The 56615-nt window shown below is 71.4% G+C and carries 53 protein-coding genes and 1 pseudogene (1 of these 54 running past the window's edge); 33 read left to right on the forward strand and 21 right to left on the reverse strand.

Features of this window, described 5'->3' with window-relative positions:
• Window positions 1–974: pseudogene (locus ACYVAQ_RS21500) on the forward strand (hypothetical protein); the annotation flags it as partial.
• 64 nt (window positions 975–1038) lie between these two features.
• On the opposite strand, the gene ACYVAQ_RS21505 reads toward ACYVAQ_RS21500, so the two are convergent.
• Window positions 1039–1716, reverse strand: coding sequence for an MBL fold metallo-hydrolase (locus ACYVAQ_RS21505; RefSeq protein ID WP_460792682.1), 678 nt, complete (start codon window positions 1714–1716; stop codon window positions 1039–1041).
• The gene (locus tag ACYVAQ_RS21510; protein WP_460792602.1) at window positions 1713–2390 is read right to left on the reverse strand and encodes a maleylpyruvate isomerase family mycothiol-dependent enzyme; all 678 of its coding nucleotides are present in this window, start codon (window positions 2388–2390) and stop codon (window positions 1713–1715) included. The genes ACYVAQ_RS21505 and ACYVAQ_RS21510 overlap by 4 nt, the downstream gene beginning before the upstream one ends.
• A 70-nt stretch (window positions 2391–2460) precedes the next feature.
• Here ACYVAQ_RS21510 and uvrA point away from each other — a divergent pair, with 70 nt between their 5' ends.
• The gene (gene uvrA, locus ACYVAQ_RS21515; RefSeq protein WP_460792603.1) at window positions 2461–5337 is read left to right on the forward strand and encodes an excinuclease ABC subunit UvrA; all 2877 of its coding nucleotides are present in this window, start codon (window positions 2461–2463) and stop codon (window positions 5335–5337) included.
• Here uvrA and ACYVAQ_RS21520 read toward each other — a convergent pair.
• Complete coding sequence (locus tag ACYVAQ_RS21520; protein ID WP_460792604.1) at window positions 5334–6611, reverse strand: tetratricopeptide repeat protein; 1278 nt, start codon at window positions 6609–6611, stop codon at window positions 5334–5336. The genes uvrA and ACYVAQ_RS21520 overlap by 4 nt on opposite strands.
• Window positions 6612–6697: 86 nt before the next feature.
• Here ACYVAQ_RS21520 and uvrC point away from each other — a divergent pair, with 86 nt between their 5' ends.
• From uvrC to ACYVAQ_RS21565, 9 genes are all read left to right on the forward strand, one after another.
• Window positions 6698–8662: an excinuclease ABC subunit UvrC gene (gene uvrC / locus ACYVAQ_RS21525; RefSeq protein WP_460792605.1), complete on the forward strand. Its 1965-nt coding sequence runs from the start codon at window positions 6698–6700 to the stop codon at window positions 8660–8662.
• Entirely contained in the window at window positions 8655–9536 is an 882-nt protein-coding gene (gene rapZ / locus ACYVAQ_RS21530; protein ID WP_460792607.1) for an RNase adapter RapZ, read from the forward strand. The genes uvrC and rapZ overlap by 8 nt, the downstream gene beginning before the upstream one ends.
• Window position 9537: 1 nt before the next feature.
• Window positions 9538–10539, forward strand: a complete 1002-nt coding sequence (locus ACYVAQ_RS21535) for a gluconeogenesis factor YvcK family protein (RefSeq protein WP_460792608.1) — start codon at window positions 9538–9540, stop codon at window positions 10537–10539.
• A 22-nt stretch (window positions 10540–10561) separates the two neighbouring features.
• The gene (gene whiA / locus ACYVAQ_RS21540) at window positions 10562–11548 is read left to right on the forward strand and encodes a DNA-binding protein WhiA (RefSeq protein ID WP_460792610.1); all 987 of its coding nucleotides are present in this window, start codon (window positions 10562–10564) and stop codon (window positions 11546–11548) included.
• Between the two features lie 89 nt (window positions 11549–11637).
• A complete protein-coding gene (gap, locus tag ACYVAQ_RS21545) occupies window positions 11638–12642 on the forward strand; it encodes a type I glyceraldehyde-3-phosphate dehydrogenase (RefSeq protein WP_460792611.1) in 1005 nt (334 codons plus the stop codon).
• Window positions 12642–13847, forward strand: a complete 1206-nt coding sequence (locus tag ACYVAQ_RS21550) for a phosphoglycerate kinase (protein ID WP_460792612.1) — start codon at window positions 12642–12644, stop codon at window positions 13845–13847. Before gap ends, ACYVAQ_RS21550 begins: the two co-directional genes overlap by 1 nt.
• Window positions 13848–13889: 42 nt before the next feature.
• On the forward strand, window positions 13890–14663 hold the full coding sequence (tpiA, locus tag ACYVAQ_RS21555) for a triose-phosphate isomerase (RefSeq protein WP_460792683.1): 774 nt from the start codon (window positions 13890–13892) through the stop codon (window positions 14661–14663).
• A gap of 48 nt (window positions 14664–14711) precedes the next feature.
• Window positions 14712–14945, forward strand: a complete 234-nt coding sequence (gene secG / locus ACYVAQ_RS21560; protein ID WP_460792684.1) for a preprotein translocase subunit SecG — start codon at window positions 14712–14714, stop codon at window positions 14943–14945.
• A 66-nt stretch (window positions 14946–15011) separates the two neighbouring features.
• Entirely contained in the window at window positions 15012–15371 is a 360-nt protein-coding gene (locus ACYVAQ_RS21565) for an RNA polymerase-binding protein RbpA (protein ID WP_460792614.1), read from the forward strand.
• On the opposite strand, the gene ACYVAQ_RS21570 is transcribed toward ACYVAQ_RS21565, so the two are convergent.
• From ACYVAQ_RS21570 to tkt, 5 genes are all read right to left on the reverse strand, one after another.
• Entirely contained in the window at window positions 15361–17442 is a 2082-nt protein-coding gene (locus tag ACYVAQ_RS21570; protein ID WP_460792616.1) for a sortase domain-containing protein, read from the reverse strand. The genes ACYVAQ_RS21565 and ACYVAQ_RS21570 overlap by 11 nt on opposite strands.
• 119 nt (window positions 17443–17561) lie before the next feature.
• Window positions 17562–18293, reverse strand: a complete 732-nt coding sequence (gene pgl, locus ACYVAQ_RS21575) for a 6-phosphogluconolactonase (RefSeq protein ID WP_460792617.1) — start codon at window positions 18291–18293, stop codon at window positions 17562–17564.
• On the reverse strand, window positions 18293–19963 hold the full coding sequence (pgi, locus tag ACYVAQ_RS21580) for a glucose-6-phosphate isomerase (RefSeq protein ID WP_460792618.1): 1671 nt from the start codon (window positions 19961–19963) through the stop codon (window positions 18293–18295). The genes pgl and pgi overlap by 1 nt, the downstream gene beginning before the upstream one ends.
• Window positions 19960–21066, reverse strand: a complete 1107-nt coding sequence (gene tal / locus ACYVAQ_RS21585) for a transaldolase (RefSeq protein WP_460792619.1) — start codon at window positions 21064–21066, stop codon at window positions 19960–19962. Before tal ends, pgi begins: the two co-directional genes overlap by 4 nt.
• Before the next feature lie 43 nt (window positions 21067–21109).
• On the reverse strand, window positions 21110–23230 hold the full coding sequence (gene tkt / locus ACYVAQ_RS21590; RefSeq protein WP_460792620.1) for a transketolase: 2121 nt from the start codon (window positions 23228–23230) through the stop codon (window positions 21110–21112).
• Between the two features lie 166 nt (window positions 23231–23396).
• On the opposite strand from tkt, the gene ACYVAQ_RS21595 reads away from it, so the two are divergent.
• Window positions 23397–24371, forward strand: coding sequence for a heme o synthase (locus tag ACYVAQ_RS21595; protein ID WP_460792621.1), 975 nt, complete (start codon window positions 23397–23399; stop codon window positions 24369–24371).
• A 64-nt stretch (window positions 24372–24435) separates the two neighbouring features.
• On the opposite strand, the gene ACYVAQ_RS21600 is transcribed toward ACYVAQ_RS21595, so the two are convergent.
• The 8 genes from ACYVAQ_RS21600 to ACYVAQ_RS21635 form a co-directional block, all read right to left on the reverse strand.
• On the reverse strand, window positions 24436–25308 hold the full coding sequence (locus tag ACYVAQ_RS21600) for a DUF559 domain-containing protein (RefSeq protein WP_460792622.1): 873 nt from the start codon (window positions 25306–25308) through the stop codon (window positions 24436–24438).
• Window positions 25309–25611: 303 nt separating this feature from the next.
• Window positions 25612–26451: a COX15/CtaA family protein gene (locus ACYVAQ_RS21605; protein WP_460792685.1), complete on the reverse strand. Its 840-nt coding sequence runs from the start codon at window positions 26449–26451 to the stop codon at window positions 25612–25614.
• Window positions 26448–27218: an ABC transporter permease gene (locus ACYVAQ_RS21610; RefSeq protein WP_460792623.1), complete on the reverse strand. Its 771-nt coding sequence runs from the start codon at window positions 27216–27218 to the stop codon at window positions 26448–26450. Before ACYVAQ_RS21610 ends, ACYVAQ_RS21605 begins: the two co-directional genes overlap by 4 nt.
• Entirely contained in the window at window positions 27211–28077 is an 867-nt protein-coding gene (locus ACYVAQ_RS21615) for an ABC transporter ATP-binding protein (RefSeq protein ID WP_460792625.1), read from the reverse strand. Before ACYVAQ_RS21615 ends, ACYVAQ_RS21610 begins: the two co-directional genes overlap by 8 nt.
• 48 nt (window positions 28078–28125) lie before the next feature.
• Entirely contained in the window at window positions 28126–29808 is a 1683-nt protein-coding gene (locus ACYVAQ_RS21620) for a flavin monoamine oxidase family protein (protein ID WP_460792626.1), read from the reverse strand.
• Window positions 29805–30653, reverse strand: coding sequence for a carbon-nitrogen hydrolase family protein (locus ACYVAQ_RS21625; RefSeq protein WP_460792627.1), 849 nt, complete (start codon window positions 30651–30653; stop codon window positions 29805–29807). The genes ACYVAQ_RS21620 and ACYVAQ_RS21625 overlap by 4 nt, the downstream gene beginning before the upstream one ends.
• 108 nt (window positions 30654–30761) lie before the next feature.
• Window positions 30762–31232 carry an Lrp/AsnC family transcriptional regulator gene (locus ACYVAQ_RS21630; RefSeq protein WP_460792628.1) on the reverse strand — a complete coding sequence of 157 codons (471 nt, stop codon included), beginning with the start codon at window positions 31230–31232 and terminating at the stop codon, window positions 30762–30764.
• A 5-nt stretch (window positions 31233–31237) separates the two neighbouring features.
• On the reverse strand, window positions 31238–32710 hold the full coding sequence (locus ACYVAQ_RS21635) for an amino acid permease (RefSeq protein WP_460792629.1): 1473 nt from the start codon (window positions 32708–32710) through the stop codon (window positions 31238–31240).
• Window positions 32711–32842: 132 nt separating this feature from the next.
• Here ACYVAQ_RS21635 and ACYVAQ_RS21640 point away from each other — a divergent pair, with 132 nt between their 5' ends.
• Genes ACYVAQ_RS21640 through ACYVAQ_RS21685 form a run of 10 tightly spaced genes read left to right on the forward strand, consistent with a single transcriptional unit; the run spans window position 32843 to window position 40035 of the window.
• Window positions 32843–33208, forward strand: coding sequence for a hypothetical protein (locus ACYVAQ_RS21640; protein ID WP_460792630.1), 366 nt, complete (start codon window positions 32843–32845; stop codon window positions 33206–33208).
• Window positions 33201–33620, forward strand: a complete 420-nt coding sequence (locus ACYVAQ_RS21645; RefSeq protein ID WP_460792631.1) for a hypothetical protein — start codon at window positions 33201–33203, stop codon at window positions 33618–33620. Before ACYVAQ_RS21640 ends, ACYVAQ_RS21645 begins: the two co-directional genes overlap by 8 nt.
• Window positions 33621–33652: 32 nt before the next feature.
• A complete protein-coding gene (locus ACYVAQ_RS21650) occupies window positions 33653–34342 on the forward strand; it encodes a helix-turn-helix transcriptional regulator (protein ID WP_460792632.1) in 690 nt (229 codons plus the stop codon).
• Entirely contained in the window at window positions 34339–35757 is a 1419-nt protein-coding gene (sufB, locus tag ACYVAQ_RS21655; RefSeq protein WP_460792633.1) for a Fe-S cluster assembly protein SufB, read from the forward strand. Before ACYVAQ_RS21650 ends, sufB begins: the two co-directional genes overlap by 4 nt.
• Window positions 35757–36923: a Fe-S cluster assembly protein SufD gene (gene sufD, locus ACYVAQ_RS21660; protein ID WP_460792634.1), complete on the forward strand. Its 1167-nt coding sequence runs from the start codon at window positions 35757–35759 to the stop codon at window positions 36921–36923. Before sufB ends, sufD begins: the two co-directional genes overlap by 1 nt.
• Entirely contained in the window at window positions 36920–37255 is a 336-nt protein-coding gene (locus ACYVAQ_RS21665) for a non-heme iron oxygenase ferredoxin subunit (protein ID WP_460792635.1), read from the forward strand. The genes sufD and ACYVAQ_RS21665 overlap by 4 nt, the downstream gene beginning before the upstream one ends.
• A complete protein-coding gene (gene sufC / locus ACYVAQ_RS21670; RefSeq protein ID WP_460792636.1) occupies window positions 37252–38010 on the forward strand; it encodes a Fe-S cluster assembly ATPase SufC in 759 nt (252 codons plus the stop codon). Before ACYVAQ_RS21665 ends, sufC begins: the two co-directional genes overlap by 4 nt.
• 1 nt (window position 38011) lies before the next feature.
• Window positions 38012–39265 carry an aminotransferase class V-fold PLP-dependent enzyme gene (locus tag ACYVAQ_RS21675; RefSeq protein ID WP_460792637.1) on the forward strand — a complete coding sequence of 418 codons (1254 nt, stop codon included), beginning with the start codon at window positions 38012–38014 and terminating at the stop codon, window positions 39263–39265.
• 3 nt (window positions 39266–39268) lie between these two features.
• Window positions 39269–39727, forward strand: a complete 459-nt coding sequence (sufU, locus tag ACYVAQ_RS21680) for a Fe-S cluster assembly sulfur transfer protein SufU (RefSeq protein WP_460792638.1) — start codon at window positions 39269–39271, stop codon at window positions 39725–39727.
• Window positions 39724–40035: a metal-sulfur cluster assembly factor gene (locus ACYVAQ_RS21685; RefSeq protein WP_460792639.1), complete on the forward strand. Its 312-nt coding sequence runs from the start codon at window positions 39724–39726 to the stop codon at window positions 40033–40035. The genes sufU and ACYVAQ_RS21685 overlap by 4 nt, the downstream gene beginning before the upstream one ends.
• A gap of 87 nt (window positions 40036–40122) precedes the next feature.
• Here ACYVAQ_RS21685 and ACYVAQ_RS21690 read toward each other — a convergent pair whose 3' ends face one another.
• From ACYVAQ_RS21690 to ACYVAQ_RS21700, 3 genes are all read right to left on the reverse strand, one after another.
• On the reverse strand, window positions 40123–40623 hold the full coding sequence (locus tag ACYVAQ_RS21690) for a hypothetical protein (RefSeq protein ID WP_460792640.1): 501 nt from the start codon (window positions 40621–40623) through the stop codon (window positions 40123–40125).
• Between the two features lie 81 nt (window positions 40624–40704).
• A complete protein-coding gene (locus tag ACYVAQ_RS21695; RefSeq protein ID WP_460792642.1) occupies window positions 40705–41214 on the reverse strand; it encodes an SRPBCC family protein in 510 nt (169 codons plus the stop codon).
• 21 nt (window positions 41215–41235) lie between these two features.
• Window positions 41236–42267, reverse strand: a complete 1032-nt coding sequence (locus ACYVAQ_RS21700) for a LacI family DNA-binding transcriptional regulator (protein ID WP_460792643.1) — start codon at window positions 42265–42267, stop codon at window positions 41236–41238.
• Window positions 42268–42353: 86 nt separating this feature from the next.
• Between ACYVAQ_RS21700 and ACYVAQ_RS21705 the strand changes: the two genes are divergently transcribed.
• Genes ACYVAQ_RS21705 through ACYVAQ_RS21715 form a run of 3 tightly spaced genes read left to right on the forward strand, consistent with a single transcriptional unit; the run spans window position 42354 to window position 45198 of the window.
• Entirely contained in the window at window positions 42354–43424 is a 1071-nt protein-coding gene (locus tag ACYVAQ_RS21705) for a C45 family autoproteolytic acyltransferase/hydolase (protein ID WP_460792644.1), read from the forward strand.
• Window positions 43425–43435: 11 nt separating this feature from the next.
• Window positions 43436–45064 (forward strand): amidohydrolase, encoded by a 1629-nt coding sequence (locus ACYVAQ_RS21710; RefSeq protein ID WP_460792646.1) that lies wholly within the window; start codon window positions 43436–43438, stop codon window positions 45062–45064.
• Entirely contained in the window at window positions 45061–45198 is a 138-nt protein-coding gene (locus ACYVAQ_RS21715; RefSeq protein ID WP_460792647.1) for a hypothetical protein, read from the forward strand. Before ACYVAQ_RS21710 ends, ACYVAQ_RS21715 begins: the two co-directional genes overlap by 4 nt.
• 4 nt (window positions 45199–45202) lie before the next feature.
• Here ACYVAQ_RS21715 and ACYVAQ_RS21720 read toward each other — a convergent pair whose 3' ends face one another.
• Window positions 45203–45676: a GNAT family N-acetyltransferase gene (locus tag ACYVAQ_RS21720; RefSeq protein ID WP_460792648.1), complete on the reverse strand. Its 474-nt coding sequence runs from the start codon at window positions 45674–45676 to the stop codon at window positions 45203–45205.
• Window positions 45677–45709: 33 nt separating this feature from the next.
• Here ACYVAQ_RS21720 and ACYVAQ_RS21725 point away from each other — a divergent pair, with 33 nt between their 5' ends.
• From ACYVAQ_RS21725 to ACYVAQ_RS21735, 3 genes are read left to right on the forward strand one after another with little or no spacing between them, the layout of a single operon-like run.
• Entirely contained in the window at window positions 45710–46630 is a 921-nt protein-coding gene (locus tag ACYVAQ_RS21725; protein WP_460792649.1) for an ABC transporter ATP-binding protein, read from the forward strand.
• Window positions 46627–48186, forward strand: coding sequence for an ABC transporter permease (locus ACYVAQ_RS21730; RefSeq protein ID WP_460792650.1), 1560 nt, complete (start codon window positions 46627–46629; stop codon window positions 48184–48186). The genes ACYVAQ_RS21725 and ACYVAQ_RS21730 overlap by 4 nt, the downstream gene beginning before the upstream one ends.
• 30 nt (window positions 48187–48216) lie before the next feature.
• Window positions 48217–49122 (forward strand): phosphotransferase, encoded by a 906-nt coding sequence (locus ACYVAQ_RS21735; RefSeq protein ID WP_460792651.1) that lies wholly within the window; start codon window positions 48217–48219, stop codon window positions 49120–49122.
• 100 nt (window positions 49123–49222) lie between these two features.
• Here the strand turns inward: ACYVAQ_RS21735 and ypfJ are convergent, their stop codons facing one another.
• Window positions 49223–50230: a KPN_02809 family neutral zinc metallopeptidase gene (gene ypfJ / locus ACYVAQ_RS21740; protein ID WP_460792652.1), complete on the reverse strand. Its 1008-nt coding sequence runs from the start codon at window positions 50228–50230 to the stop codon at window positions 49223–49225.
• A gap of 60 nt (window positions 50231–50290) precedes the next feature.
• On the opposite strand from ypfJ, the gene abc-f reads away from it, so the two are divergent.
• From abc-f to ACYVAQ_RS21765, 5 genes are all read left to right on the forward strand, one after another.
• Window positions 50291–51889, forward strand: coding sequence for a ribosomal protection-like ABC-F family protein (gene abc-f / locus ACYVAQ_RS21745; RefSeq protein WP_460792653.1), 1599 nt, complete (start codon window positions 50291–50293; stop codon window positions 51887–51889).
• Between the two features lie 31 nt (window positions 51890–51920).
• Entirely contained in the window at window positions 51921–53450 is a 1530-nt protein-coding gene (glpK, locus tag ACYVAQ_RS21750) for a glycerol kinase GlpK (protein WP_460792654.1), read from the forward strand.
• 1 nt (window position 53451) lies between these two features.
• Window positions 53452–55197, forward strand: a complete 1746-nt coding sequence (locus ACYVAQ_RS21755; protein ID WP_460792655.1) for a glycerol-3-phosphate dehydrogenase/oxidase — start codon at window positions 53452–53454, stop codon at window positions 55195–55197.
• 21 nt (window positions 55198–55218) lie between these two features.
• Window positions 55219–55989 carry an SDR family oxidoreductase gene (locus tag ACYVAQ_RS21760; RefSeq protein WP_460792656.1) on the forward strand — a complete coding sequence of 257 codons (771 nt, stop codon included), beginning with the start codon at window positions 55219–55221 and terminating at the stop codon, window positions 55987–55989.
• Window positions 55990–56105: 116 nt separating this feature from the next.
• On the forward strand, window positions 56106–56615 hold the start of the coding sequence (locus ACYVAQ_RS21765) for a metallophosphoesterase family protein (RefSeq protein ID WP_460792658.1). 1149 nt of this gene lie beyond the right edge of the window; 510 of the gene's 1659 nt are visible here — the first part of the coding sequence; it begins with the start codon at window positions 56106–56108; the stop codon falls past the right edge of the window.

Raw genomic sequence — 56615 nt, forward strand, 5'->3', positions numbered from 1 at the left:
CTGCGGAGGGTGCGGCGCTGGTCGACACCGCGGTCGCTGCCGCGTGGCAGCTCCCGGCCGGGAAGCTCTTGCAGGTCGCCGAGGCCAAGACCATCGAGGCCGACCTCGACGCCCACCGCGCCCGGATCGCCGCCGACGAGCAGCGTGTCGGGGTGTGGCGCTCCCGGCCCCGCACCGGTGACCGCCTCGGCGGCGAAGCAGGCGCCTGCGAACCCGCCACCGGCCGCCTCGCCGCCCAGCTCCCGATCGCCGCCCTGGTCGAGATCGACACCTTCCTCGACGACCTCGCCGACAAGCTCGCCCAGGACCTCGACCCCACCACCGAGCAGCCCACCCGCGACCAGCTCCGGGCCCAAGCATTGGCGCTGATGGCCGACCCCGCCGCCGTACTCCGACTCCTCGACGGCCCCGACGCAACGGACGGCCCCGCCCTGCCGGAGAAGCCGCGTCGTGGCGCCGTCCTGTACTTCCACATCACCGCCGCCGCCCTCGCCGACGCCGGCGTCGCCCGGTGCGAAGACCTCGGCCCCCTCCTGCTGCAGCAAGTCACCACCCTGCTCGGGCACCGCAACGTGCGGCTGCAACCGGTGCTGGACCTCAACGCCGTCCAGACCGCCCACGCCTACGAACACCCCAACCGCATGCGGACCCGAGGGATCCTCCGCACCGGCGGCGACGCGTTCCCGCACTCCACCTCGTCGAGCAGGCGTCTGGACCACGACCACGTGGTTCCGTTCGACCCCGGCGGCCCACCCGGCCAGACCACCGACCGCAACCACGCACCCCTGACCCGCCTCCACCACCGGGTCAAGACCCACGACCCCGGCTGGAGTGTGGAGCAGATCGGCCTGGGCGCCTACCGCTGGACCACACCCCACGGCCTCTGCCGCGTCGTCACCCCACGCGGCACCCGCGAAGTCGAACCCATCCACGCCGACGACGGCCGCATCATCGGCGAACTCTACTTCGAGTGATGATCGAGGTCGGTGCTGATCGCGAGGATCATCGGCGCCCACGTCCGGAGCTCCGAGCGCGGCGTCACCAGCCCCGCTCGCGCCACTCCGGCAGGTTCGGCCGCTCGTTCCCCAGCACGCCGTCACCGCCGTGGCCCGGGTAGAACCAGGTGTCGTCGGGGAACTCACCGAAGATCTTGGCCTCGACGTCGTCGATGAGGATCGCGAAGGCGGCTGAGTCGCCGAAGGTCGCGCCGACGCCGCCAGGGAAGAGTGAGTCTCCGGTGAACAGGTGCCAGGTGCCGCCGGAGGCGCGGTCGTCGTACGCAATGACGATGGAGCCGGGGGTGTGGCCGGTGATCCGGACGACCTCGAGCCGGCAGTCGCCGAGCATCACGTGGTCGCCGTCGCCGACCCGCCGGGTGACCTCGACCCCGGTCTGCTCGGTGATCGCGTCGGCGTCGGGCTCGCCGGCGATGACCCGCGCCCCGGTGGCCTCCACGACGGCGGCGAGCGCGCGGTGGTGGTCCCAGTGCTGGTGGGTCGTGACCACGGTGCCGAGGCCACCGTCGCCGACGACCTCGAGGAGACGCGGCGCGTCGTCGGCGGCGTCGATCAACAGCTGCTCACCGGTGGTGGCGCAGCGCAGCAGGTACGCGTTGTTGGCCATCTTGGGGTCGACCGCGACCTTCGTGATGGTCAGGTGCGCGAGCTCGCGCACGTCCTCCGGTCCGCCCGGCGTCACGTCGCCCGAGTAGGTCATCGCCATGCCCCCAGACTAGGCAGCGCCCGCGTCGAGGTGAGCGCGGACCCGTCCCCGCGCCCCAGCAGCCACCACGCGAGGTCGCCGGCGCGGCCCGCGACACCGTGCCCTCCGCCGCCCACCAGGAAGGTGCGCTCGAGGTCGTGGGCGTGCAACGTCAGCGACACCTGGTCGCCACGGTCGGCCGCGGCCGCCTCGAGCGCGAACGCGGCGAACGGGAGGGGCCAGTCGGTGGGTGCGTAGCCGAGCCCCAGGTCGGCCCGGTGCACCTCGACCTCGCGCCAGCGGGCCTCGACGATCGTAGGCGCGTCCATGACCGGCCCGTCCGGTACCCGCTCGATGGTCACGCCGACCTTCATCAGCCGCAGCTCGCCGGCCAGCCGGAGCGCGCTCATCTGGCTGAACGCGCGCAGGTCCTCGGCCGACCCGGCGGAGCGCTCCTCGACGTCGGCGTTGCGCTGGTCCTGCGAGTCGTACATGGCGACCGGTTCCCCGGTCCGTGCGCCCCGCAGCGCCCGGGCGCTGCCGTGCGCGTTGAGGGCGACGTGCGCCACGACGTGGCCGCGCGTCCAGCCCGGCAGCAGGCTGGGCTCGCGCAGCTGCTCGTCCGTGACCTCCTCCAGGGAGCTGAGGTACCGGTCGGTCGCGTCCAGGACTGCCTCGATGGGGTTCACAGGGCCCATCATCCCGCTCCGTCCCGCTCGCGAATCAGGGGATGTCGGTGGCCGTCCGTAGGCTGACAGGGTGCAGGACCAGCTGATCATCCGGGGCGCCCGCGAGCACAACCTCAAGGACGTCTCGATCGACCTACCCCGTGACTCCCTCATCGTCTTCACCGGCCTCTCGGGCTCCGGCAAGTCGAGCCTCGCCTTCGACACGATCTTCGCCGAGGGCCAGCGGAGGTACGTCGAGTCGCTGTCGGCGTACGCCCGTCAGTTCCTGGGCCAGATGGACAAGCCGGACGTCGACTTCATCGAGGGCCTCAGCCCCGCCGTCTCCATCGACCAGAAGTCCACCTCGAAGAACCCGCGGTCGACGGTCGGCACCATCACCGAGGTCTACGACTACCTCCGCCTGCTCTACGCGCGCGCCGGGCGCCCGCACTGCCCGACCTGCGGCGCCCCGATCGAGCGGCAGACGCCGCAGCAGATCGTCGACCGGATTCTCGCCCTCGAGGAGGGTGCCCGGTTCCAGGTCCTCGCGCCGGTGATCCGCGGCCGCAAGGGGGAGTACGTCGACCTCTTCCGCCAGCTCCAGGCGCAGGGCTTCTCGCGGGCCCGGGTCGACGGCGAGCTGCACCCGCTGGACAACCCGCCGGCCCTGGACAAGAAGCTCAAGCACACGATCGAGGTGGTCGTCGACCGGCTCGCGGTCAAGGAGTCCGCCAAGCGGCGGCTCACCGACTCGGTGGAGACCGCTCTCGGCCTGGCTGGCGGCCTGGTCCTGTTCGACTTCGTCGACACCGGCGAGGAGCTGCGGTTCAGCGAGAAGATGGCGTGCCCCAACGAGCACCCCATCGACACCGACGACCTCGAGCCGCGGTCGTTCTCGTTCAACAGCCCCTTCGGCGCCTGCCCGGCCTGCACAGGTCTCGGCACGCGCATGGAGGTCGATCCGGAGCTGGTCGTTCCCGACCCCACCGCGACGCTCGCGGAGGGCGCGCTGCAGCCCTGGAGCCACGCGCACGTCGCCGACTACTTCGGCAAGCTGCTCATCGCGCTCGGCGAGGAGATCGGGTTCGACGTCGACACCCCGTGGGAGAAGCTGCCCGCGAAGGCGCAGAAGTCGATCCTCGACGGCCATCCCACCAAGGTCCACGTCGTGACGCGCAACCGCTACGGTCGCGAGCGCGCCTACTACGCCGACTTCGAGGGCGTCCGGCGGTACGTCGAGCGCCGCCACCGCGAGGCCGAGAGCGACGTCAGCCGCGAGCGCATGGAGGGCTTCATGCGCGAGGTGCCGTGCCCGACCTGTCGTGGGTCCCGGCTCAAGCCGGTCTCGCTGTCGGTGACGCTCGGTTCCGGTGGCAGGAACATCGCCGAGGTCTGCGCGATGCCGATCAGCGACGCTGCCGACTACCTGCGCAACCTGGACCTGACCGCCCGCGAGCGGCAGATCGGCGAGCGGGTGCTCAAGGAGATCCAGGAGCGGCTCAACTTCCTGCTCGACGTCGGCCTCGACTACCTGTCCCTCGACCGGCCGTCCGGCAGCCTCTCCGGCGGCGAGGCGCAGCGGATCCGGCTCGCCACGCAGATCGGCGCCGGCCTGGTCGGCGTCCTCTACGTCCTCGACGAGCCGTCGATCGGCCTGCACCAGCGCGACAACCAGAAGCTGATCGAGACACTGGTCCGGCTCAAGGACCTCGGCAACACGCTGATCGTCGTCGAGCACGACGAGGACACCATCAAGGTGGCCGACTGGATCGTCGACATCGGCCCGGGCGCCGGTGAGCACGGGGGTCAGGTCATCCACTCCGGCACGGTCAAGGACCTGCTCGAGCACCGCGACTCGCTGACCGGGCAGTACCTCTCCGGTCGTCGCGAGATCGCCGTGCCCGCCGTCCGCCGCCCGCGCACGATCGGTCGCGAGCTCAAGGTGATCGGGGCCAAGGAGCACAACCTGCAGAACGTCGATGTGGCGTTCCCGCTGGGGATGTTCGTGGCGGTCACCGGTGTGTCCGGCTCGGGCAAGTCGACGCTGGTCAACGACATCCTCTACACCTCGCTCGCCAAGCAGATCTACGGTGCACGGACCATCCCCGGCCGGCACCAGAAGATCACCGGCCTCGAGCACGTCGACAAGGTGATCCACGTCGACCAGTCGCCGATCGGCCGCACGCCGCGCTCCAACCCGGCGACGTACACGGGTGTCTTCGACCACGTCCGCAAGCTGTTCGCGCAGACGCCCGAGGCGAAGGTCCGCGGCTACCTGCAGGGCCGGTTCTCGTTCAACGTCAAGGGTGGTCGCTGCGAGGCGTGCGCCGGCGACGGCACGATCAAGATCGAGATGAACTTCCTGCCCGACGTCTATGTCCCGTGCGAGGTCTGCCACGGCGCCCGCTACAACCGCGAGACGCTCGAGGTGCACTACAAGGGCAAGACGATCGCGGACGTCCTCGACATGCCGATCGAGGAGGCTGCGGAGTTCTTCGCCGCGGTGCCCGCGATCGCGCGGCACATGAAGACGCTGTGCGAGGTGGGTCTGGGCTACGTCCGGCTCGGCCAGCCCGCGACGACGCTCTCCGGCGGCGAGGCGCAGCGCGTCAAGCTGGCCGCCGAGCTGCAGAAGAGGTCCACCGGCCGCACGGTCTACGTGCTCGACGAGCCCACCACGGGCCTGCACTTCGAGGACATCCGCAAGCTGCTCGGCGTGCTCTCCAGCCTGGTCGACAAGGGCAACACCGTCCTCGTCATCGAGCACAACCTCGACGTGATCAAGACGGCCGACTGGATCGTCGACATGGGGCCCGAGGGCGGCTCCCGCGGCGGCACGGTCGTCGCGCAGGGGAGCCCCGAGGACATCGTCAAGGTGGAGGCCAGCCACACCGGGGCCTTCCTCAGGCCGCTGCTCGAGGGGCGCGAGGCGAAGCAGACGAAGGCGAAGCGGGCCGCCAAGGCCTAACCGGCCGCGGTCGCCCGCCACGCGCTGTCGCGCGGCGACCGGCGGCGGTCGAGGCGGGCGTCGAGCACGGCGCGCGCCTCGTCCCAGCGCTCGGCGCGGATCAGGGCGGCGATGCGCGCCTCCTCGACGATCTCGCGCTGGGCGTCCGAGCCACCCAGCCGCCAGACCTGCGGTCCGAGTGCGCAGAGCCGGTCGGCGGCCTCCGAGTGGTGGCCGCGGACCATGCCGGCGAGCGCGCCGGCGAGCGAGGCGACCACGCCCCGGAAGGTCGGGTGCTCGTGTGCCGACGCCCAGCGCTCGAGGTCGTCGAGAGCGTCCGCGTCACCGCAGGCGAGCTGCGCGGTCGCGACGTGCATCGCGAGGAAGGGCGTGGCCGGCTGCGCGAGCGTGCTCGGCCGGGTGGCGGCCATGATCTCGCCGAAGTCGGGGACGCCGGTGGCGTCCGGGGTCAGCGCCCAGCGGAACAGCAGCGAGCCGCCGTCGACCAGCGCGCGGCAGCCGACCGCGCCGTGCGGGTCCAGCTGGCTGCGGTAGCGACGACGTACGGCGTCCAGGTCGCCGAGCGAGAGCTCGTGCATCGCCGCGTGCCAGGAGAAGTGGGACAGCGACTCGGTCCGGGCGCCGTCGGCGAGCACCCAGTCGCTCATCCAGGCGAGGCCCGCCTCGTGGTCGCCGGTCTCGTAGTGCGCGTGCGCGCGGGCATGGGCGGAGTGACCCGCACTCGGCTCGACGGCGAGGGATGCGCAGGAGAGCGACATGGCCTCGTCGAAGCGACACTGCTCCTGGCGCATGAAGGCCAGCAGGCCGGCGTACCACCAGTCGTCGCCGTACGCCGGAGCCGCACCCTCGACGATGGCCCACGCCTGCTCGGGCACCTCCGTCGCGCCCGCGAACGCGATCGTCGGCACGGCGGTGGAGAGCAGCAGGGCATCCGCGGGGTGCTCGGCCACGTGGCGCAGCAGGGGGCCGGTGTCGCCTTCGAGGTAGCAGGTCAGCGCATAGATGTGGGACCGCTCGCGGTCACCGGCGCGGCCGGCGTGCACCCGTGCCCGCGAGATCCGCGCCGCGACGTCGACCGGCGCGCCCATCTCGTGGCCGAGCAGGGCCAACGCCGCGTGCGCGAGGGCGAACGTCGGGTCGTGCGCGATCGCCTCGGCGAAGTGGTCGACGGCCCCGGTGCGCAGCCGCAGCACGTCCAGCAGACCTTCCGTGTACGCCGCCGCAGCAGCCGGCGTGGTGCTCAGCCGCAAGCCGTAGGGGTCGACGGGGTACATGGAATAACACTAGACCAGTGGACTTTGAAATCCGGTGTTGCGGACGGCATGGCGGGGGAGTCGGTGCCGCTCCGTAGGGTGGGGCCGTGCCACTGCTCAACCGCCCCCGGACCGGGGACATCCCCACCGAGCCGGGCGTCTACCGGTGGCGCGACAAGACCGGCCGCGTCATCTACGTCGGCAAGGCGAAGAACCTGCGGGCGCGGCTGACGTCGTACTTCCAGGACGTGTCGAACCTGCACCCGCGTACCGCCACGATGGTCACGACCGCGGCGACCGTGGAGTGGACGGTCGTGAAGACCGAGGTCGAGGCGCTGCAGCTGGAGTACTCCTGGATCAAGGAGTTCGACCCGCGGTTCAACGTGAAGTACCGCGACGACAAGTCCTACCCGTGGCTGGCGGTCACCGTGGGTGAGGAGTTCCCGCGCGTGATGGTGGGGCGTGGCGCGAAACGCAAGGGCACCCGCTACTTCGGCCCGTACAGCCACGCCTGGGCGATCCGCGAGACCGTCGACATCCTGCTGCGGGTCTTCCCGATGCGGTCGTGCAGCAACGGCGTCTTCAAGCGTTCGGGGCAGATCGGCCGGCCGTGCCTGCTCGGCTACATCGACAAGTGCTCGGCCCCGTGCGTCGGCAACATCAGCGCCGAGGACCACCGCGCCATCGTCGACGACTTCTGCGAGTTCATGGCCGGCCGCACCGCCGCGTTCACCAAGCGCATCGAGAAGGAGATGTACGCCGCGTCCGACGCGCTCGACTTCGAGAAGGCCGCTCGGCTGCGCGACGACCTCGGCGCGATGCACAAGGCGCTCGAGAAGCAGGCGGTGGTGCTCGGCGACGGCGCCGACGCCGACGTCATCGCGCTCGCCGAGGACCCGCTCGAGGTCGCGGTGCAGATCTTCTACGTCCGAGGTGGTCGGATCCGCGGTCAGCGCGGCTGGGTCGCCGACCGCACCGAGGAGGGAGGCACGCCCGAGCTGGTCGAGACCTTCCTGCTCCAGCTGTACGCCGGCGTGGAGCCCGAGGAGGCCCGCGACGCCGTGCCGCGGGAGATCCTGGTGCCCGCGCTGCCGCCGGACCTCGCCACCTTCGAGCAGCTGCTCGGCGACCTGCGGGGCAGCCGGGTCGACATCCGGGTGCCGCAGAGGGGCGACAAGAAGGCGCTCCAGGCCACCGTCGCGCGCAACGCCACCGAGGCGCTGGCGCTGCACAAGACCAAGCGGGCCAGCGACCTGACCACCCGCAACCGGGCGCTCGCCGAGATCGCCGACGCGCTCGAGCTGGACGAGGCGCCGCTGCGGATCGAGTGCTACGACGTCTCCCACCTGCAGGGCACGGAGATCGTGGCCTCGATGGTGGTCTTCGAGGACGGGCTGTCCCGCAAGGGCGAGTACCGGCGGTTCGTCATCAAGGACCAGGACGGCTCGGACGACGTCCGGGCGATGCACGAGGTCATCACCCGGCGGTTCCGGCGGCTGCTCGACGAGCAGGCCAACAGCGAGCTGCGCGCGGGAGACGGTGAGCAAGGGCCGATGCTGGTCGACCCCGACACCGGTCGCCCGCGGAAGTTCGCCTACGCGCCGGGACTGGTCGTCGTCGACGGCGGCGCGCCCCAGGTCGCGGCCGCCCAGCGGGCGCTCGACGAGCTCGGCATCGACGACATCCCGGTCTGCGGCCTTGCGAAGCGGCTCGAGGAGGTGTGGCTGCCCGGCCAGGAGGACCCGGTCATCCTGCCGCGCACGTCCGAGGGGCTCTACCTGCTGCAGCGGGTCCGCGACGAGGCGCACCGGTTCGCGATCACGCACCACCGCAACCGGCGGTCGTCGTCGATGGTCGAGTCGGTCCTGGACGACGTACCGGGGCTGGGGGAGGTACGCCGCAAGACCCTGCTGCGGCACTTCGGCTCGCTGAAGAAGCTCCGCACGGCGACCGTCGAGGAGCTGGCCGTCGTACCAGGGATCGGGCCGCGGACCGCCGCTGCGATCAAGGACGCGGTGGCGCTCGACGACGCGAAGCGGTCGGCGACCCGGAAGAATGGCAGCCATGACTGACGCACCGCCCGCGGAGGGGCACGGCCAGCTCGTGGTCGTCACCGGCATGACCGGTGCCGGCCGCAGCACGGCCGCGAAGGAGCTCGAGGACCTCGGGTACTTCGTCGTCGACAACCTGCCGCCCAGCCTGCTGCCCGAGGTCGTGCGGCTCGTCGACGAGAGCCAGGGCCACCTGCAGCCCGTCGCGGTCGTGGTCGACGTCCGCTCCGGCTCCTTCTTCCAGAGCCTCGCCAACACGCTCGGCCAGGGCGTCGCGGGCCGCGACACGACGCTGCTGTTCCTCGACGCGAGCGACGAGGTCCTCGTACGCCGCCAGGAGGCCGCCCGTCGCCCGCACCCGCTGCAGGAGGGCGGGCGCCTGCTCGACGGCGTCCACCGGGAACGGGTCGCCCTCAGCGACCTCCGCGGCGGCGCTGACCTGGTGATCGACACCAGCAACATCAACATCCACCAGCTCACCTCACGGATCGCCGAGGCGTTCGGCACCGACGACGCGACCCGGCTCCGGGTGTCGGTGGTGAGCTTCGGCTTCAAGTACGGCATCCCGATCGACGCCGACTACGTGGCCGACATGAGGTTCCTGCCGAACCCGTTCTGGGTGCCGGAGCTGCGCAACCACACCGGCCGCGACGAGGACGTGGCGGAGTTCGTGAAGTCGCAGCCCGGCGCGGAGGAGTTCCTGCAGGGCTACGTGCCGGTCCTGACCGGGGTCGCCGAGGGCTACCTGCGCGAGGGCAAGCGCTTCTTCCGCGTGGCCGTCGGCTGCACGGGCGGCAAGCACCGCAGCGTCGCGATGAGCGAGGAGATCGCCCACCGGCTGCGCGACCTCGGCTACCTCGCGCGGGCGATCCACCGCGACCTCGGGCGGGAGTGACGTGGCGGAGCTGGACTTCGGTGATCGCGCCCAGGCGGTCGTCGCGCTCGGTGGCGGGCACGGCCTGCACGCCTCGCTCAGCGCGCTGCGCCACCTGGTCGACGACCTGACCATCGACGAGCTGACGGCTGTCGTCACGGTGGCCGACAACGGCGGCTCGTCGGGGCGGCTGCGCGGTCAGTTCGACGTGCTGCCGCCGGGCGACCTGCGGATGGCCCTGGCCGCGCTGTGTGGCGACGACGAGTGGGGTGCGACCTGGGCGCGGCTGCTCCAGCACCGGTTCGCCGGCGACGGCGACATGCGCGACCACGTCGTCGGCAACCTGCTCATCGTGGGCCTGTGGGAGCTGCTCGGCGACCACGTCGACGCGCTGGACTGGGTCGGCCGGCTGCTCGGCGCCAAGGGCCGGGTCCTGCCCATGGCCCTCACTCCGATGGACATCACCGCCGAGGTGCGGGGCCTGGTGCCGGACGACCCGGACGCGCTCGTCGCGGTCCGCGGCCAGGTCGAGGTGGCGACCACGGACGGGGTGATCGACTCGGTCGCGCTCGTCCCGAAGGACCCCGAGGTCAGCCCCGCGGTCATCACCGCCATCGAGGAAGCCGACTGGGCCGTCCTTGGCCCGGGCTCGTGGTTCAGCTCGGTCATCCCGCACCTGCTCGTGCCCCAGCTGCGGGACGCACTGGTCCGTACGACGGCCCGGCTGGTCGTCGTGCTCAACCTGGCCGAGCAGCCGGGGGAGACCGGCGGCTTCGGGCCGGCCGACCACCTCGGCGTACTCCTCGAGCACGCGCCGGACCTCACCATCGACACCGTGATCGCGGACCGCGCCGGTGTGACCAGCGACCCCGAGCAGCAGGCCGAGCTGGAGCAGATGGTGCAGGCCCTGGGGGCGCGCCTGGTGCTCGACGACGTGGCTGCCGACGACGGCACCCCACGTCACGACGTGACCCGCCTCGCAGCGACGTACGCCCGCGTCTTCGCTCGTGGCGAGGGTCGTTGACGCGCATGCGAGGATCGTCCCCATGGCGATGACGGGTCAGGTCAAGGCGGAGCTCTCGGCGATCCCGGTGACGAAGGTCTGCTGCCGCAAGGCCGAGGTCGCCTCGACGTTGCGCTTCGCCGGCGGGCTGCACATCGTCGGTGGCCGGATCGTGGTCGAGGCCGAGCTGGACACCGGCGCGGCCGCACGCCGGCTGCGCAAGGACATCTCCGAGATCTACGGCCAGACCTCCGACGTGGTGATGGTCCAGGGCAACGGGCTGCGCAAGGGCAGCCGGTACATCGTCCGTGTCGTCCGCGACGGTGAGGCCCTGGCGCGGCAGACCGGTCTGCTCGACCAGCGGGGCCGTCCGGTCCGCGGTCTGCCGCCGGCCGTCGTCTCCGGGGGAGCCTGCGACGCGGTCGCGGCGTGGCGGGGTGCCTTCCTCGCCCACGGGTCCCTGACCGAGCCCGGCCGCTCCTCGTCGCTCGAGGTGACCTGCCCTGGCTCCGAGGCTGCGCTCGCCCTGGTCGGTGTCTCGCGCCGGCTCGGCATCCAGGCCAAGGCCCGTGAGGTCCGTGGCGTCGACCGCGTCGTGATCCGCGACGGCGATGCCATCGGTCAGCTGCTCACCCGGCTCGGAGCGCACGAGACCCTGATGGCCTGGGAGGAGCGGCGGATGCGCCGCGAGGTCCGTGCCACGGCCAACCGGCTCGCGAACTTCGACGACGCCAACCTTCGGCGCTCCGCCCGGGCGGCGGTCACGGCCGGTGCGCGCGTCGAGCGCGCGATGGAGATCCTCGGCGACGAGGTGCCCGACCACTTGAAGCTCGCCGGCACGCTGCGGCTCGAGCACAAGAACGCCTCGCTGGAGGAGCTCGGCCAGCTGCACGAGCCCGCCCTCACCAAGGACGCGATCGCCGGCCGCATCCGGCGGCTGCTGGCCATGGCCGACAAGCGGGCCGAGGAGCTGGGCATCCCGGACACCGAGGCCTCGCTGACTCCGGAGATGCTCGTCGACGAGGGCTGATGCCGGCTCCGGTTGTTGGCTAGGGTCGAGGGAGACGCATGACCTGCGTCACACCGGGCAACACCCCACCTGACAGAGGAGCTCTGACAGTGACTGTGCGTGTAGGCATCAACGGATTCGGCCGGATCGGGCGCAACTTCTTCCGGGCGGTGAGGGACAGCGGTCTCGACATCGAGATCGTGGCGGTCAACGACCTCACCGACACGGCAACGCTCGCCCACCTGCTCAAGTACGACTCGATCCTGGGGCGGCTCGACGCCGAGGTGAAGTCGACCGAGGGGTCGATCACCGTCGGTGACGCCGAGATCGCGGTGACCGCCGAGCGTGACCCGGCGCAGCTGAGGTGGGGCGAGCTCGGGGTCGACGTCGTGGTCGAGTCGACGGGCTTCTTCACCGACGCCACCAAGGCACGGGCGCACGTCGACGGCGGCGGTGCGAGGAAGGTGATCATCTCCGCGCCGGCGACCAACGAGGACGCCACGATCGTGATGGGCGTGAATGAGGACGTCTACGACCCGGCCCGGCACACGGTCATCTCCAACGCGTCGTGCACCACGAACTGCCTGGCCCCGATGGCGAAGGCCCTGCACGAGGCCATCGGCATCGAGCGCGGGCTGATGACCACCGTGCACGCCTACACGGCCGACCAGAACCTGCAGGACAACATCCACAAGGACCTGCGCCGTGCCCGTGCGGCGGCGCTCAACATCGTGCCCACCTCGACCGGCGCCGCGAAGGCGATCGGCCTGGTCATGCCGGACCTCAAGGGCAAGCTGGACGGCTACGCCCTGCGCGTCCCGACGCCGACCGGCTCGCTCACCGACCTGTCGTTCTCGGCGTCCCGGGAGACGAGCGTCGAGGAGGTCAACGAGGCGGTCCGGGCGGCGGCCGACGGCCGGATCCTCAAGTACTCCACCGACCCCATCGTCTCCTCCGACATCGTCACCGACTCGGCCTCCTGCATCTTCGACGCACCGCTCACGAAGGTGATCGGCGACCAGGTCAAGGTGGCCGGCTGGTACGACAACGAGTGGGGCTACTCGAACCGGCTCGCGGACCTCGTGGTGCACGTAGGCGCTACGCTCCCGGCCTGATGGCTACCTTCAACGTTCTCGACGACGCGTTCCTGTCCACGGTCTCCGGCAAGAGGGTCCTGGTCCGATCGGACCTCAACGTCCCCCTCGACGGCGCGACCATCACCGACGACGGCCGGATCCGCGCCAGCGTGCCCACCATCCAGAAGCTGGCCGACGCCGGCGCGCGGGTGGTCGTGACGGCGCACCTCGGCCGGCCGAAGGGCGAGCCGGACCCGGCGTACTCCCTGGCGCCCGTCGCTGCCCGCCTCGGCGAGCTGCTCGGTGCCGACGTCGCATTCGCGACCGACACCGTCGGCGAGTCGGCGCGGACCGTCGTGGCCGGGTTGGCGGACGGCCAGGTCGCCCTGCTCGAGAACGTCCGGTTCAACGCCGGCGAGACGAGCAAGGACGACGTGGAGCGCGGCGCCTTCGCCGACCGCCTCGCCGGCCTCGCCGACGTCTTCGTGTCCGACGGCTTCGGTGTCGTCCACCGCAAGCAGGCGAGCGTGTACGACGTCGCCCAGCGGCTCCCGCACGCGATGGGCACGCTCGTCGCGGCCGAGATCGACGTCCTGCGCCGGCTGACCGAGGACCCGGAGCGTCCCTACGTCGTGGTGCTCGGTGGCTCGAAGGTCTCCGACAAGCTCGGCGTCATCGACAACCTCCTCGCTAAGGCCGACAAGCTGCTCATCGGCGGCGGCATGGTGTTCACGTTTCTCAAGGCCCAGGGCCACGAGGTCGGCAAGAGCCTGCTCGAGGAGGACCAGGTCCCGACCTGCCTCGACTACCTGCGGCGCGCCGCCGACACCGGTGTCGAGATCGTCCTGCCGACCGACGTCGTCGTGGCGGACGCGTTCGGGGACGAGGCCTCGGCGCGGGTGGTCGCGGCCGACGCGATCCCGGCTGACGCGCTCGGCCTCGACATCGGTCCGGAGTCCGGTGCGGCCTTCGCGGCGGCCCTCGCCGACGCCCGCACGGTCTTCTGGAACGGCCCGATGGGCGTCTTCGAGCAGCCGGCGTTCGCCGAGGGCACCCGCGCGGTCGCCGAGGCGCTCACGAAGACCGACGGCCTCTCCGTCGTCGGCGGCGGTGACTCCGCCGCGGCGGTGCGCACGCTCGGGTTCGACGAGGCCTCGTTCGGCCACATCTCGACCGGCGGTGGTGCGAGCCTGGAGTACCTCGAGGGCAAGCAGCTCCCCGGCATCACGGTGCTGGAGGACTGACCCGTGGTCTCGACAAGCTCGACCTCCGGCCGCACCCCGCTGATGGCGGGCAACTGGAAGATGAACCTCAACCACGCCGAAGCGGTGGCGCTGGTGCAGAAGCTGGCGTTCACGCTGGCCGACAAGCGCCACGACCACGCGAAGGCCGAGGTCGCGGTCATCCCGCCGTTCACCGACATCCGCTCGGTCCAGACCGTCATCGACGGCGACCGCCTCGCCATCCGGTACGGCGCCCAGGACGTCTCCGAGCACGAGAGCGGCGCGTACACGGGGGAGATCTCGGCCGGGATGCTGGCCAAGCTCGGCTGCTCGTACGTCATCGTCGGCCACTCCGAGCGCCGCCAGTACCACGCCGAGACCGACGCGGTGGTCGCCGCCAAGGCGAAGGCGGCCCTGGGCGCGGGCATGACCCCGATCGTCTGCGTCGGCGAAGGGCTGGAGGTCCGCCAGGCGGGCGAGCAGGTCCCGTTCACCATGGCCCAGGTCGAGGGCTCCCTCGCCGGCCTGAGCAAGAAGCAGGTCGGCGGTCTGGTCATCGCCTACGAGCCGGTCTGGGCCATCGGCACCGGTGAGGTCGCCACCCCGGAGGACGCGCAGGAGGTCTGCGAGGCCATCCGCGGCCAGGTGCGGGAGTCGTACGGCGACGAGGCAGCCGACGGGGTCCGCATCCTGTACGGCGGCTCAGTCAAGGCCGCGAACGTCGCCGGCATCATGGCGAAGCCCGATGTGGACGGCTGCCTGGTCGGCGGCGCCAGTCTCCTGGCCGACGAGTTCGGCGGGATCTGCCGGTTCTACGACATGCCGTCTCTCGGCTGACCCTCGGTGCCGTCACCCGCTCGTCCCTGACGTAGGATTCCCAGCGTGTTGTCGACGCTCCTGACCATCCTGCTCATCATCTGCAGCGTTCTGCTGATCATGCTGGTGCTGCTGCACAAGGGACGCGGGGGCGGGCTCTCGGACATGTTCGGCGGCGGCGTCTCGAGCTCCCTCGGTGGCTCGTCCGTGGCGGAACGCAACCTCGATCGGTTCACGATCGGCATCGGGATCATCTGGTTCGCCTGTGTGATCGCGCTCGGCCTCCTGTTGGCCTACCAGTAACAAACCGATCGACTTCCGGCGCGCCGACGGCCCGCCGGATCAGGCACGTGAGTTGAGGAGAGTCCTTTGGCCGGTGGTGGGAACGCGATCCGCGGTAGTCGGGTCGGCGCGGGTCCGATGGGTGAGGCCGAGCGGGGCGAGGCAGCGCCGCGGCAGGCGGTCACCTACTTCTGCGCCAACGAGCACCGCACGGTGATCTCGTTCTCGGTCGAGGCGACCGCTCCCGACTCCTGGGACTGCCCGAAGTGCGGTCTCCCGGCCGGTCTGGACTCGGAGAACGCTCCGCCGCCGACGAAGATCGAGCCCTACAAGACCCACCTGGCCTACGTGAAGGAGCGTCGCTCCGACAAGGAGGCCCAGGTGATCCTCGAGGACGCCATCCAGCTCCTCCGCTCGCGCCGGAAGTCCGGCGAGATCATCTTCTGACCGGGACGGCCGTGACCACCAGGTTGCGGCGGTAGTGGAACGAGCCTCCGGGCCCGTCCACCCGGTCGGTGCAGGTGATCAGCACCAGCCGCCGGACGAGGTGCTGCGCGAAGAGAGACCGGGGTAGCTCGCGACGGTCGTAGGACCGGGTTGTCGTGACGAGCCAGCGCGTGCTGGCGCCGTCCCAGGTCGTCGTCATGACTGCGCCCGGTCGAGCACGCCGGAGCCTGGCGAACGGGCCGAGGTGGCCGTGGTCGTCGGATACGTGACCCGCGAGCACCGTCGTACCGACGAGGGCGTCGAGCCGTGCCCCGCCGGACCACCACGCGCCGTCGCCGACCGACGGGGGAGTCAGGACGGACCGGCGGAACCCGACAGGTGACAGCGGGAGCTCCACGGCACTTCCCGGGATCCGGACCGCCGCCCCCGGGCCCGCGACACGCATCCCGCGCACCGCGGGACGGGAACCGCCGGTGTCGACGTGCGGGTGCGCCGGCACCCGGGCGGCCTTCGGGCCGACCGTCGTGCTCTCCGCGTCGAGCCCGGGAGATGTCCAGGCGACGGCGAGGGACAGCGCGGTCGCGTCGAGGCGCTCCTGGTAGGTGTAGCAGCCTCCACGTGTGATGGACTGCCTGCCGACGACCAGGCTGCCGGCCGCGGCGACCTCGAGACGGCCGGTCGCCCGGACCGGCGCCCCGGCCCATCGCACGCCACGACAGGTCGCGCCGCGCGGGGCGAGGGGGCCGAGCAGCCGCCAGTGCAGAAGCACCGGGCTTCCCGCGGGGACACCGCTGACCGTCACCAGGTCGTGCAGCTGGTCGCCGACGGTCGCCCGCTGCCGGGAGACCTGGGTGCTCAGCGTGGGCCGCGCTCGGGTGAGCGTGGTCTCGGCGGCCTCTCCGGGCGTGGTCCAGGCCGTCGCCCGTGTGGAGGGTGACGCCTCGAGGCGCTCGACGTACGTGTAGCAGCCGGGGGTGACCAGGGTGGTGCTGCCGACGCGGTAGGTGCTGTCACCGGTCACCGCGAAGGTACCCGAACCGGCCGTGGCCGCGTCCGCCCAGTCCAGCTCGTCACACGTCGACGGACCTGGCTGCAGCGGCCCGAGCAGGCGCCAGTGGCCGGACAGCGTCGAGCTCCCCGCGCCCTGGACCGTGACCGCGTCGGAGATCGTGTCCCCGACGACGCTGCGGTTGCTGGTGACGACCGTGTGCAGGACGGGCCGCGGCAGGGCGGGCAGGGTCGTCGAGCGGACCGCGGCACGTTGCTCCGCCGCGACCGCCACCCGCTGGGAGCGCCCGCCGCTGCGTACCAGCAGGTAGCCGGACGCGGGCACGCCCGTGTAGTGGACGTCGAGGTGCACGGCGTCGCCTCCGCTCCGGCGCCACGCCGGTCTCGCAGCCGCGTCACCGCGCCAGGTGTGGGCACCGCCGGCGAAGGTGCCGCCACGGAGCCGGAGGGAGACCTGCACTCCCGGGACCGCGACACCTTGATCGGACAGCACCGCCAGTGCTGAGACGTGTCCGCCGGCCAGCACGGGACGCCCGGCCGAGTAGCGCCCGGAGATCGACGCATGCGTCTGCAGGTCCGCGAGAAGGGCGCGGTGGCGCAGCCGGATCCGGCCGAACAGAGCCGGCGTCTCGATCCGTACGACGCCCAGGTGCTGGCGCATCCGGGCTCGACCCGAGTTGAGGCCGAGGTCCAGGCCCACCGCCCACCAGAGCGCGGCCGCGGTGACCGCGTCGTGCCGCGCGGCTGTGAGGTACCGCGAGGTGAGGTAGCCGACCCGCGGGTCGCGCCGGAGGATGGTGTCGCCACGCCGATGCGGCCATGAGCGGCGACCGGTGTCGAGACAGATGCCGTACCGACCGTCCGGTAGGCGCGCGACGCCGAGCGCCGCGCCTCCCGAGGTCACGTAGCCGACGAATCCGGGCTCAGCGGTCGTGCCCGGCCCGATCACCTGGCGACCAGGAGCACCGGGTGGCGCAGGGGCGGCGGATCCCGGCCGGACGACGGTGAGGCCGGCGAGGAGCGCAAGGGCGGTGACGAGGATGATGCGGCAGATCTTGTCCATGCCGCCCGATGCTGGTCGCCGGTCCCGACATCACGGCTGGCCGGCGCAACCCCCTGTGGAGACCGCTCATCATCCACAGCCGGCGCGGCATGGGCTGGCCCGCCGTGTGACGTGAGGGATCAGACCTGCGAGGCGGCGGCCTGGTCGAGGAACCAGATCGTCTCCGCGGTGCCGTGCACCCCGCGGGCGGGCGTCTCCTCGACGGACCCCTCCTCGGCCAGCGCACGGCGGACGGCCTCCGCCTTGCCGTCACCGCTGGCCATGAACCAGACCGAGGCCGAGTGCCCCAAGGCCGGGAACGTCAGCGACATCCGCACCGGAGGAGGCTTAGGCGAGCCCGTCACCCCCACGGTGATGTCCTCCGACGCGAGCTGCGGGAAGCCCGGGAAGAGCGACGCGACGTGGCCGTCCGGACCGATGCCGAGCATCGTCACCAGGAACTCGTGCTGGGGCGCGGCGCGGAGCTCGGCGCCGTACGCCCGCGCCGCCTCGTCGACGGAGCACGCCGACGACGGCGTCGGGAAGGCGTGGATCCGCGCCTCGGGCACACCCAGCGGGCCGAGGAAGGCCTCGCGTGCGGCGGTCGAGAGCCGGTCGGGGGAGTCGAGGTCGACGTACCTCTCGTCGCCCCACCAGAAGTCGACGGCGGACCAGTCGACGCCCGAGTCGGGCCCCAGCCGACCGATCTCGCGGTGGACGGCTTCGGCGATCGTGCCGCCGGTCAGGCACACGGCGGGGACGACGCCCGAGGCCTGGGCGTCGGCGAGCCGGCTGACGAGCTCGCCGGCGATCGTCGTGGCGAGGGCCTCCGCGTCCGGGTGGACCTCGATCCGGGGAGCAAGGGCATCCATCACGACCTCCGGTGCCGCTCGTAGTACTCGATCAGCTCCTGCGTCGATGCGTCCTGCTCGGCCAGCGCGGCGCGGTCGCCGCCGACCGCGGGTGCGATCTGCAGCGCGAGCTGCTTGCCGAGCTCGACGCCCCACTGGTCGAAGCTGTCGATGCCCCAGACCGCGCCCTCGGTGAAGGTGATGTGCTCGTAGAGCGCGATCAGCTGGCCGAGCACGGACGGGGTGAGCGCCGGCGCCATGATCGACGTCGTCGGCCGGTTGCCGGGGAACACGCGCGCGGCGACGATCTTCTCGGGCGTGCCCTCGGCGCGGACCTCGTCGGGCGTCTTGCCGAACGCGAGCGCCTGCGTCTGGGCGAAGAAGTTCGACAGGAACAGCTCGTGCACGTCGGTCTCGCCGTCGCGCAGCGGGTAGGCCGGCGTCGCGAAGGCGATGAAGTCGGCCGGCACGAGGTCGGTGCCCTGGTGCAGCAGCTGGTAGAACGCGTGCTGGCCGTTGGTGCCCGGCTCGCCCCAGAACACCTCGCCCGTCTTGGACGTGACCGGCGAGCCGTCCCAGCGCACGGACTTGCCGTTGGACTCCATCGTGAGCTGCTGGAGGTACGCCGGGAACCGGTGCAGCAGCTGCGCGTAGGGGAGCACGGCGTGGGTGCCGGCACCGAGGAAGTTGCGGTACCAGATGTTCATCAGGCCCATCAGCGCCGGCACGTTGCGCTCGAGCGGGGTCGTGCGGAAGTGCTCGTCCATCAGGTGCATGCCGCCGAGGAACTCCGCGAACCGGTCGTGCCCGATCGCGATCGCGAGCGAGGTGCCGATCGTGGAGTCCACGGAGTAGCGGCCGCCGACCCAGTCCCAGAAGCCGAACGCGTTGGCGGGGTCGATGCCGAACTCGGCGACCTTGTCGAGCGCCGTCGAGACGGCGACGAAGTGCCGCGAGACGGCCTCGTTGTCCTCGCCGTGGAACAGGCCCCGCGCCCGGAGGTTGCCGAGCAGCCAGGCCCGGCACAGCCGCGCGTTCGTCAGCGTCTCCAGGGTGCTGAAGGTCTTGCTGGAGACGATGAACAGCGTGGTGGTCGGGTCGAGGTCGGCGAGCTTGCGCGCCGCGTCGGTCGGGTCGATGTTGCTGATGAACCGGCACTCCAGATCCAGGTGCCGGTACGGCGCCAGGGCCTCGTAGGCCATCACCGGCCCGAGGTCGGAACCGCCGATGCCGATGTTGACGACCGTCTTGATGCGGCGGCCGGTCACCCCCTTCCACTCACCGGAGCGGATCTGGGAGGCGAACGCGTACATGTGCTCGAGCGCGGCGTGCACGTCGGCCACGACGTTCTTGCCGTTCACCACCAGCGACGCGTCTGCGGGGAGCCGCAGCGCGGTGTGCAGCACGGAACGGTTCTCGGTGACGTTGATCGGCTCGCCCCGGAACATCGCGTCGCGTCGCTCGACCAGCCCGACCGCGTCGGCGAGCTCCACGAGCGTGCCGAGGATGTCGTGGGTGATCAGGCCCTTGGACAGGTCGACGTGCAGGTCGGCCGCGTCGAAGGTCATCCGCCCGACCCGGTCGGGGTCCTCCGCGAACCATCCGCGGAGGTCCGGGCGGAAGCCGTCCCTGTACCCGCTCAACGCCTTCCAGGGAGCCGTCGTCGTGGCGTCGACGGGCGGCTGGCTCACGATGCGGCGCCGTCCATCTGGCCCTTGACCGTCTCGACGAGCTCCGTCCAGGAGACCTTGAACTTGTCCACGCCCTCGGTCTCCAGGACCCGGAACACGTCCGGCAGGTCGACGCCGAGCGCCGCGATCCCGTCGAACACGGCCTGGGCCTCGGCGCCACGACCGGTGACGACGTCACCGCGGACCTCGCCGTGGTCGGCGAAGGCCTGCATGGTCTTCTCGGGCATGGTGTTGACCGTGTCGGCGACGACGAGGTCGGCGACGTACATGGTGTCGGCGTACGCCGGGTTCTTCACGCCGGTCGAGGCCCACAGCGGGCGCTGCGGGTTGGCACCCTTCGCGGCGAGGGCCTGCCAGCGCTCGGAGGCGGAGACCTCCTCGAACGCCGCGTAGGCGAGGATCGCGTTGGCGACGGCGGCCTTGCCGCGAGCCGCGAGCGCCTCGTCGGAGCCGATCTTCTCGAGCCGGGCGTCGATCTCGGTGTCCACACGCGACACGAAGAACGAGGCGACCGACTGGATCGTCGACAGGTCGATGCCCTTCTCCGCGGCCTGCTCCAGGCCGGCGAGGTAGGCGTCCATCACCTGGCGGTGGCGCTCGACCGAGAAGATCAGCGTCACGTTCACCGAGATGCCCTCGGCGATGACCGCCGTGATCGCGGGCAGGCCCTCGAGGGTGGCAGGGATCTTGATGAGGGCGTTCGGACGGTCGACCTCGGCCCACAGCGCCTTCGCCGAGGCGATGGTGGCGTCGGTGTCGTTGGCGAGGGTGGGCTCGACCTCGATGGAGACCCGTCCGTCCGCCTTGGTCGCCGCGGCGACGGGAGCGAGGATGTCGCACGCGTTGCGGACGTCCTCGGTGGTGAGCGCGAAGATCACCTCGTCGGCGTTGCTGCCCGCGGCGACGAGCTCGCGAACCTGGGCGTCGTACCGCTGCCCCTTCGCGATGGCGCTCGCGAAGATCGTCGGGTTCGTGGTCACCCCCACGACGGAGCTGTTGGTGACGAGGTCCGCGAGGTTCCCCGTCTCGATGCGCTCGCGCGAGAGGTCGTCCAGCCAGATGGAAACGCCCGCGTCGCTCAGTGCCTTGAGCCGGTCACTCATCAGATCCTCCGTAGGTCTCGGTTGTCTTCCACGGTACGTCGGGCTACTTGCCGAAGTCGTTCGCGACGTTGATGCTGTCCTTCGCCGCGGCGACGACCCGCTCGGGCGTGAAGCCGAACTCCCGGAACAGCGTGGCCGCGTCGGCGCTGGCGCCGTAGTGGTCGATGCTGACGATCCGGCCGGCGTCGCCGACGTACTCGCGCCAGCCCTGCTTCACGCCGGCCTCGACGGACACGCGCGCCTTGACGATCGGCGGGATGACGCTGTCGCGGTAGGCCTGGGTCTGCGCCTCGAACCACTCCACGCAGGGCAGGGACACGACGCGCGCGTTGATCCCGTCGGCCTTGAGCTGCTCGCGCGCGGCCACCGCGAGCTGCACCTCCGAGCCGGTGGCGATGAGCACGACGTCGGGCTCGCCGCCGTCGGCGTCGATGAGGACGTAGCCGCCCTTCGCGACGCCGTCGGTGGTCGCGAAGCCGTCGGTGCCGCGCGGGAACGTCGGCACGTTCTGACGGCTGAGGATCAGCGCGGCGGGGCGGTCGTTGTGGGCGAGGACGGAGGCCCAGGCCGCGGCGGTCTCGTTCGCGTCGGCGGGCCGGACCACGTCCAGACCGGGGATCGCCCGCAGCGCCGCGAGGTGCTCGATCGGCTGGTGGGTCGGGCCGTCCTCGCCGAGACCGACGGAGTCGTGGGTCCAGACGTGGATGACCGGAGCGCCCATCAGCGCACCGACGCGGACCGCTCCGCGCATGTAGTCGGAGAACTGCAGGAACGTGCCGCCGAAGACACGGGTGCCGCCGTGCAGCGCGATGCCGTTCATGATCGCGCCCATGCCGTGCTCGCGGATGCCGAAGTGCAGCACCCGGCCGTGCAGCGGGTCGCCCTTCCACTCGCCGGTCGAGCGGTCGGCGGGGATGAAGGACGGTGCGCCCTTGATCGTGGTGTTGTTGGACCCCGCGAGGTCGGCAGAGCCGCCCCAGAGCTCGGGCATGACGGGCGCGATCGCGTTGATCACCTGGCCGGAGGCCGCGCGGGTCGCGAGGCCCTTGGCGTCGGCGTCGAACACCGGCAGCGCGTCGGAGAGGCCCTCGGGCAGGGAGCGGGTGCGCATCCGGGCGAGGACCTTCTCGGCGTCGGGGTTGGCCGTCGCCCACGCGTCGTACTGCTGCTGCCACTCGGCCTCCGCGGCCTTGCCGCGAGCGACGAGCTCGCGGGTGTGGGCGAGCACCTCGGCGGGGACCTCGAAGTGCTTCTCGGGGTCGAAGCCGAGGACCTTCTTGGTGGCCGCGACCTCGTCCGCCCCGAGCGCGCTGCCGTGCGCCGCCTCGGTGTTCTGCGCGTCGGGCGCCGGCCACGCGATGACGGTGTGGAGGACGATCAGCGACGGCTTGTCGGTGACGGCGTCGGCGGCGCGGATCGCGTCGTACAGCGCGGGCACGTCCTCGTGGTAGCCGCTGCCGGAGTAGGCCTTGCCGTTGTCGGTCCAGTCGACGGTCTGGACGTGCCAGCCGTAGGCCTCGTAGCGCTTCGCCACGTCCTCGTTGAACGCGACGTCGGTGTCGCCCTCGATCGAGATGCGGTTGCAGTCGTAGATGACCGTCAGGTTGCCCAGCTCCTGGGTGCCGGCGATGGACGACGCCTCGCTCGAGACGCCCTCCTCCAGGTCGCCGTCGGAGCAGATCACGTAGACGTGGTGGTCGAACGGCGACTCGCCGCCCGGGGTGTCCGGGTCGAGCAGGCCACGTTCGCGGCGGGCGGCCATCGCCATGCCCACAGCGTTGGCCACGCCCTGGCCGAGCGGACCGGTCGTGACCTCGACGCCGGCCGTGTGCCCGTACTCCGGGTGCCCCGGGGTCTTGCTGCCCCAGGTGCGCAGCGCCTCGATGTCGGAGAGCTCGAGCCCGAAGCCGCCCAGGTAGAGCTGGTTGTAGAGCGTGATCGAGCTGTGCCCGCACGACAGCACGAACCGGTCACGACCCATCCAGGTGGGGTCGTTGGGGTTGTGCCGCATGACCTTCTGGAAGAGCAGGTACGCCGCCGGGGCGAGGCTCATCGCCGTACCGGGGTGACCGTTCCCGACCTTCTGGACGGCGTCCATCGCGAGCACGCGGGCGGTGTCGACCGCCTTCTTGTCCAGGTCGGTCCACTGCAGCTCCGGCGTCATGACTCCGACCCTATCGAGGCGACCAGAGCGAGCGACAGTGCGGGCGAGGGACGAGCCCGGCACTGGCCGCGAGCGAGGGAGCAAGCCGCGAAGCGGCACCGGCGTGGGGAAGCCAACAGGGCCTCGAAGGCTGGACGAGCGGGGAACCCGGCTACACTCGCTCGCTGTGACCGCAGTCGAGCCCGCGCGCCCCGACCTGGGCGACCGCAGGCTCGTCCGGGGTGTGAACGGAGCCAGAGCCGCCGACGAGCGTGCCGGCCTCCGCGACGTCGTGATGGCGTACGTCGGCCTCACCAAGCCACGGGTCATCGAGCTCCTGCTCCTGACCACCGTGCCCGTCATGTTCTTCGCCGCGCGCGGGGTGCCGTCGCTCGGCCTCGTCGTCGCCACGGTCGTGGGTGGCACGCTGTCGGCTGGCTCCGCGTCGGTCTTCAACTGCGTCTACGACCGCGACATCGACGAGCAGATGCGGCGCACCCGGCGACGCGCCCTGCCGCGCCACATCGTGACGCCCGGCTCGGCGCTCGTCTTCGGGACGGTGCTGGGTGTGCTGTCGACCGTCGTGCTCGCGCTGTGGGTGAACCCGCTCTCCGCGGTGCTCTCGGTCGGCGCCAACGCGTTCTACGTCTTCGTGTACACGATGCTGCTCAAGCGTCGTACCACCCAGAACATCGTGTGGGGCGGCATCGCCGGCTGCTTCCCGGCCCTCATCGGCTGGACCGCCGTCACCGACCACCTCGACTGGGCGCCGATCGTGCTGTTCCTCGTGGTGTTCTTCTGGACGCCGCCGCACACCTGGGCACTCGCGCTGCGCTACCGCGAGGACTACGCCAACGTCGACGTGCCGATGCTCCCGGTCGTGAAGTCGGCTCGGAACGTCGCCTGGCAGATCGTCGCCTACTCCTGGGTGATGGTCGCGGTCTCGCTGGCCCTGTGGCCGATCGCCTCCACCGGCTGGTTCTACCCGACCGCGGCGGGCGTCCTGGGCGCCGTGTTCCTGGTGCAGGCCCATCGCATGCTCGCCCGCACCCGTGGCACCGAGGACCTCTCCCGGATCCAGCCCATGCACCTGTTCCACAGCAGCAACCTCTACCTATCGCTGCTCTTCGTCGCCGTCGCGATTGACCCGCTCCTCCGCTGACCCCGAGACCCGGGTTCTGGCGTCTCGAAACCCGGGTTCTGGCCTCTCGAAACCCGGATCCTGCTCACCACCGCAGGTTGGTCGGGTGGTCGGCGAGGGCGCTGCGCAGCCGGCCCAGCCAGTCATCGAGCCTGCGTCCCGTGAAGTCACCGGCACGCACGACGATGACGGTCCACCCGGCCGCGCGCAGCCAGGCGAGGCGCTCGGCGTCGTGGCCGGCCTGGCCGGGCTCGAGGTGGTGCGCCCCGTCGTACTCGACGGCGACGCGGTGCTGCGGGTAGGCGAAGTCGAGGCGGTACGTCGGCCGGCCGCCGATCTCGATCCAGAACTGGGGAACGGGCCGGGGCAGGCCCGATCGGCAGATCTCGAGCCACACCCACGACTCGCGGGCCGACTCAGGGCGGCCGTCGACGTAGGGCACGAGCTGCCGCAGCTGGCGAACGCCGCGGCGTCCGCGGTAGCGATCGAGCTGCGCCGTCAGCGCGAGCGCGTCGACGCCGTGGTCCCTCGCGAACTGGTTCATGCACGCCATGGCGTCCCGCGCGTGCAGGCGGCAGCCGAGGTCCAGCGAGGTGCGCAGCGGCGTGGTCACGCGGATGCTGCCGACGACCATGACGTCCGTGCTGGCCAGGGTGCGCGTCCCTGACGCAATTCCTGATCGCTCGGTCGGGTGGCGGCCGCGCAGGGCGCACGTCTCGATCGGAGGCAGGACGGCCGTCTCGGCGTGGACGTACGCGTCGACCCCGTGCAGGTAGGCGGCGGTCCGGTCGACCGCCACGTGACCGGGATCGATGACCAGGGCCGCCGCGGCGACCCTCAGCTCGACCGTGTCGCGGTGGGCGGCGGCGACGTACACATCGGTCAGCAGCCGCCTGACAACGCCGTCGTCCAGCCACGACCGAAGTCGGTGCCGCGGGATGCCGTAGCGCTCTGCCATGGCTCGGGTGAAGGGCCCAGACGGTATCGGTTCCATGCCGCGACAGTCGTGCGCGGCGCGACCGGTTGCGACTTCGGTGGCGTCGGCCTGTGGACGAGTGCCGAATCCGGGCGCCTGTGGACGCGTTCCGGGCCTCTGCTGGTGCTGATGTGGCAGATGTCGGATATCGGGAGGTCCGCAGGCGGATCTCGGGAGGTCGGGAGGCGGGTTTCGTGAGGCCAGGGGGCGGGTTTCGGGAGGCCAGGAGGCGGGTTTCGGGAGGCCAGGAGGCGGGTCTCGGGAGGCCAGGAGGCGGGTCTCGGGTTACTCGGGGGAAGGGGGGCGTTCCAGCAGGACCCAGGTCGAGGCTGCGATGACCAGGGTGGCGCCGAGCATGTGGGCGGCGACCAGGGCGACGGGGAGGTGGGTGAAGTACTGGACGAAGCCGATGGCGCCGTTGAGGACGACCGTGGCGAGCAGTGCGGTGGAGGCTTGCGAACGGCGCAGCACGACGAGCGCGATGGTGAGGCCGCAGAGGAGGAACACCGCATCGGCGTGCAGCTGGGCGGTCTGGAGCGGGGAGAGGCCGTTGCGCTTCACGTGCTCGTCGCCGGCGTGGGGGCCGGCGCCGGTGACGACGGTGCCGAGGGCGAGCACCAGGAAGGTGGCGACGAACTGAGCCCAGGCGAGGAGATCGGGGCGTGGCAGGTCGTCGTACAGGCTGAGGACCAGGGCTGCCGACGCCGCGATCATCACCGCGGAGACGATCAGGTGCGCGGACACGATCCAGGGGTTGAGCTCGATGCGCACGGTGATCCCGCCGATGACGGCCTGGGCGACCACGCCGCCCAGGATCCACAGGGCGTAGCGCCGCTGCGCCATCCGCCACACCGCGATCAGCGCGGCGAGCACGGCGATGGTGATGACCGGCGTCACCATCCGGTTGCTGAACTCGATCGCCTTGTGGATGCTGATCGATCCGTGCGGGACGAGTGATCCGGCCTGGCACTGCGGCCAGGTCGGGCATCCGAGCCCGGAGCCGGTCAGGCGCACCAAGCCGCCGGTGACCACGATCAGCATGTTGACGACCAGCGTGGCCCAGGCGGCCGTTCGCGCATGCCGCTCCAGACCCTGCTGGAGGGCAGCGAGCGAGCGACGGATCATTCCCACTTGAAGGTCCTCGCGGTCAGGGTCGAGCCGACGATGGCCCAGACCAGCAGCACGGCCAGGTCGACCCAGCCCACGCGTCCGTCCTGGAAGGCGCGGCGCATCGCCTCGCCGAGGGCGCCGGAGGGGAGGAAGCGGGCGACGTGCCCGTAGCCGCCGTATGTCGACGCGGGCAGCACGACCGCGCCCGCCGCCATCAGCAGCAGGTAGATCAGGTTCGCGGCGGCGAGGGTGGCCTCCGCCCGCAGCACCCCGGCGATGAACAGGCCCAGCGACGCGAAGGCCGCGGTGCCGAGGACGGTCGTCAGCAGGAAGCCCACGATGCCGGCGAAGCAGATCGTCGGCGACCAGCCGAGGGCGAACCCGACGCCGCCGATGACGACGACCTGGAGGACCTCGATCATGACCAGGGCCAGCACCTTGCCGGCGAGCAGGCCGAGCCGCGGCAGGGGAGAGGCACCGAGTCGCTTGATCACGCCGTAGCGGCGCTCGAATCCGGTGGCAATGGCCAGCGAGGTGAACGCCGTCGACATGATCGCCAGCGCGAGCACGCCCGGCGTGAAGATGTCGACCAGGGGGCGCGACTCCTGCAGCTTCAGGTGCGCCCCGCCGGCCACGCCGCCGACCAGCACGATCACCGGGATCACGACGGCGATGAGCAGCTGCTCACCGTTGCGCAGCACCAGCCGTGACTCCATCGATGCCTGGGCCAGGACCTGCCGGAGCAGCGGAGCCGCGCCCGGACGTGGCGTGAAGTCAGTCATGCGGGCCCTCCCGCAGACCGCGGCCGGTGAGCTCGAGGAACACGTCCTCGAGCGTGCGGGACGCGAAGCTCATCGACTCGACGTGCACGTCGTGCTCGGCGCTCCACGAGCTCACGGCCGTCCGTAGCGCGGCCTCGGCGGGAGCGCCCAGCTCGCGGTCGACCACCAGCCGCACCGTCGCGGACGCCCCGCGGGTGAGCTCCTCGACGGTCCCCGAGGCGACCAGCCGGCCACGGTCGATGATGTGGACGTGGTCGGCGAGCCGCTCGGCCTCCTCCAGGTAGTGCGTCGTCAGCACCACGGTGACGCCCGCGTCGCGCAGCTCGGAGAGCAGCTCCCAGGTCGTACGACGGGCGGCGGGGTCCATGCCGGCCGTCGGCTCGTCGACGAAGACCAGCTCCGGTCGCCCGACGAGGGCCATGGCCAGCCCGAGGCGCTGCTGCTGGCCCCCGGAGAGCCGCCGGTACGGCGTACGCCCGCACTCGTCCAGCGACAGGCGCTCCACGAGCTCGTCGACCGGCAGCGGATGGGCGTGCAGCTTCGCCACGTGGCGCAGCATCTCCACGGCCTTGACGCCCGACCAGGCGCCCTGGCCCTGCAGCATCACGCCGATGCGGGGGAGCAGCTCGCGCCGCTGGTGGACCGGGTCGACGCCGAGCACGCGGACCGAGCCGCCCTGCGGCCGTCGATAGCCCTCGCAGGTCTCCAGGGTCGTGGTCTTGCCGGCGCCGTTGGGACCGAGGACGGCGGTGATGGTGCCGGTCCCGACGGTGAGGGAGAGCCCGTCGACGGCGGTCTTGTCGCCGTACCGCATCACCAGGCCGTCGACCTCCACAGCGTGGTCAGAAGCGGATGGCACGGCCACAGTCTAGGAACGTCCGACCACACCGTCCGAACCGGTCCCGCGTCACCCGCCGGGCAGCTCCACCGGCGCGAGCTCGGCGAACCGGTCGCCGGGGCCCGGGTTGCCGGGCGCGCTCACGCCACCGAAGTGGCGCACGACACCCCACACCGCGTTCAGCGCGGTCGTGACGGCCCCCTCCGCCCACCCGGCGGTCCACGAGATGTCGTCGCCGGCGAGGAAGATGCCGCGCCGGTGCGCGGGCAGGTCGTCCTGCATGAAGTGGGTGAACAGGCGGCGCTGGTAGCGGTAGTGACCGGGCAGGTTGGCCTTGAACGCGCCCATGAAGTTCGGGTCGGACTCCCACGAGACGGTGATCGGAGCGCCGACGATGTGCGAGGCGATGTCGACGTCCGGGTAGATCTTGCGCAGCGAGTGCAGCTGCAACCGGACCCGCTCCTCGACCGGCAGGGCCAGCCACTTCAGCGCGTCGTCGTTCCAGGTGTAGGACAGGCAGATCGACGCCGCACCGTCGTCCTCGAGGAGGTACGTCGCCCGGTTCAGCCGGTCGGTGAGCGTCATGCTCATCACGTGCCGGCCGGTGACGGGGTCGACGTCCTTCCAGAACGGCCGGTCGACGCGCACGAAGGTCTTCGACGACTGCATGTAGTGGGTCCGCTCCATCGCCATCCACAGCTCCGGCGAGAACAGGGACTCGTCGACGTCGATCCGTGCCGAGAGCAGCCACACCTGGCAGGTGACGACGACGGCGTCGTACGTCCGCGCGGTACCGAACCGGTCGGTGACCTCGAACCGGCCGCCGTCGGCGGGCATGATCCGCGCGACGCCGGGCATCGGCGAGCCTCCGTGGAGGCTCGCGAGCGAGGTACCGGCGGGCCAGTGGGCGCAGTCCGGCGCGTCCTGCCACAGGCCGACCGGCAGCTGCTGCGCGCCGCCGTGGATCATCTGGTGGTCCTCGTCGGCGTTGGTGAAGATGACGCGGAGGATCTCGAGCATCGAGTTCGGGAAGTCGGTGTCCCAGCCGCCGGTGCCGAAGCCGACCTGGCCGAACGCCTCGCGGTGCCGGTGCGAGCGGGAGGCGAACGCCTTGCTGGTGGCCAGGAAGCCGGAGAAGGTCTCGTCGTCCAGGTCGCGCACGAGCCGGTCCCACATCTCCTTGATCCGCGGCACGTCGCGCTCGACGATGGCGCGCTGCATCTCGGCGAACCCGACCTCGCCCAGCGCCTCGTGCCACGCGTCGGCGACGTCCTTGAGGAAGTCGGGCAGGTCGTCGTAGTCGCGGGCGTAGTGCGAGCGGCCCTCCAGCTCGATGACCGTGCTCGGCGTCGCGTCGGACAGCGGGTTCGGGAAGGGGGAGGTGCGCAGGCCGAGGAGGTCGATGTAGTGGAAGAGCGCCTTGGACGACAGCGGGAACCGCATGCCGCCGAGCTCCGCGATGGGGCCCTGCGGCCCCCCGAACGGCTCGGAGCGGAGTCGTCCGCCGATCTGGTCGGCCTCGTACACCACCGGTCGCAGGCCCAGGCGCATCAGCTCGTACGCCGTCACGATGCCCGACAGGCCGCCGCCGACGATGGCCACCTCGCGGCCGTGGTGCTCGGCCGGGACCGAGCCCAGGCCGGCCGGGTCGGCCAGGAGCTCGTCGTACCCGAACGGGAAGTCGGGCCCGAGCATCGTCACGCGGGTGTCGTGCGTGGTGGGGGCGTCGGGCGTGGTCTGGGCGGTGGTCATCGGGTCGTGCTTCCTGTGTCGGTACGCCGCTCGGCCAGGCCCGCGTACAGGTCCGGTCGTCGGTCGTGGAGGTGGGTGTTGGCGCGGCGGGCGTCGGCGAGGGCGGAGCCGGTGAGGGTGCCCACGACCAGCCCGGGCCGGCTGTCGGCGCGGACGACGTCCACGCCGTCGGGACCGACCAGGCAGCTGCTGCCGCAGTAGGTGAGGTCGTTCTCGGTGCCGGCGCGGTTGGCGTACGCGACGGCCATCTGGTTCTCGTAGGCGCGCGCCCGGACCAGCAGGCTGCTGACGGCCTCGTAGGGCTCCATCAGCGCCGTCGGGCAGGCGACCAGGTCGGCGCCGGCGAGGGCGACGAGGCGGACCTGCTCGGGGAACTCCACGTCGTAGCAGACCAGGAGCCCGACCTTGACGCCGTCGATCTCGGCGACGTCGGGGACCGTGCTGCCGGGGACGTAGACGGCGGCCTCGTCGGCGCCGTACAGGTGGTTCTTGCGGTGGCGCAGGAGCACCGTGCTGTCGCGGTCGACCAGCTCGGCGGCGATGTGCACGTGGTCGCCGTCGCGCTCGGGCCAGCTCCACGCGATGGCGAGGCCGTGGCGCCGTGCGACGTCCGCGACCGCCCGGGCAATCGGCCCGCCGGCCGGCTCGGCGACGTCCGCCGCCCGTGCCCCGATGTCGTAGCCGGTGAGCGTCAGCTCGGGGCAGACCAGGAGCCGCGCCCCGCGCCTCGCGGCCTCGGCGGCTGTCCTGTCGAGGGCTTCGAGGGCGGCGGGTACGTCGAGCAGCGGCTCGGCGCACTGCCACAGGCCGACCGTGAGGCCGGGCGCGGTCGACGGGGTGGTCATGCCTGAACGCTAGGCGCACAGAGACGCACGAACCAGATGCTCCTGTTCGCCTTGAGGCGAGATCTGTTGCGTAAAACGAGCAACGAGACGCCGTTCGTTGCGCCCGGATCAGGTCGAGGAGGTCTCCGTCGGCAGGGTGCCCTGCTCGCGGCGCAGCAGCGGCGACATCACCACGACGCTCTTGGTGCGGATCGTGAAGCGCTCGCTGGCGATGCGCTCCACCACCTGCTCGAAGTGGCGCATGTCGGTGGCGAGGATGTGCAGGATCGCGTCCGCCTCGCCGGTGACGGTCGACGCGGACGCGACCTCCGGGTGCTTCTCGACCGCCCGCCGGATGTCGTCGGGCGAGGTCGACCCCTGGCAGTAGAGCTCGACGTACCCCTCGGTCGTCCAGCCGATCACCGACGGGTCGACCCGCACGGTGAACCCGGAGATCGCGCCCGTGTCCACGAGTCGGTCCACGCGCCGCTTGACCGCGGGTGCCGAGAGCCCGACGCGATCGCCGATCTGGGCGAACGTGGCGCGGCCGTCGTCGAGGAGGGCGCCGATGATCTGACGGTCGAGCTGGTCGAGCTGCATGGCCGTCATTCTGTCGGAGCGAGGGACTCCGTGGCGGTGGCGTTCAGCCGGGAGTGGCGGCGGCCGTAGCCGGCGTACAGGCCCAGACCCAGGAGCATCCAGCCGAGGAAGACGACCCAGGTGGAGGTGCCCAGGCTGAGCATGGCGTAGCAGCACAGCAGTGCGCCGGCGATCGGGACGACCGGGGCCAGGGGCACGCGGAAGGCCCGCGGCAGCTCGGGGCGCGTACGCCGGAGCACCAGCACGGCGATGTTCACGAGCGCGAACGCGAAGAGCGTGCCGATGGACGTCGCGTCGGCGAGCTCGCCCAGCGGGATGGAGGCGGCCAGGATCGCGACGAAGATGCCCACGATGACGGTGTTCGCTCGCGGCACGCCGGTACGACGGTCGACGCGAGCGAACACCGGCGGGACCAGGCCGTCGCGGGCCATGGCGAACAGGATGCGGATCTGGCCGTAGAGGACGGTGAGCACCACGCTGGCGATCGCGACGACCGCGCCCAGCGAGAGCAGGCCGACCACGATCGAGCCGCCGCCGGCCTGGTCCGCGATCCGGGCCAGCGCTGCCTCGGTGCCGGCGAACTGGCGCCACGGCATCGCGCCGACCGCCGCGAGCGCGACGAGGCAGTAGAGGACGGTCACGATGCCCAGCGACAGCATGATCGCGCGGGGCAGGTCGCGCTGCGGGTCGCGCGCCTCCTCGCCGGCGGTGGAGGCGGCGTCGAAGCCGATGTAGGAGAAGAACAGGGTGGCGGCGCCGGAGCTCATCCCGGCCAGGCCCAGGGGGAACATCGGGGTCAGGTTGCCCGCCTTGAAGGCGGTGAACGCGATGGAGCAGAACAGCAGCAGGGAGAGCATCTTCACCACGACCATCACGGTGTTCACCCGTGCGCTCTCGCTCACGCCGCGCAGCAGCACGAGCGTGGCGAGCACGACCACGACGAGTGCCGGCACGTTGAAGTAGCCGCCCGCGCCCGGGGGCTGGCTCCAGGCGTCCGGGATGGTGATGCCGAGGGTGGCGTGCAGCAGCTCGTTGACGTACTGCCCCCAACCCACCGCGACGGCGGCCACGGAGACGCCGTACTCCAGCACGAGGCACCACCCGCACACCCAGGCCGCGAGCTCGCCGAGCGTCGCGTAGGAGTAGGAGTAGGACGATCCCGCGGCCGGGATCATGCCCGCCAGCTCGGCGTACGAGAGCGCCGAGAGCAGCGCGATGACGCCGGCGAGGACGAAGGAGATCACGACGGCGGGACCGGCCACCGGAACGGCCTCGCCGAGCACCACGAAGATGCCGGTGCCGAGCGTCGCGCCGATGCTGATCATGGTCAGGTGGCCGACGCCGAGGGTGCGCCGCAGCTGGCCGCCCTCGCCCGAGTCGGCGTCGGCGACGAGGTGCTCGACCGGCTTGCACCGGGTGAGCTGGGAGCGCAGCGGAACGCGGCGGGCGGGCGGTGCGGGGGGAGCGGTGGTGGTCACGTCCAGAAACGTACGTGGGGTGATCGGCGTCACGTAACCGGCGTGCGTTGCGCCTGGGAGCAAGAATCTTGCGCCAGATCGCACTCGAGGCGCGCTTTGTTCCGCTCCGGCGCAGGACCCTACGCTGCGGGGGTGAATCTCGTGGTCTCCGGCGTGGTGCTCGCCGTCGCCGCCCTGGCCGCGGTCGTCGCGGTCGTCCACCTGGTCCGCGACCGGCCGGTCGAGGACGGCATGTTCGTCATCCTCGGCGCGCTCGAGGTGGCGCTGGTCGTGCAGCTCGTCTGGGGCGCGATCGCGTTCGGTACGACGGGCCGCGATGTCTCGGGCGTGCTGTTCTTCTCCTACCTCGTGGGCATCTGCCTGGCGGCGCCGATCGGCGCCTTCTGGTCGCTGGCCGAGCGCAACCGGGCCGGGACGGCGGTGCTCCTGGTCGCCATCCTCACCGTCGCCGCCCTCCAGGCGCGGCTCTGGTCGATCTGGCACGGCGCCCATGCCTGAGACCCGACCCCGCAGCCACAACGCGATGCGCAGCGGCTGGGGCCGGGCGCTGATCTTCCTGTACGGCGTGTTCGTGGTCGCCGCCGTGGGCCGCTCGACGGTCCAGATCGCGACCGACTTCGCCAGCGCTCCGGTCGGCTACCTGCTCTCCGCCCTCGCTGCCGTCCTGTACGTCGTCGCCACTGCCTGCCTCCTGGTCGGCAGCCGCACCGCCTGGCGGGTCGCCTCGGTCTCGGTCGTCGTCGAGGCGGTCGGTGTGCTGGGGGTCGGCGCGCTGAGCTTCGTGGTGTCCGGGCTGGGGGAGACGCAGACCATCTGGTCGCACTTCGGGCAGGGCTACGCCTTCGTGCCGCTGGTGCTCCCGTTCCTCGGTCTGGCCTGGCTCCGGGCAACTAAGGCAGACCTTCCTTGAAGCCGGGGAACCATTAACGCCACACTTGTGTTGTGGAAATCGTGGATCGGGTCTCGCAGGGCGGCAGCGTCATCGACGCGCCGACCCGTGAGCGCGTCGCGCGGTTCCTCCTGGAGGCCGGTCCGTCGACCGCGGCCGAGCTCGCCGAGCGGCTCGACCTGACCCCCGCCGCCGTACGACGCCACCTCGACCAGCTGCTCGAGGACGGCGCCGTCGAGGCCCGCGACCCGCGCCCGGGTGCCCACCGTGGCCGTGGCCGTCCCGCGAAGGTGTTCGTTCTGACCGAGCGCGGTCGTGACCGCTTCGAGAAGCAGTACGACGACCTCGCGGCCGAGGCCCTGCGCTTCCTGCGCGAGACGGCCGGCGACGAGGCCGTCAAGGCGTTCGCCGAGCGCCGCGCGACGTTCATCGAGCAGAAGTTCCCGGAGGTGTCCGCGGCCCACCCCGGCGCGACACCCGCCGAGGTCCTGGCGCTGGTCTTCTCCGACGAGGGCTACGCGGCCAGCGTCCGCCAGCTCCCCGTCGTGGGGGAGCAGCTGTGCCAGCAGCACTGCCCCGTGTCCCACGTGGCCCACGAGTTCCCACAGCTGTGCGAGGCCGAGACGGAGGCCATCGGCCGCGTGCTCGGCACCCATGTCCAACGTCTGGCGACGATCGCCCACGGCGACGGGGTGTGCACCACCTGCATCCCGTCCAACGACAAGAAGGAGAAGGTCGGATGACCTCGATCGAGGAACTGAACCCCGAGCTGAAGGGGATCGGCCGCTACGAGTTCGGCTGGGCCGACAAGAACGACGTCGGCGCCAACGCGCAGCGCGGTCTCAACGAGGCCGTCGTGGCCGACATCTCCGGCAAGAAGTCCGAGCCGCAGTGGATGCTCGACCTGCGGATGAAGGGCCTGAAGCTCTTCGACCGCAAGCCGATGCCGACCTGGGGCTCCGACCTCAGTGCGATCGACTTCGACAACATCAAGTACTTCGTGCGGTCCACCGAGAAGCAGGCGACCTCGTGGGAGGAGCTGCCGGAGGACATCAAGAACACCTACGACAAGCTCGGCATCCCGGAGGCGGAGAAGCAGCGCCTGGTCGCAGGTGTGGCGGCCCAGTACGAGTCCGAGGTCGTCTACCACCAGATCCGCGAGGACCTGGAGGAGCAGGGCGTCATCTTCGTCGACACCGACACGGCGCTGCGCGAGCACGAGGAGCTCTTCAAGGAGTACTTCGGCACCGTCATCCCGGTCGGCGACAACAAGTTCGCCGCGCTGAACACCGCTGTGTGGTCGGGTGGCTCGTTCATCTACGTGCCGAAGGGTGTCCACGTCGACATCCCGCTGCAGGCCTACTTCCGGATCAACACCGAGAACATGGGCCAGTTCGAGCGGACCCTGATCATTGTCGACGAGGACGCCTACGTGCACTACGTCGAGGGCTGCACCGCGCCGATCTACTCCTCCGACTCGCTGCACTCCGCGGTCGTGGAGATCATCGTGAAGAAGGGCGGCCGCTGCCGCTACACGACCATCCAGAACTGGTCGAACAACGTCTACAACCTCGTCACCAAGCGCGCGGTCTGCGAGGCCGGCGCGACGATGGAGTGGGTCGACGGCAACATCGGCTCCAAGGTCACGATGAAGTACCCGGCCGTCTACCTGATGGGCGAGCACGCCAAGGGCGAGACGCTGTCGATCGCGTTCGCGGGCGAGGGCCAGCACCAGGACGCGGGCGCCAAGATGGTTCACGCCGCGCCGAACACGTCCTCCAGCATCCTGAGCAAGTCGGTCGCCCGTGGCGGTGGCCGTACGTCGTACCGCGGCCTGATCCAGATCAACGAGGGCGCCCACGGCTCGAAGTCCAACGTCCTGTGTGACGCGCTGCTGGTCGACCAGATCAGCCGCAGCGACACCTACCCCTACGTCGACATCCGCGAGGACGACGTGTCCATGGGCCACGAGGCCTCCGTCTCGAAGGTCTCCGACGACCAGCTCTTCTACCTGATGTCGCGCGGCATGGAGCAGGACGAGGCCATGGCCATGATCGTCCGCGGCTTCGTGGAGCCGATCGCCAAGGAGCTGCCGATGGAGTACGCCCTCGAGCTCAACCGGCTCATCGAGCTGCAGATGGAAGGAGCAGTTGGCTGATGTCGGCCGTCGCTGAGGCCCTGGAGATGGACAGGGTCGAGTCCCACCTGCACCCGGAGGGATCCTTCGACGTCGAGGCCCACGAGGTCCCGACCGGTCGTGAGGAGATCTGGCGGTTCACCCCGCTCAAGCGGCTGCGCGGCATCCACGCCGACGCTTCGCTCTCCGGTACGTCGTACACGCCGGCCTTCGACGCCCCCGAGGCCGTCCGCATCGAGCGGATCGAGGACGGCAGCCTCAAGGGCGTCTCCGGCCTGGTGCCGTGGGACCGGATCTCCGCGCGCGCCTTCGCGGAGGCCAAGGAGACCCTCGCGGTCACCGTCCCGCAGGAGACCGTGCTGGACCGACCGGTGTACGTGACCCTCAAGGGCACCGGCACCGACGAGGCGAGCGCGACGCACGCCGTCATCCGCGCCGAGAAGTTCAGCAGCGCGGTCGTCGTGATCCGGTTCGAGGGCTCGATGACGCTGGCCGACAACGTCGAGATCGTGGTCGAGGACGGCGCCCAGCTGACCGTCGTCTCCATCGATGACTGGGCCGACGACGCCGTGCACGTGGGTCACCGCCACATCCGGGTCGGTCGTGACGCGCAGTTCAAGCACGTCGACATCACCTTCGGTGGCGACGTCGTCCGCAACGACACCACCGCCGACTACGCCGGCCCCGGCGGCTCGGTCGAGATGCTCGGCCTGTACTTCGCCGACGCCGGCCAGCACATCGAGCACCGGCTGTTCGTCGACCACAACGCCCCGAAGACCAAGTCGCACGTGGTCTACAAGGGCGCGCTGCAGGGCGAGAAGGCGCACACGGTCTGGATCGGCAACGTCCTGATCCGCAAGATCGCCGAGGGCATCGAGACCTACGAGGAGAACCGCAACCTGGTCCTCTCCGACGGCTGCCAGGCCGACTCGGTCCCGAACCTGGAGATCGAGACCGGCGAGATCGAGGGCGCGGGTCACGCGTCCGCGACCGCCCGGTTCGACGACGAGCAGCTGTTCTACCTGCGCTCGCGCGGCATCTCGGAGAAGGAGGCGCAGCGACTCGTCGTGCACGGCTTCTTCAACGACCTGATCCGCCAGGTCGGCGTACCGGAGCTCGAGGAGCAGCTCGCGGCGACCGTGGAGGCGGAGCTGGCCAAGAACGTCCTCGCGGGGGAGCTCGCATGACCTTCGAGCGCGTCGCGACGCTGAACGAGATCCCGGAGGACGAGGCCGTCAAGGTCACCGTCGACCGGTACGACCTCGCCCTGGCCCGGCACGGCGACGAGGTCTTCGCCCTCCAGGACCTCTGCTCCCACGCCGAGGTCGCCCTGTCCGAGGGCGAGGTCGAGGACTGCACCGTCGAGTGCTGGCTGCACGGGTCGAAGTTCGACCTGCGCACCGGCAAGCCGACCGGCCTGCCCGCGACCGAGCCGGTCGCCACCTTCCCTGTCGAGGTCCGAGGAGACGAGGTCTTCGTGGACGTCACCACCACCCTGAACGGAGTCACCCCCGCATGAGCACCCTGGAGATCAAGGACCTGCACGTCTCGGTCGAGACCGAGGACGGCGCCAAGGAGATCCTCAAGGGCGTCACGCTGACCATCAAGGACGGCGAGACCCACGCGATCATGGGCCCGAACGGGTCCGGCAAGTCGACCACGGCGTACTCCATCGCCGGTCACCCGAAGTACACGATCACCGGCGGCGAGGTCCTCCTCGACGGCGAGAACGTGCTCGACATGACCGTCGACGAGCGGGCGCGCGCCGGCCTCTTCCTGGCGATGCAGTACCCCGTCGAGGTCCCGGGCGTGTCGATGGCGAACTTCCTGCGCACCGCGAAGACCGCCCTGGACGGCGAGGCGCCGAAGCTGCGCACGTGGGTCAAGGACGTCAACGGCGCCCTGGAGAAGATGAAGCTCGACACCGCGTTCTCGGGCCGCTCGGTCAACGAGGGCTTCTCCGGCGGCGAGAAGAAGCGCGCCGAGATCGCGCAGCTCGACCTGCTCGACCCGAAGTTCGCGATCCTCGACGAGATCGACTCCGGTCTCGACATCGACGCGCTCAAGGTCGTCTCCGACGGCATCAACGACTTCGCCGGTCGCGACGGCAAGGGTCTGCTGCTGATCACGCACTACACGCGGATCCTGCGCTACGTGAAGCCCGACTTCGTCCACGTCTTCGTCGACGGCCGGATCGCCGAGTCCGGCGGTCCCGAGCTCGCCGACGACCTGGAGGCCAACGGCTACGAGAAGTACGTCGGAGCGGGGGTCTGACATGACCCTCCCCGGTCTCCTCCCCGAGCTCGAGGTCATCAGGAAGGACTTCCCGATCCTCGAGCGGCGGCTGGCGGGCGACGTCCCGCTGGTCTACCTGGACAGTGCGAACACCTCGCAGAAGCCGCAGATCGTCATCGACACGATGGTCGACCACCTCGAGCGGCACAACGCGAACATCGCCCGCGCGATGCACCAGCTCGGAGCCGAGGCGACCGAGGCGTTCGAGGGCGCCCGCGACAAGGTCGCGGCGTTCATCGGCGCGCCCGAGCGCGACGAGATCATCTTCACCAAGAACGCCTCCGAGGCGCTCAACCTCGTCGCCCACACCGTGCCGCTGCGGGAGGGCGACCGCGTCGTCATCACCGAGATGGAGCACCACTCCAACATCGTGCCGTGGCAGCTGGCCACGGAGCGGTCGGGCGCGGAGCTGCGCTGGTTCGGCTTGACCGACGAGGGCCTGCTCGACCTGTCGAAGATCGACGAGCTGATCACCGAGCGCACCAAGGTCGTCTCGCTGGCCTGGGTCAGCAACATGCTCGGCACCATCAACCCGATCGCGGAGATCGCGAAGAAGGCGCACGCGGTCGGCGCGCTGGTCGTCGTCGACGCCTCGCAGGCGGCCCCGCAGCTGCCGATCGACCTCGCGGCGATGGCGCCGGACGAGCGGCCTGACCTGCTGGCCTTCACCGGCCACAAGGTGGTCGGCCCGACGGGCATCGGCGTGCTCTGGGGTTCGCGTGCGGTGCTCGAGGGGCTGCCGCCGTTCCTCGGTGGTGGCGAGATGATCGCGACCGTCACGATGGAGCGCTCGACGTACGCCGGCATCCCGCACAAGTTCGAGGCCGGGACCCCGCCGATCGTCGAGGCCGTGGGCCTCGGCGCCGCGGTCGAGTACCTCGGCCACGTCGGGCTCGAGGCGGTGCACGCCCACGAGCAGGCCATCACCGGCTACGCGCTGCAGGGCCTGCAGTCGGTCAAGGGCGTCACCGTCCTCGGCCCGCTCGACCCGGCGCTGCGCGGGGGAGCGATCTCCTTCGAGCTCGACGGCGTGCACCCGCACGACATCGCGCAGGTGCTGGACAGCCGCGGCATCGCCGTACGCGCGGGGCACCACTGCGCGAAGCCTGCCCACGCGCGCTTCGGGGTACAGGCATCGACGCGGATGTCGTCGTACCTCTACACGACCCCGGCGGAGATCGACGCTCTCGTCGAGGGCCTGGAATACACCCGTTCGTACTTCAAGTTGGACTGATCCATGACCGCAACGCCTGATCTGGATGCGCTCTACCAGGAGATCATCCTCGACCACTACAAGCACCCGCACGGCAAGGGGCTCCGCAACGAGTTCGAGGCCGAGGTGCACCACGTCAACCCGACGTGCGGTGACGAGATCACCCTCCGCGCGCACCTCGCCGACGGCAAGGTCGCGGACATCTCGTACGACGCGCTCGGCTGCTCGATCTCGCAGGCCTCGGCCTCGGTGCTCTACGACCTCGTCGTCGGCAAGAGCGTCGAGGAGGCGATGGACATCCAGGCGAAGTTCCAGGAGCTCATGCAGGGCAAGGGTCAGCTGGAGCCGGACGAGGACGTCCTGGAGGACGGCATCGCGTTCGCGGGTGTCGCGAAGTTCCCGGCGCGCGTGAAGTGCGCGCTGCTGTCGTGGATGGCGATGAAGGACGCGGTCAGCCGCGTGGAGACGCAGGAGGAAGCATGAGCACCACCGTCGATGACGTGACCGAGGCGATGAAGGACGTCGTCGACCCCGAGCTCGGGATCAACGTGGTCGACCTCGGCCTGGTCTACGGGGTGCACCTGGACGAGGCGTCCAACGTGGTCCTCGACATGACGCTGACCTCGGCGGCCTGTCCGCTGACCGACGTCATCACCGACCAGACCGAGACCGCCCTCGAGGGCCTGGTCAACGACGTCGCGATCAACTGGGTCTGGATGCCGCCGTGGGGCCCGGACAAGATCACCGACGACGGTCGCGAGCAGCTCCGGGCGCTCGGCTTCAACGTCTGAGCCCAGGGCTTCGCGAGGAACGAGCGGGGCGCGTCGGGCGAAGAGGTCAAGTGACGGCGCGGGTGAGGAACGAACCCGCGAGCCGTCCTATCGAGACCTGAGGACCCGCCAGCGGAACCAGATCGCCTCGTCGCCCTGCGGTCCCTGGCCGCTGAGCACCACCCGGTAGCTCCCCGGCCGGGCCGGACGCTCGATGCGGAACGTGCGGTCGGACAGCGCCCTGACGCGCGGGTGGAGCGTGCGCGCGTGCGCGGTCCCCAGCCGGACCATGCTCGCGGTGAAGCGCCAGTGCGGCATGCCGAACCACATCCGCAGCGCCTGGCGCGTGCGGGCCGTGCGGAGCTGTGAGTCGGGCGGCGGGAAGCCGTCGCCGCATACCATGCTCGAGGTGCTCGGGTCGCTGGACGGTGCGGTCCAGCAGAACATCACCGGCCGGAAGTAGAGGTCGTGCGCGGGTGGTCGCAGCACGATCGGCGAAGGTGTCCGGCTCCAGGTGTACGACGGTGCGACGGCCGTCGCCGGATCGGGCGCGAGCGACGCGATCAGGACGATTCCGCCGACTGCCGCGAGGTGGTGATGCGTACGCATCGGACCTCCCTTCCCCCACTCTCGAGGGTAGGTCGCCACGCGGCCGCGGCGGAGGGGAACCCCGGTAGTTAAAGGAAAAAGTCAGCGGACGGCGACGGCGAACCGCTCGTCGGTGTAGCGGCGCAGGTTGCGCAGGAACCAGCGGAAGGCCGCGTTCGAGACGGCACCACTCAGCGGCATGAAGTAGCGACCCGGGCCGGTCACGTCGAGGGCGAGTGTCCAGGTGAGCCGGCAGCCCGACGGGGTCGCGACGACGTCGTACCTCTCGGCGAACGCGCGGATGGACTTCTCCGACGCCTCGTTGAACCGGAACGCCATCTGCGTGCCGGGGTTCCACACCAGGAACTCCTCGGCGCCGACCAGTCCGCCGCGCATCGTCACGTCGCGGGTCGTGCCGACGGTCGGTGGCATCGGGCTGGTCCAGCTGACGCCGGTGATGACCTTGGCCCAGCGTGGCCAGGCGTCCGCGTCGGCGAACACCTCGAAGAGCTGCTCGGGGGTGATGCCCAGCTCGACGGTGTTGCTGTAGCGGTGCGGGGCGGAGTCGACGTACTCGACGCCGACCTTGTCGCACGGGTGCAGGGAGGTCACGGGTCCAGGATAGAACAGGTTCTAGTTGGTTGCCGCCGGCGTACGCCGCGAGGACGCTCTGACCCGGAAGCGCACGCCACTCAGGATGGGCCCCGCGCTGGGCTCACCGGACATCCTGGCCTGGAGCAGGTCGAGCAGCGCGACCGTGGTGGCGGGGGAGTACAGCTCTGCGGCGGAGATGGCGGGACGGCTGTGCCGGGTGTGCTCGGAGTCGGAGTGCGCCGCCAGCATCGTCCGGCCGGGTACGTCGACCCCGCGCTCGCGCAGCGCGACGAGCGCTCCGAGCGCGTGCCGCCCGGTCTGGCACAGCAGTGCGTCCGGCACGCCGTCGTCGAGGATCCGGTGGGTGACCGCCTCGCTGCCCGCCACCGAGTCCCGCTCTGCGGCCAGGTAGACCCGTGGCGCGACCCCGTGCGCGTCACACCAGGCGCGGTAGACGGCCTCGTTGTCGATGTTCCACGCGTTCGGCTCGGTGCCGCGCAGGAAGACGACCGAGCGCGCGCCACCGGCCAGGAAGTGGTCGAGGATCTGGCGGCAGACGGTGACGTCGTCCTCCGACGCCCAGTCGGTGAAGTCCGGTCGGCCGGGGTCGCGGCCCAGCGTCACGTAGGGCATCCCGCGCCGCTCCAGGAGTGCGACGACCGGGTCGTCCACGTGGGGCGAGACGACGATGTAGCCGTCGAGCGACAGGGACAGCGGCGGGGTGGGCCGGCGGGTCAGGTCCGGGAGCAGCATCAGGCTCAGCCCGCGGTCCATGGCCTGCGCGGAGGCGCTCGCGATGTGGCGGCTGAACACGTCGACGCCCTCGGGGGCGTACTCGCCGAGGGTGTCGAGGGAGCGCACGACCATGCCGATGGCACCGACGGACGAGCGCCGCAGCCCGCGGGCCAGGGCGTCGGCCTGGTAGTCCATCTCGTCGGCGATCGCCCGCACCCGCAGCCGGGTGGCCGCGCTCAGGGTGCCGGTGTCGTTCAGCGCCATCGACACGGCGGCGATCGAGACGCCGGCCTTGCGCGCGACGTCGCGGATGGTCACGCCCTTGGCCCGCGCCATGGCTGCCCCCGTCCCCAGGTTTTTCGCAGGAGATCTCGAAGACCCATTGTATTAAACGTTTTACGTCCCTAGCGTCCCGCTCCATCATGAAGCTGCACGAGCTCACCACCAGCACGACCGACCCCGCTGCCCGCGGCCGGGAGATCGGCCATCGGTACGCCGACCAGGTCCGCGCCACGACGCGCGGATACCTCGCCCACTTCGCCGCGCTCGGCATCGACGAGGCGCAGGTCCGCGCCACCTCGGCATCGAGCACCGAGGCGCTCCGCGCCTGGTGGCCCGCGATGGCCGAGGAGACCGCCGGCATCGCCGAGGGCGCCGGCCTGGAGCCTTGGCAGGTCGAGGCCGTGGCCGCCCGCACCGAGGTCCTGGTCGCGGCCCCTGGCCCCGGCGAGTGCACGACGGCCGTCCTGGTTCCGCCCGGCGGTGGCGCCCCGGAGACCATCCAGACCTGGGACTGGCACGACAGCCTGTGCCCCGAGGGGCTCCTGCTCGACCTCACCACGGCCGCCGGACGCCGGGTCAAGCTCTTCACCGAGCTCGGCACGGCCGCGAAGATCGGCGTCAACGACGCCGGCCTCGGGCTGCACTTCAACATCCTGCGGCACCGCAGCGACCACGTCGCCGGCGGCGTCCCGGTCCACGCGATCGCCCGGCGCGTCCTCGAGGAGGCCGCCTCGGTCGCCGAGGCCGTGGAGATCGCCCGCTCGGCGACGCTCTCCGCGTCGACGGTCCTCACCGTCGCGTCGTACGCCGGCGGGGTGGGCGAGGCCGCCTCGATCGAGATGTCGCCCGCCGGCACCGCCGTGGTGAGGCCCGGCGCCGACGGCTGGCTGATCCACACCAACCACTTCCTGGACCCCGCGCTGGCCGAGGGCGAGGCTGGGACCCCCGAGTCGCTCTCCGAGGAGCGCCACGACCACGTGGCGGACCTGCGGACCACGATGGCCGGCCGCCGCTCCGCCGACCGGGCCGCCGCGTTCTGCGGTCCCGCGGGCAGTGACGCGCCGATCTGCATGCGGCCCGACACAGCGCTCCCGGACCACGAGCAGTGGGGCACGCTCCTCACGATCTGCCTGGACCTGCCGGGGTTCGCCCTCGACCACCGATCCGCCTCCCCGGACGTCGCCGCGCGCGACGGCCTGGCCCGCTTCTAGGAGCAGATCCCGTGTCCACCCACCTCTATCGCAACGCCCGCTTCTTCACCGCGGACAGCCGCCCCTGGGCGGAGGCCCTCGTGGTCGTCGGCGAGCGCATCGCGTACGTCGGCGACGCCACCACCGCCGCCCGGATCGCCGGCGACGACGCGATGATCCACGACCTCGACGGCGCAACCGTGCTGCCCGGCTTCGTCGACGGCCACGCCCACGTCGTCGGCACCGGCGAGGCCGCCGCCCAGGTCGACCTGTGGGGCGCGGGCTCCGTCGAGGAGATCCAGCGCCGGATCGCGCTCTGGTCGGCCGAGCACCCCGACGCTCCCCGGATCCTTGCCACCGGCTGGAAGCACGGGGACATCCCGGGAGGCGCGCCGGACCGCGGCATGCTGGACCAGGTCGTCAGTGATCGACCGGTCTACGCCCAGGCCTACGACTTCCACTCGATCTGGCTCAACACGGCCGCGCTGGCCGAGTGCGGGATCGGCGACACCACGGAGAACCCCGCGGGCGGGACCGTCCACCGTGGCGCCGACGGCGCCGCCACCGGGCTGGTCGACGAGACGGCCATGCACCGCCTGGTCTGGCCGGTGCTCGACGGCTTCGTCGGGCCCGCGGAACGGGCCGAGGCGCTGGCGACCGTGCTGGCGGCGTACGCCGCTGCGGGGGTGGTCGGCTCCACGGACATGGCTCTCGGCGAGCCCGACCACGAGACCCTGCGCGACGCCGATGCTCGCGGCGCCCTGACCACGCGGATCGCCGCGTTCTGGCGGATCCAGCCGACCGGCGACGTCGCCGAGAACCTCGCACAGGTCGAGCACGCCGCCGCCCTCGCCGCCCACGAGGCGACGCCCTTCCTCCGGGTCACCGGCATCAAGGTGATGGTCGACGGCACCGTCGACGGGTGCACGGCCGCCCTGGGCCACCCCTACGTCGACGGCTCCAACGCCGACCCGATCTGGAGCCTCGAGGAGCTCGCCCCCGTCGTCACCGCGGCCGACGCGGCGGGCCTCCAGGTGGCGATGCACGCCATCGGCGACGAGGCGGTCCGGGTCGCCATCGGCGCGGTCGAGCGAGCGGTCGCCGCCAACGGGCCGCGCGAGCGCCGGCACCGGATCGAGCACCTCGAGGTGGTCGACGCGGCCGACATCGAGCGACTCGCGGCGCTCGGCATCACCGCCAGCATGCAGCCGGTCCACGCCAACCCCGCGATGCAGGAGAACTGGCGCCGGGTGCTCGGTGACGCGCGCGTCGACCGCGGCTTCCCGTGGCCGGAGATGACCGACGCCGGGGCCCGGCTCGTGCTCGGGACGGACTCGCCGACCGCGCCGTACGCACCGCTGCCGAACATGTTCATCGCGGCCACCCGGCGCTCGCCCGAGGATCTCTCGCTGCCTGCGAACATCAGCCGCTACGCGCTCCCGCTCGCCGACGCGATCACCCACGCGACCCGTGACGCCGCCTGGGCCAGCCGCTCCGAGCACTGGCACGGCCGCCTCGCCGAGGGGCTGTACGCCGACTTCGTGGTGCTCGACCGCGACATCTTCGAGCGCCCCGCCGAGGAGCTCCTCGAGACCCGCGTGCTGCGCACCGTCGTCGGCGGCCGGGCCGTCTTCCGGGCGACGGGGGAGGTGCCGTCGTGAAGTTCGTCGCCGCCCGCCTGGCCGGCCTGCTCGGACCCCTGTTCGTCGCGAGCCTCGTCGTCACCGGCGCCCCGGCGGCGTTCGACTACGTCTTCTCCCCGTGGGCGGCGTACCTCGCCGGCACCGGGAGCTGACGGCTCAGCCCAGGGTCCGGGTCAGGAACACGCTGTTCGGATCCGGCACGTAGTCCGCGAACGGCGCGCACGGGACGAACCCGTGTGCGCCGTACAGCGCTCGGGCGGGGGTGAAGTAGTCCTCGACCCCCGTCTCCAGGCTGATCCGGCTCGCGCCCCGCTGCGCCGCCTCGGCGAGGACGTGCTCGAGCAGGGCGACCGCGACGCCCTGCCGCCGTGCGGCCGCGGAGGTGCGCATGGACTTGAGCTCGACCAGTCCGTCGGGGTGCGACTTCAGCGCCACGCAGCCGAGCAGCACGCCGTCGCGGCGGGCTGTCCAGAACGTCATCCCCGGGGCCCGCAGCGCCTCCGGGTCGAGGGCGTGCACGCTCTCCGGCGGCGAGGTCGCGTACATGTCGGCGAGGTGCTCCTCGAGCAGCGCGAGCACGTCCGGCCGCAGCGGGTCGTCGACGTCGATGATCACCGGGCTCTCCTGCACGGCACCAGTCTCGTGGAGGTCTAGCGTGGGCTCGTGACCGACCCCGCGGTGATCGAGATCAGCCGTCTGGTGAAGACCTTCGGCGCGTTCCAGGCCCTCGACGGGCTGGACCTGTCCGTGGCGCCGGGTGAGGTGCACGGCTTCCTCGGCCCCAACGGTGCCGGCAAGTCGACGACCATCCGGGTGCTGCTCGGCCTGCTCCGGGCCGACGCCGGGACCGTCCGGCTGCTGGGCGGCGACCCGTGGGCGGACGCGCCCACGCTGCACCGGCGGTTGGCGTACGTGCCGGGAGACGTCAGCCTGTGGCCCAACCTGTCGGGCGGTGAGATCGTCGACCTGCTCATCCGGATGCGCGGCGCGGACCCGCGGACGAGCCGTCGGGACGAGATGGTCGAGCGGTTCGCCCTGGACCCGACCAAGAAGGGCAGGGCGTACTCCAAGGGCAACCGGCAGAAGGTCGCCCTCGTCGCCGCGTTCGCGACCTCCCCGGACCTGCTGGTGCTGGACGAACCGACCTCCGGCCTGGACCCGCTGATGGAGCAGGTCTTCAACGACTGCGTGGCCGAGCACACCGCACGGGGTGCGACCGTGCTGCTGTCGAGTCACATCCTCAGCGAGGTCGAACGGCTCGCCGACCGGGTGACGATCATCCGCGAGGGCCGGGTCGTGGAGTCCGGCTCCCTGGGCGAGCTGCGGCACCTGCACCGCAGCAAGGTCGTGGCCGTAGTGTCCGGTCCGCCTCCGGAGCTGTCGGCGCTGGCGGGTGTGCACGACGTCGTCGCGTCCCCGGCCGACGGTGGGACCCGGGTGAGCTGCTCGGTCGAGCCCGAGGCGCTGGCCGGCGTACTCGCGGCGCTCGGGGCGGCCGGCATCGAGTCGCTCACGTCGACGCCGCCGAGCCTGGAGGAGCTCTTCCTCGACGCCTACCGCGACCGGGCGGGTGCCGGGCGATGAGCAGGCTGGCGGGCTTGGGCCTGTTGCTGCGCCTCGACCTGCGTCGCGACCGGGTCCTCGCGCCCGTGTGGGTCGGAGTGCTCGTGATGGTGACCGTCGCCTCGGCAGCCGCCACCCCCGCGCTGTACACGACCGAGGCTGACCTGGAGAAGGCGGCGGCCGCCCTCAACGGCAGCCCGGCGATCGTGGCGCTCTACGGCCCGATCCTCGACCCGACCAGCGTGGGCGAGGTGTCAATGACGAAGATGACGGTCCTCTACTCGCTGTTCGTCACGGTGTTCATGGTGGTGCTGGTACGCCGGCACACCCGGCTCGAGGAGGAGTCGGGTCGCACCGAGCTCGTCGGCGGTACGGCGGTCGGGCGCGACGCACCTCTGGTCGCGGCCGTCGTCGCGGCGCTGGGCTGGGCAGGGGTGCTGAGCGTCCTCGTAGCGGTGGGCAACGCGGTGTCGGGTCTGCCCCTGGCGGGCTCGATCGTGTTCGGGCTGATGTGGTTCGGCATCGCCCTCGTGGGGATCGGCGTGGGAGCCGTGACCGCTCAGCTCGCGGCCAGCGCGCGCACCTGCGCCTCGTGGGCCGCGGCGGTGCTCGGCGTCCTCTTCGTCCTGCGAGCGGCCGGGGACACCGGGCCCGGCTGGTTGAGCTGGTGCACCCCGTTCGGCTGGAACACCCAGGTGCGCGCGTGGTCCGACCCGCGGTGGTGGCTGCTGCCGGCGTACGTCGTGGTCGGGGGTGGCCTCGTCCTCGCGGCACTGGCGCTGCGGGCCCGCCGGGACCTCGGGTCGGGGCTGATCGCGGCCCGCCCCGGTCCGGCGTACGGGTCACCACGGTTGCGCGACGCGTTCTCCCTCGTGCTCCAGCTCCACGTCGCGCCGCTGGTGCTGTGGAGCATCGCCGTGGCGGTGATGGGTGCTTTGTTCGGCGCGATCACCCCCAGCCTCGGCGACTTCCTCGACGCGACCGCCGCCCAGCAGGTGCTGGACCGGCTCGGGGGAGCGCTGGTCGCGGCGATCCTGTCGATCGTGGCGATCCTGATCGGCTACTTCGCCGCGACGGTGCTGTCCCACGCGGGTCGCGACGAGCAGGACGGGCGCGCCGAGCTGGTGCTGGCCACGGCCACCTCGCGCGCCGGTTGGTTCGGTGCCTCGGTCGTCGTCGGGGTCCTCGGGGTGCTCTGGTTGCTGGCGCTCACCGGCATCGGCCTCTGGATCGGGTACGTCGCCGCATCCGGCCCGAGCATCGGCAACCTGGTCGTCGCGGCGGTGGCGTGGGCGCCGGCCGTCTGGGTGGTGGCTGCCCTTGGTGCGCTGTCGCTGGCCCTGCGGCCGTCGCTCGGCGTGCTGGTGTGGGTGTGGCCGGCCGCGTTCTTCGTCCTCACGATGGTCGGTGAGCTGGCGAAGGCGCCCGGGTGGCTGCTGGGCGTCTCGCCGTACCAGCACGTGCCGCAGCTGCCGGCCGCCTCCTGGTCCTGGCCCGCCGAGCTCGGGCTGACCGCGGTGGCGGCGGTCCTCCTCGGGATCGCGTTCTGGCGCTTCCGGGAGCGCGATATCGGCTGAAACGGGGTCCGGGTGCGCTAGTTTCCGAGCATGTGGCAGCCCGAGCCCGAGTGGGTGGCGCTTCCGGGTGGCGCCGGCACGTCCACCGTCGGCGTCTGGCGTGCCGCGTTCGGCGACCGGCCGGTGGTGATCAAGCGGCTGGCCGCCCCGGTCCCGGGCGACCCCGTGGAGCTGGGCGCTCCCGACCAGATCGGCTACTGGCGGCGCGAGGCGGACGTGCTGCTGACCGGGCTGACCGCGACCACGCCTGGCCTCCGCTCCGGCCCTGCCTCGGTGGAGGAGGACCCGGAGGGCATCACCATCGTGCGCGACTGGGTCGAGGACGGCGCGACGAGCGGCCTGTTCCTCGCCCTGGCCGTCGGCCGGTTCGCGGGCGCCGACCTGCCCCGGCCGAGGTTCCTCGCCCGGCACCTGCTGCGCGACCGGCTCTCCCGCGTCGCGCGGGCCGGCGGCTGGCCGACGCTCGCCCGCACGACCGTCGCCGACGTGGCCGACCACCTCTGGCGCCAGCGTGAGCGCCTCCTCGACCTGGTCGAGGCGCTGCCCCAGGTCCCTCAGCACGGGGACCCGACGGCCGCGAACCTCCCCGGGCGGGAGGGCGACGACGCCATCGCGATCGACTGGGGCACGCTCGGCACCGGCCCGGTCGGCGGCGACGTCGGCTACCTCTCGCTGTCCTCGCGCGAGGAGTTCGAGCCGCTGCTCGACGCCTACCTGCTGGGGTTGCCCCCGGGGACCGCCGACCGCGAGGACGTCGTCCTCGGCGCCCGCGTGGTCGCCGTCTACACAGCCCTCAGCCGCGCCGAGTGGGCCCTCGCCCGCGTGGCCCACGGCGAGGGCGCGCTGGCCTCGAAGTACCGCCACCCCGCCGTCGCCCCCCACCTGCGCACGCTTCAGCGCACCTTCCCGATGATGGAGGCCCTGCTGGCGGTCTGACCCTGGTGCGCGAGTTCAGGCTTCTGGTCGACCGAAACCAGGGCTTCGGTCGACCAGAAGTCCGAACTCGCGTGACCGGGAGGCCGAACTCGCGGAGGGGTCAGTGGGCGGTGCTGGGGTCGTCCAGGTTGCTGGCGCCGAAGGTGTTGCAGGCGTCGAGGTTGCCGGAGGTGTCTTGGTAGCCGGCCTGGAACCACGCCATCCGCTGGGCGGAGCTGCCGTGCGTGAACTGGCTCTGGTCGACCTGGCCGCCGACCCGCTTCTGGATGTAGTCGTCGCCGACCTCACCGGCGGCCTTGATCGCGTCGGAGATGTCCTGCTGGTTGATCTCGTCGAAGATGTTCACGCCGGCGGAGTCCTTGGTGGACGAGGCCGCATTCGACCACATGCCCGCGTAGCAGTCGGCCTGCAGCTCGAGGCGCACGGAGTCGCTGTCGGGGCCCTTCTGGGTGCGGACCTGGCTGATGGTGCCGAGGAGGTCCTGGATGTGGTGGCCGTACTCGTGCGCCACGACGTAGGCGCGCACGAAGCCGGTCGGGTCGATGCCGAGCTGCTGGCCGACGGTGTTGTAGAAGTCCTCGTCGAGGTAGATGTTCTTGTCGCCCGAGCAGTAGAACGGGCCGACGTCGGTGGTCGCGGTGCCGCAGCCGCCGGTGGTCACCGAGCCCTCGAAGGTGACGATGGACTTCTCGGGCTGGAAGCGGGCGCCCTCGGCCGAGAGCTTCTGGGCGAGGGACGGCTGCTTGGACCAGTAGTCGTAGAGCGAGTTCTCGATCGCGACGAGCGCGCACGGGATCGAGCTGTTCGCGTCCGCACCGGTCTTGCACTGGGCGTAGTCGGCGGAGTAGCTGCCGGCCGCGCGCACGGTCGTGCCGTGCTGGGCGAGCGAGGTGTTCACCACGCCGCCGACCCCTCCGCCGGCGTACAGCTTGATCAGGATGACGACGATGGCGATCACCACGCCGAGGCCGCCGCCGATGTGGGGGAGGCCGATGCCGCTGCCGCCGAGACCGCCGCCTCCGCCCATGCGGCCGCCGCCACCGCCGCCTCCACCGGCTTCGGTCATGCGGGACGTGTCGAGCCGAGCCTTCGGGTTGAACCGCACCATGGACGGCACTGTAGGGCAAATGTGCGTCTGCCCGGCGCGACGTGGGACGATGGGCGGGTCATGATCACGGTGCACCAGCTCGAGGTCCGGGTCGGTGCCCGCCTCCTCATGGAGAACGTCAGCTTCCGCGTCGCCGCGGGCGACAAGGTCGGTCTGGTCGGGCGCAACGGCGCCGGCAAGACCACCCTCACGAAGGTCCTCGCGGGCGACCACGAGGCCGCGTCAGGCACGGTGACGAGCACCGGCGAGCTCGGCTACCTGCCCCAGGACCCACGCGTGGGCGACCCGGAGGTCGCCGTACGGGACCGCATCCTGTCGGCCCGGGGGCTCGACGAGGCCGCGCGCCGCATGCGGCAGGCCGAGGAGCAGATGGCCTCGACCGACAAGAAGGTGCACGACAAGGGCATGCGCCGGTTCGCGCGCGCCCTGGACGACTTCGAGGCCGGCGGTGGGTACGCCGCCGAGGCCGAGGCCAAGCAGATCGCGAACGCCCTCGGGCTGCCCGAGCGGCTCTGGGAGCAGCAGCTGAAGACCCTGTCGGGCGGTCAGCGTCGCCGCGTCGAGCTGGTCCGCATCCTGTTCTCGCAGGCCGAGGTGCTCATCCTCGACGAGCCGACCAACCACCTCGACGCCGACTCGATCAACTGGCTGCGCGACTGGATGAAGACCTACAAGGGCGGCTTCATCGTGATCTCGCACGACAACGCGCTGCTGGAGGAGACCGTCAACAAGGTCTTCCACCTCGACGCCAACCGGGCCGTCATGGACATCTACAACATGGGCTGGAAGAACTACCTCTCCCAGCGCGAGACCGACGAGGCCCGCCGCAAGCGCGAGATGATGAACGCGCAGAACAAGGCCAAGACGCTCACCGACCAGGCCAACAAGATGCGCGCCAAGGCGTCCAAGGCCAGTGCCGCGCAGCAGATGCTCAAGCGCGCCGAGAAGCTCACCGCGAACCTCGAGGGCGAGCGCCAGGCCGACAAGGTCGCGGCGATCAAGTTCCCGTCGCCGGCGCCGTGCGGCAAGACTCCGCTCACCGCCCACGACCTGTCCCGCTCGTACGGCGCCCTCGAGGTCTTCACCGCCGTCGACCTGGCCGTCGACAAGGGCTCGCGGGTCGTCATCCTCGGCCTCAACGGTGCCGGCAAGACGACGATGCTGCGGATCCTCGCGGGCGTCGACGAGCCCGACACCGGCGAGGTCGTGCCGGGCCACGGGCTGAAGGTCGGCTACTACGCCCAGGAGCACGAGACGCTCGACGTCAAGCGCAGCGTCCTGGAGAACATGCAGTCCTCCGCGCCGAACCTCACCGACACCGAGGCCCGCACCGTGCTCGGCTCGTTCCTGTTCAGCGGCGAGGACGTGCACAAGCCCGCCGGCGTGCTGTCCGGCGGCGAGAAGACCCGGCTCGCGCTCGCGTCGCTCGTGGTCTCGCAGGCGAACGTGCTGCTCCTCGACGAGCCCACGAACAACCTGGACCCCGCCTCCCGCGAGGAGGTCCTCAACGCGATCCGTCGTTACGAGGGAGCGATCATCCTGGTCACCCACGACGAGGGCGCGGTCACCGCGCTCGAGCCCGACCGGGTCCTCATCCTCCCCGACGGCGTCGAGGACCTCTGGAGCGCCGACTACGCCGACCTGATCGCGCTCGCCTGACACAGGCCCCGGCCATGGCAGGCTGTGCGCCATGGCCACGTCCAACGACGCACGGTACGTCGGAGCGATCGACCAGGGCACGACGAGCACCCGCTTCATGGTGTTCGACCACGACGGCGCGGAGGTCGTGCGGCACCAGCTCGAGCACGAGCAGATCCTGCCGCGGGCCGGCTGGGTCGAGCACAACCCGATCGAGATCTGGGAGCGCACCGTCGCCGTCGTGCGGACCGCGCTCGCGAAGGCACGCCTGCAGGCCTCCGACCTCGCCGCGATCGGCATCACGAACCAGCGCGAGACCACGATCGTGTGGGACCCGCACACCGGTCGGCCGCTACACACGGCGATCGTCTGGCAGGACACCCGCTCCGACGCGATCACGGCGGCGCTGGACAAGGGCGGCCGCGGTGACGTGATCCGGCACAAGGCCGGGCTGCCGCCGGCGCCGTACTTCTCCGGCGGGAAGCTGCAGTGGCTGCTCGAGAACGTCCCCGGCCTCCGGGAGGCGGCCGAGCGCGGCGACGCCCTGTTCGGTACGCCGGACACGTGGCTGCTGTGGAACCTCACCGGAGGCGTCGACGGGGGAGTCCACCTCACCGACGTCACCAACGCCAGCCGCACGATGCTGATGGACCTGGAGACCCTCGACTGGGACGACGAGCTGCTCGGCATCTTCGGGGTCCCGCGCGCGATGCTCCCGCAGATCCGCGAGTCGTCCGCGGTCGAGCCCTTCGGCATGACCCGCGCCAACGGACCCCTCGGCGGCGAGGTGCCCATCACCGGCATCCTTGGCGACCAGCAGGCCGCCACCGTCGGGCAGGTGTGCTTCGCACCCGGCGAGGCCAAGAACACCTACGGCACGGGCAACTTCCTGCTGCTCAACACCGGCACCGACATCGTGCGGTCCCAGGCTGGGCTGCTCACCACGCCGGCGTACAAGCTGGGCGACGAGCCGTGCGTCTACGCGCTCGAGGGATCGATCGCGGTCACCGGCTCGGCGATCCAGTGGCTGCGCGACCAGCTCGGGATCATCAGCGGCGCGGGGGAGTCCGAGACGCTCGCCCGCCAGGTCGAGGACAACGGCGGCGTCTACTTCGTGCCCGCGTTCTCGGGGCTCTTCGCCCCGTGGTGGCGCTCCGACGCCCGTGGCGCGATCGTCGGGCTGTCGCGGTTCAACACCAACGCCCACGTCGCCCGGGCGACCCTCGAGGCGATCTGCTACCAGTCGCGCGACGTCGTCGACGCGATGACGCAGGACTCGGGCGTCCGGCTGGAGTGCCTCAAGGTGGACGGCGGCGTCACCGCGAACGAGCTCTGCATGCAGATCCAGGCCGACGTGCTCGGCGTACCGGTGAGCAGGCCGGTGGTGCCGGAGACGACCGCCCTGGGTGCGGCGTACGCCGCCGGGCTGTCGGTCGGCTTCTGGTCGTCCACCGACGAGCTGCGGCAGAACTGGCGCGAGGGCGCCCGCTGGACGCCACAATGGGACGACGAGCGCCGGGCGACCGGCTACGCGCAATGGCACAGAGCGGTGCAGCGAACCCTGGATTGGATCGAGGTCTGAGATGCTCCCCGCCGCACTGTCGCCCCGCGCCCGCACCGCCGCCCTGCGCAAGATGCAGGCACAGCACCTCGACCTGCTCGTGATCGGCGGAGGCGTGGTCGGCAGCGGCTGCGCCCTCGACGCCGCCACCCGCGGTCTCAACGTCGGCCTCGTCGAGGCCCGCGACTTCGCCTCCGGCACCTCCTCGCGCAGCTCGAAGCTGATCCACGGCGGCCTGCGCTACCTGGAGATGCTGGACTTCCGGCTCGTCGCCGAGGCGCTCAAGGAGCGGGGCCTGCTCATGCAGCGGCTCGCGCCGCACCTGGTGCGGCCGGTGCCGTTCCTCTACCCGCTCACCGGCCGCGGCTGGGAGCGGTGGTACGCCGGCAGCGGTGTGGCCCTCTACGACGCCCTGTCCAAGGCGAGCGGCTACGGCCAGACGACGCCGGTGCACAAGCACCTGACCCGGCACGGTGCGCGCAAGGCGTTCCCGTCGCTGCGCAAGGACGCCCTGGTCGGCGCGATCCGCTACTACGACGCCCAGGTCGACGACGCCCGGCACACGATGTTCCTGGCCCGCACCGCTGCGACGTACGGCGCCGCGGTCGCCTCCCGCACCCGCGTCGTGGGGCTGCTCAAGGAGAGCGAGCGGGTCGTGGGCGCGCGGGTGGTGGACCTGGAGACCGGTCGCGAGTTCGAGATCCGTGCCTCGCAGGTGATCAACGCGACCGGCGTCTGGACCGACGAGACCCAGGCGATGGCCCGGGAGCGCGGCCAGTTCAAGGTCCGGGCGTCGAAGGGCATCCACCTCGTCGTCCCGCGCGACCGGATCCGCGGCGAGACCGGGCTGATCCTGCGCACCGAGACCTCCGTGCTCTTCGTGATCCCGTGGAAGCGGCACTGGATCATCGGCACCACCGACACCGACTGGGAGCTGTCCAAGGACCACCCCGCGGCGAGCTCGAAGGACATCGACTACCTGCTCGAGCACGTCAACGGCGTGCTCGAGGTGCCGCTGACCCGCGACGACGTCGAGGGCGTGTACGCCGGCCTCCGCCCGCTCCTCGCCGGCGAGGACGCCGCCACGTCCAAGCTCTCGCGCGAGCACGCGGTCGCGCACTCCGTGCCCGGGCTGGTCGTGGTCGCGGGCGGCAAGTACACGACGTACCGGGTGATGGCGAAGGACGCCGTCGACGAGGCCGTCCACGGTCTGCAGGCGGTTCAGGGCCGCACCGTGGGCGGGTGCGTGACCGAGGACATCCCGCTGGTCGGGGCGGACGGCTACGCGGCGCTGTGGAACCAGCGTCGGTCGCTGGCGGCCAGCTCCGGGCTGGCGATCAACCGCATCGAGCACCTGCTGGAGCGCTACGGCTCGATGGTGCTCGAGATCCTCGACCTCATCGCCGCCGAGCCCGACCTCAAGGAGCCGCTGCCGGGGGCCGAGGACTACCTGCAGGTCGAGGCGGTCTACGCGGTCACGCACGAGGGCGCCCGGCACCTCGACGACATCCTGACCCGCCGCCTGCGCGTGTCCTTCGAGACCTTCGACCGGGGAGCCGCCGCGGCGCCGTACGTCGCCGACCTGGTCCGCGGCCACCTCGGCTGGGACTCCGCCCAGCACACCCGCGAGCTGCAGCACTACCTCAAGCGGGTCGAGGCGGAGCGCGAGAGCCAGCGCCAACCCGACGACCTCACCGCCGATGCCGCCCGGAAGGGCGCACCCGACGTCGTGCCGGTGACGCACCTGGCCGAGGCCGGGGTGGAGTGAGCGTCTCCTAGGCTGGTCCGCATGGACCTCGACCTCCGCGATCGCGTCTACATCGTCACCGGCGGCACGCGCGGCCTCGGCCGTGCCACCGCGGAAGCACTGGTGGCCGACGGCGCACGTGTCGTCGTGACCGGCCGCGACCCGGAGTCGGTGGCCGACACCGTCATCGCGCTCATCGACGGGGTGGGCGAGGACGTCGCGATCGGCGTACCGGCCGACAACGCGGACCCGGCCACGCCGCAGGCCCTCGTCGACGCCGCCCACCACAAGTGGAGTCGCCTCGACGGGGCGCTGATCAGCGTCGGCGGTCCGGCGGCGGGGCCGATCATGACGGCTACCGACGAGGAGTGGAGCCGGGCGTTCTCCTCGGTGTTCCTCGGCGCGGTCCGGCTCGGTCGCGAGATCGGTGCGGCGCTCGGCGAGGGCGCCGCGCTGGCGTTCGTGCTGTCCACGAGTACGAAGCAGCCGATCCCGGACCTGGCGATCTCCAACGGCCTGCGCCCGGGCCTCGGCATGGTCGCCAAGACGCTCGCCGACGAGCTCGGCCCGAAGGGCATCCGCGTCAACGGGCTGCTGCCCGGCCGGATCGCCACCGACCGCGTTGCCGAGCTCGACGCGGGCACTCCCGATCCGGCCGCCACGCGCGCCCGCGCCGAGGCCGCGATCCCGCTGCGTCGGTACGGCGCTCCGGCCGAGTTCGGCCGCGCCGCCGCGTTCCTGCTGTCACCCGCAGCGGCGTACATCTCCGGCGTGATGCTGCCCGTCGACGGAGGCATGTCTCGCTCGCTGTGAGCAGAACAGGCATCGAATCCGCTTGATTCGCCACGTCACAGCGCAACTCGACCTAGCCTGAGTCCCGCCGACCGGAAGCAGGTCGGCTGCTGGGGACGAAAAAGGGAATTCTCGGGATGCGCAGGTACGTGGGGGCGGCGCTCGCCGTCGGGATGGTCGCCGGCTTGGCGGCGACGGTCGTCAGCGGTACGCCGGGTGAGGCGACCACGCCGCACCCCGCGCGCTTCGCCGCCTACACCGACCACACCGCGCCGGTCGTCGATCCTGCGACGCACCAGCGGGTGACTGCCGCCGTGCGGATCCTCGACGCCCGGACCGGCGCCCCCGCCCGGGGACGGGTCTGGCTGGTCGGCAACGACGGCTACCCGGTGTCGGCGAAGGTGACGCTCAAGCCCACCGGCTGGGCCGTGGTGTCCACGGACCCGCCGCCGGGGCTGCTCCCCGGCCGCTACCTGTGGCACGTCGTCTACTCCGGCAGCGCGAAGGTCCTCGGCGCCACCTCGACCGCCGGCACCGCGTTCCGGGTCGCCCAGCCCGCGGCGGACCCGACCGTCGACGACACGATCATCGCGTCCCCGGACGTCACCAACGAGGACATCGCCGACCTGAGCGGCCTGCCGGGTTAC

The organism is Nocardioides maradonensis, from assembly GCF_054777115.1.

Coding starts and splice junctions, on each gene's coding strand:
- ACYVAQ_RS21505 (WP_460792682.1), bottom strand. CDS start 1,716: ATGACCTACTCGGGCGACGTGACGCCGGGCGGACCGGAGGACGTGCGC.
- ACYVAQ_RS21520 (WP_460792604.1), bottom strand. CDS start 6,611: ATGTACCCCGTCGACCCCTACGGCTTGCGGCTGAGCACCACGCCGGCT.
- rapZ (WP_460792607.1), top strand. CDS start 8,655: ATGACTGACGCACCGCCCGCGGAGGGGCACGGCCAGCTCGTGGTCGTC.
- whiA (WP_460792610.1), top strand. CDS start 10,562: ATGGCGATGACGGGTCAGGTCAAGGCGGAGCTCTCGGCGATCCCGGTG.
- ACYVAQ_RS21550 (WP_460792612.1), top strand. CDS start 12,642: ATGGCTACCTTCAACGTTCTCGACGACGCGTTCCTGTCCACGGTCTCC.
- tpiA (WP_460792683.1), top strand. CDS start 13,890: ATGGCGGGCAACTGGAAGATGAACCTCAACCACGCCGAAGCGGTGGCG.
- ACYVAQ_RS21570 (WP_460792616.1), bottom strand. CDS start 17,442: ATGGACAAGATCTGCCGCATCATCCTCGTCACCGCCCTTGCGCTCCTC.
- pgl (WP_460792617.1), bottom strand. CDS start 18,293: ATGGATGCCCTTGCTCCCCGGATCGAGGTCCACCCGGACGCGGAGGCC.
- tal (WP_460792619.1), bottom strand. CDS start 21,066: ATGAGTGACCGGCTCAAGGCACTGAGCGACGCGGGCGTTTCCATCTGG.
- tkt (WP_460792620.1), bottom strand. CDS start 23,230: ATGACGCCGGAGCTGCAGTGGACCGACCTGGACAAGAAGGCGGTCGAC.
- ACYVAQ_RS21600 (WP_460792622.1), bottom strand. CDS start 25,308: ATGGCAGAGCGCTACGGCATCCCGCGGCACCGACTTCGGTCGTGGCTG.
- ACYVAQ_RS21605 (WP_460792685.1), bottom strand. CDS start 26,451: ATGATCCGTCGCTCGCTCGCTGCCCTCCAGCAGGGTCTGGAGCGGCAT.
- ACYVAQ_RS21610 (WP_460792623.1), bottom strand. CDS start 27,218: ATGACTGACTTCACGCCACGTCCGGGCGCGGCTCCGCTGCTCCGGCAG.
- ACYVAQ_RS21620 (WP_460792626.1), bottom strand. CDS start 29,808: ATGACCACCGCCCAGACCACGCCCGACGCCCCCACCACGCACGACACC.
- ACYVAQ_RS21625 (WP_460792627.1), bottom strand. CDS start 30,653: ATGACCACCCCGTCGACCGCGCCCGGCCTCACGGTCGGCCTGTGGCAG.
- ACYVAQ_RS21630 (WP_460792628.1), bottom strand. CDS start 31,232: ATGCAGCTCGACCAGCTCGACCGTCAGATCATCGGCGCCCTCCTCGAC.
- ACYVAQ_RS21645 (WP_460792631.1), top strand. CDS start 33,201: ATGCCTGAGACCCGACCCCGCAGCCACAACGCGATGCGCAGCGGCTGG.
- sufB (WP_460792633.1), top strand. CDS start 34,339: ATGACCTCGATCGAGGAACTGAACCCCGAGCTGAAGGGGATCGGCCGC.
- sufD (WP_460792634.1), top strand. CDS start 35,757: ATGTCGGCCGTCGCTGAGGCCCTGGAGATGGACAGGGTCGAGTCCCAC.
- ACYVAQ_RS21665 (WP_460792635.1), top strand. CDS start 36,920: ATGACCTTCGAGCGCGTCGCGACGCTGAACGAGATCCCGGAGGACGAG.
- sufC (WP_460792636.1), top strand. CDS start 37,252: ATGAGCACCCTGGAGATCAAGGACCTGCACGTCTCGGTCGAGACCGAG.
- ACYVAQ_RS21675 (WP_460792637.1), top strand. CDS start 38,012: ATGACCCTCCCCGGTCTCCTCCCCGAGCTCGAGGTCATCAGGAAGGAC.
- sufU (WP_460792638.1), top strand. CDS start 39,269: ATGACCGCAACGCCTGATCTGGATGCGCTCTACCAGGAGATCATCCTC.
- ACYVAQ_RS21685 (WP_460792639.1), top strand. CDS start 39,724: ATGAGCACCACCGTCGATGACGTGACCGAGGCGATGAAGGACGTCGTC.
- ACYVAQ_RS21690 (WP_460792640.1), bottom strand. CDS start 40,623: ATGCGTACGCATCACCACCTCGCGGCAGTCGGCGGAATCGTCCTGATC.
- ACYVAQ_RS21700 (WP_460792643.1), bottom strand. CDS start 42,267: ATGGCGCGGGCCAAGGGCGTGACCATCCGCGACGTCGCGCGCAAGGCC.
- ACYVAQ_RS21705 (WP_460792644.1), top strand. CDS start 42,354: ATGAAGCTGCACGAGCTCACCACCAGCACGACCGACCCCGCTGCCCGC.
- ACYVAQ_RS21730 (WP_460792650.1), top strand. CDS start 46,627: ATGAGCAGGCTGGCGGGCTTGGGCCTGTTGCTGCGCCTCGACCTGCGT.
- ACYVAQ_RS21735 (WP_460792651.1), top strand. CDS start 48,217: ATGTGGCAGCCCGAGCCCGAGTGGGTGGCGCTTCCGGGTGGCGCCGGC.
- ypfJ (WP_460792652.1), bottom strand. CDS start 50,230: ATGGTGCGGTTCAACCCGAAGGCTCGGCTCGACACGTCCCGCATGACC.
- abc-f (WP_460792653.1), top strand. CDS start 50,291: ATGATCACGGTGCACCAGCTCGAGGTCCGGGTCGGTGCCCGCCTCCTC.
- glpK (WP_460792654.1), top strand. CDS start 51,921: ATGGCCACGTCCAACGACGCACGGTACGTCGGAGCGATCGACCAGGGC.
- ACYVAQ_RS21755 (WP_460792655.1), top strand. CDS start 53,452: ATGCTCCCCGCCGCACTGTCGCCCCGCGCCCGCACCGCCGCCCTGCGC.
- ACYVAQ_RS21760 (WP_460792656.1), top strand. CDS start 55,219: ATGGACCTCGACCTCCGCGATCGCGTCTACATCGTCACCGGCGGCACG.